Source organism: Sphingomonas sanxanigenens DSM 19645 = NX02 (assembly GCF_000512205.2).
GTDB lineage: Bacteria > Pseudomonadota > Alphaproteobacteria > Sphingomonadales > Sphingomonadaceae > Sphingomonas_D > Sphingomonas_D sanxanigenens.
Map to the genome: position 1 here is coordinate 4,325,208 of NZ_CP006644.1, position 57,671 is coordinate 4,382,878.

Sequence of the window (57,671 nt, forward strand, 5' to 3'; positions counted from 1 at the left end):
CTGTCGCAATGGCCGCCGGTGGCGCCGAGCGCGTGCGCCGCGGGCACGATGCGCGGGCCGGCCATCAGCCCTTCGTCGATCGCCTGCTTGTAGGCGACATCCGAATAATTCTCCGAGCCGACGTTGCGCACCGTCGTGAAGCCGGCATCGAGCATCGCCTTCGCATTGCCGACACCCTGCACGGCCCAGAACAGGTCGGTGAACTGCAGCCCGGTATAGCCGCCGTAGAGCGGGTTGGCATCGAGATGGACGTGCATGTCGATGAAGCCCGGCAGGATCGTCTTGCCGCCGAGGTCGATATGGCGAACATCGGCGCCCCAGCGCACGGTGCGCGCATCGGCGATGCCGGTGATGCGGCCGTCGGTCACCATCACCGCGGGGTGATCGACCACCTTGCCGGCGATGACGTCGATCATCCGGTCCGCGGTGATGATGACGGTTTCGGCACTGGCCGGGGTGGCGCAGGCGATGGCGGCCAGGCAGGCGGCGGCGAGCAGCTTCATTCCGATTGTCCCCCGTACGAACGAGCGCATGTGGTCGCAGGCAATGCGCGCGGCGGCAATCGGGTTTTCGACGGGGGTTGTGGAGGTGCGAATGGCCCTCTCCCGCACTTCGCAGGGAGAGGGCTATTCGGCACGCGCCTCGATCATCTAACTACGCTTGGCTGAAGGCCCGGCGCACGAGCCGGCAGCCGGGCCTTTTCACTTCAGTCGACCTGTTGCGCGCACTGTATCAGGATCAGGCCGCAGAAGCGGCCTTCACCCCGTCAACGCATCCAGATGCGCCACGGCGAAGTCGATCGTGAAGCCGATCCACATCGCCATCAGCACCGCGCACGACATCAGATACCAGCGGAACCGGGTCATCACCCGGTTGATGCCGACATGCTCCCAGCTGTGGAGCGCGCGGAAGACGACGTAGAGGCAGGCGAGGATGGTCTGCGCCACCGTCGCGTGCCCCGTCGTCAGCAGCAGAGGCACGAGTGCGAAATAGAGCACCGGCATCTCGAACAGATTGGCCAGGTTGTTCGCCGGCATTTCCACGGGCTGGAAATAGCGCAGCGCCGCCGCACCGGTCCTGAACTGGTCCTCGGTCGGCGGGTTCGCCCTCAGATGCGCGATGCGCTTCTGATACATGCGAAACCACACCGCCCAGGTCAGCGCGACCAGCGCGATCGTCGGCCAAACGATCGAGAAGGCGGCCACTAGAAGTGCAGCGCCCGGCCGTACGCGCCCAGCACGCTCTCATGCATCATCTCGGAGAGCGTCGGGTGCGCGAACACGGTGTGCATCAGCTCTTCCTCGGTGGTTTCGAGCTGGCGGGCGATGACATAGCCCTGGATCAGTTCGGTCACCTCGGCGCCGATCATGTGCGCGCCCAGCAGTTCGCCGGTGGTCTCGTCGAACACCGTCTTGATGAAGCCCTCGGCCTCGCCCAGCGCGATCGCCTTGCCGTTGCCGATGAAGGGGAACTTGCCCACCTTCACCTTGTGCCCGGCGTCCTTGGCCTTCGCCTCGGTCAGGCCGACCGACGCGATCTGCGGGCGGGCATAGGTGCAGCCCGGGATGTTCCAGGTCTCGAACGGGTGCGGGTTCTTGCCCGCCAGCGCCTCGACGCAGACGATGCCCTCATGGCTCGCCTTGTGCGCCAGCCACGGCGGCCCGGTGACGTCGCCGATCGCGTAGATGCCCTCGACATTGGTGCGGCCGAAGCCGTCGACGACGATGTGGCCGCGGTCGGTCTTCACGCCCAGCGCCTCGAGGCCGATATTCTCGGTGTTCGGCACGATGCCGACCGCGACGATGACATGGCTGAACCTGGTCGTGGTGACCTTGCCGTCCTTGCCCTTGATCGAGGCGGTGACGCCGTCCTTGGCGACATCGAGCTTCTCGACGCCGGCACCGGTCAGGATGGTCATGCCCTGCTTGGTCAGCGCCTTGGTCATGAACTCGCTGATCTCGGCATCTTCCACCGGCACGATGCGATCGAGCATCTCGACGATGGTCACCTTGGCGCCCATGTCCGAATAGAAGCTGGCGAACTCGACGCCGATCGCGCCGGAGCCGATCACGAGCAGCTCGGTCGGCATCGCCGGCGGCACCATCGCGTGGCGATAGGTCCAGATGCGGTCGCCGTCCGCCTTGGCGAAGGGCAGGTCGCGGGCGCGGGCGCCGGTCGCGACGATGATGTGCTTGGCTTCGAGCTGCACCTTGCCGCTGCCGCTGGTGACTTCCAGCTTGCCCTTGCCGGTGATCGCGCCGACGCCCTCGACGACGGTGACCTTGTTCTTCTTCATCAGCCCCTTGACGCCGGCATTGAGCTGCCCGGCGACCTTGCGGCTACGCTCCGTGACCTTGGCGAGATCGAACGAAGGCTTCTCCACCGACAGGCCATAGGCGTCGGCATGGGTGATGTAGTGATAGACTTCCGAGGTGCGCAGCAGCGCCTTGGTGGGGATGCAGCCCCAGTTGAGGCAGATGCCGCCCAGCTTCTCGCGCTCGACGATCGCCGTCTTGAGGCCGAGCTGCGCCGCGCGGATCGCGGAGACGTAACCGCCGGGGCCGGAGCCGAGCACAATGAGGTCGTAGGTGTCAGCCATCGAAGTCTCCGATACAGCCGCCGCTGCTGGCGGGGGCTGGCGTGGGGGATGTAATGCGCACCCCCCGGGAAGAAAACAGGTGCGCGGGGCCGCGCACGAGACCGCCGCCGGCCGCGCTTCGGCGCGCGGCGCGGCGGCGGAACGGGATCAGGCGATCAGCGCGAGCGGGTTCTCGACGAGGGTCTTGAACGCCTTCATCAGCTGGGCGCCGTCGGCCCCGTCGATCGCGCGATGGTCGAAGCTGCCGGTCGCGCTCATCACCGTCGCCACGCCCAGCGCGTCGTCGACGATATAGGGGCGCTTCTCGCCGGCACCGATCGCCATGATCATGCCCTGCGGCGGGTTGATCACTGCCTCGAACTGCTTGATGCCGAACATGCCCATGTTGGACAGGCTGGCGGTGCCGCCCTGATATTCCTCGGGCTTCAGCTTGCCGTCCTTGGCGCGCGCTGCGAGATCCTTCATCTCGGTCGCGATCGCCGACATCGCCTTGGCTTCGGCACCGACGATGATCGGGGTGATCAGGCCGCCCGGGATCGAGACCGCCACCGAAATGTCGGCGCGGCTGAACTTCAGCAGCGTGTCACCGGCGAGCGAGACGTTGCACGCCGGAACTTCGATCAGGGAGGCAGCCAGCGCCTTGATCAGCATGTCGTTGACCGACAGCTTGACGCCGCGGCTCTCCAGCGCCGCATTCAGCTCGGTGCGCAGCTTGAGCAGCGCGTCGAGTCGGATGTCGACGGTCAGGTAGATGTGCGGCACCTGCTGCTTCGATTCGGTCAGGCGGCGCGCGATCGTCTTGCGCATGTTGCTGAGCTTGACCGCTTCGTGCGGGATGCTGCTCTCGGCGACGGGCGCGGGCGTTGCGGCCGGCGCTGGCGCGGCGGCGGGAGCGGGCGCAGGCGCCGCGGCAGCGGCGGGAGCGCCTGCCTTGGCGCCCTCGACGTCGGCCTTCACCACCCGGCCGTTCGGGCCGGAGCCGGCCACGCCGGCGAGGTCGACGCCCTTGGCAGCGGCGATGCGGCGCGCGAGCGGGCTGGCGTTGACGCGGTCGCCGGCAGCACGCGCCGGCGCAGGCGCGGCGGCAGGGGCCGGAGCGGGCGCCGGCGTCGCGGCCTTGGCGGCGACTTCGGGTTCGGGCTTGGGCTCGGACTTCGGTTCGGCCGGGGCGGCGGGTGCGGACGCATCCTCGCCCTCGCCGGCGATCAGCGCGATCACCGCGCCCACCTTGACGCCGTCGGTCCCTTCGGCGACGAGGATCTTCTGGATGGTGCCCTCGTCGACGGCTTCGAATTCCATCGTCGCCTTGTCGGTTTCGATCTCGGCGAGCAGATCGCCCGACTTGACCGTGTCTCCTTCCTTGACCAGCCACTTGGCCAGCGTCCCCTCCTCCATCGTCGGAGAGAGGGCGGGCATCTTGAGCTCGATCGGCATTGGCTTGGACTTCCCTTGGCGAGTGCTTTGGTCGCGGCACCTCTCGACCAAAGCACCGTCAATGGTCAAGCCACAGGGTTGCCAGCAACGATTCGCTGCCGCATTTTTCATGTCCCAGAAGCCCGAGGAACCCATGCGCACCTATCTGGTCGTGATCGACGAGACCGACGAGTCGGGAGCCGCCCTGCGGTTCGCCGCACGGCGCGCGGCGAAGACGGGCGGCACCGTCGAGATCCTCGCGCTCGTGCCGCCCGCAGAGTTCGTCCAGTGGGGCGGCGTGCAGGCGACGATGGAGCAGGAAGCCCGGCAGCGCGCCGAAGCGCTGGTTGCCGGTGCCGCCGGCGCGCTGGTCGAGGAGGCCGGCGTGCAGCCCAAGATCACCGTGCGCCAGGGAGAGCCCGTCGCGGTGGTGCGCGACATGCTGCGCGAGAATCCCGGCGTCGCCGCGCTGGTGCTGGGCGCCGCCCCCTCCGGCTCGCCGGGCGTGCTGGTGAGCCACTTCGCCGGCGTAGACGCGGGCAAGCTCCCCTGCCCGCTGATGATCGTGCCGGGTTCGCTCGACAGCGAGGCGATCGACCGGCTGAGCTGATTATCCGGCGATGCGCGCCCCGATGCGCGCCACGAACGCCTCGGCGCCCGCTGCATCCGCCACGCCGAACCGCGCCGGGCTGGGGCTGTCGATGTCGAGCACGCCGATCAGCCGGCCATCGACCACGACCGGCACGACCAGTTCGGAGGCGGAAGCCGCGTCGCAAGCGATGTGCCCGGGAAACGCGTGGACATCCTCCACCCGCTGCGTCTCGCGCGTCGCCGCCGCGGCGCCACAGACGCCCGCGCCCATCGCGATGCGGATGCAGGCGGCCTTGCCCTGGAACGGCCCGAGCACCAGCTCGCCGCCCACCAGCCGATAGAAGCCCACCCAGTTGATATCGGCCAGATATTCCCACAGCAAAGCGGCGAGGTTCGCCATGTTGGCGATCGCGTCGGGCTCGCCCGCGGTCAGCGCGTCGCCGGCTTGGCCGATCTCGTGCCAGAGAGTCGCGGCATCCTGATCCGCGGCGATGGTGAAGACATGCATTCCTGTTCCCTCAATCCAGCGAGACCTTGCCGCGCCCGCGCTTGACGCCGGAGCGGATCGCCTTGCCTTCCAGTCGCTTGAGCTTGGCGGTGCGGCTGACCTTGGTCTTGATCCGCTTCACCGGCCGCTCGTGCGCACGGCGCAGCAGTTCGCCGACGCGCTGCCGGGCATCGGCGCGGTTGGCCTCGCGCGTGCGGAAGCTCCGCGCGGTGACGACGATCGCGCCGTCATCGGTGAAGCGGCTGCCCGCCAGCACCTTCAGCCGACTGTAGGTGCCGGGGTCAAGTCGCAGCGCGAACACGTCGACCCTGAGCTGCACGGCGGTGGCCACCTTGTTGACGTTCTGGCCGCCGGGGCCGGTGGCGGCGAGGAACTTCTCCTCGATCGCCTCTTCGGGGATCGGCCAGGGTTCAGCCGCCGGCATCGAGATAGCCCTCGGGCAAGGCGAATCCCGCTGCGGCGAAGCGTTCGGGCAGCGGCGCCACCGCTTCCACCGGGCGCTTGCCCTCGCGCGGCAGCACCAGCTTGAGCGCGTGCAGCAGCATCGGCGCGCCGGCGCGGCCGTAGATCGGATCGCCGACGATCGCGGCGCCGAGGCCGGCGGCGGCATGGACGCGGATCTGGTGGGTGCGGCCGGTTTCGGGGCTGAACGCGATCAGCGCGCGGCCGTCCCGGGCGTCGAGCAACCGCCAGCGCGTGAGCGCGGGCTTGCCGCCCGCCGCAGGCACCATCCGCCAGCCCGCCTCGCGCGTCGAGGTCTTGTCCAGCGCCAGATCGATGACGCCGGCCTGTTCGGCAGGCACGCCTTCGACGACCGCGACATAGGTCTTCTCGACCTCGCCCGATTCGAACGCCTGCGCGAAACGGCGATGCGCCTTGGGATGGCGCGCCAGCAGCAGGCAGCCGGACGTGTCACGATCCAGCCGGTGCACCGGCGACGGCCAGCGTTTGAAGCCGAAGCTCAGGCTTTCGAGATGATTTTCGACGCTGAGCGATCCGTCGCGCGGCGGATCGACCGGCAGGCCGCTGGGCTTGTCGACGACCAGCGCCTCGGCATCGATGAAGAGAACATGGTCGGCGAGCATCGCGCGCATATGGGCCGCGCGGCGCGCGGGCGCAAATGCTGCGTGCGCCACCAACCGGGACAAGCCCCGGCGAGTCGCTGGCGCGCGGGCGCCCGGCGCGACAGGCCGCACCCGGCCATGAACGATGCACATCCATGAAAACGGCGGTTTTCCGCGTCGTTCACGACGAGGTTGCAGGGAAATTAACCTTTTGTCTTCACATCTGCGTTGGTTAATGCATAGGTTGCGATGCGGCGGGAGGCTGACCGCACACAGGGGATGCCGGCATGCGCGTGCTGTTGATCGAGGATGATGCGACCATGGCCAAGGCGGTCGGGCTGATGCTCACCACCGAAGGCTTCAACGTCTACACCACCGATCTCGGCGAAGAGGGTTTGGACCTCGGCAAGCTCTATGACTACGATATCATCCTGCTCGACCTGAACCTGCCCGACATGCACGGCTACGACGTGCTCAAGAAGCTGCGCGTCGCCAAGGTGCTGACGCCGGTGCTGATCCTGTCGGGGATCGACGAGATGGATACCAAGGTGCGCAGCTTCGGCTTCGGCGCCGACGATTATGTCGTGAAGCCCTTCCATCGCGAGGAACTCGTCGCGCGCATCCACGCCGTCGTCCGCCGCTCGAAGGGCCACAGCCAGTCGGTGATCCGCACCGGCAAGCTATCGGTCAATCTCGACGCCAAGACCGTCGAGGTCGATGGCAGCCGCGTCCACCTGACCGGAAAGGAATATGCGATGCTGGAGCTGCTTTCGCTCCGCAAGGGCACGACGCTGACCAAGGAGATGTTCCTCAACCATCTCTATGGCGGCATGGACGAGCCCGAACTCAAGATCATCGACGTGTTCATCTGCAAGCTGCGCAAGAAGCTGAGCCTGGCCTGCACCGGCGACAATTATATCGAGACCGTCTGGGGTCGCGGCTATGTGCTGCGCGATCCCGATGATGTTCAGGTGCCGCAAGTGGCCTGATTTTTCGGTTGGACCGATGCATTGCAGCGGCCGGCGGAGCGATCCGCCGGCCGCTTCGCATTTGTCAATATGCCCCCCTTGTGCGCCGCAATAATCCGGCGCAGTCTGCGGTTCTCACGGGCGGATCTTGAACTGACGGGGGAGCATGGCGGGGCCTAGGGCGTTCGACGAAATCTGGGGCAACAGCGCCGGAGGGAGTGCAAGATCGGGTTTCGCGCCGATCACGCGGTGGATGGAAGAAACGCCGGCCGCCGAGTTGCAGCGACGCCAGCAGGCGGCGGAGGCGGCCTTCCGCCAGCTCGGCATCACCTTCGCGGTCTATGGCGAGGAGGATGCGGCGGAACGGATCATCCCGTTCGACATCGTGCCGCGTATGTTCACGTGGAGCGAATGGTCGAGGCTGTCCGACGGACTGGTCCAGCGCGTGCAGGCGCTCAACGCCTTTCTCGACGATATCTATGGCGAGCGCCGTATCCTCAAGGAAGGCGTGGTACCGCCCGAACTGATCCTCACCAACCCGCAATTCCGGCCAGAGGCGGCCGGCACCAAGCCGCCGCACGGCATCTATTCGCACATCTGCGGCATCGACCTGGTCCGCACCGGGCCCGACCAGTTCTGGGTGCTGGAAGACAATGCGCGCACCCCCTCCGGCGTCTCCTACATGCTGGAGAATCGCGAGGCGATGATCCGGCTGTGCCCCGAACTGTTCCGCCAGTTCCGCGTCGCCGCGGTCGACAGCTATCCCGACCGGCTGCTGGCGACGATGCGCTCGGTCGCGCCGCGCGCCACCGCCGCCGATCCGGTCTGCGTGATCCTGACGCCGGGCCGCTTCAACTCGGCCTATTACGAGCACAGCTTCCTCGCCGACAATCTCGGCATCGAGCTGGTCGAGGCGGCCGACCTGATGGTCGACGACGACATCGTCTGGATGCGCACCATCACCGGCCCGGTGAAGGTGGACGTGATCTATCGCCGCATCGACGATGACTTCCTCGACCCCCTCGTCTTCCGCCCCGATTCGCTGCTGGGCGTGCCCGGGCTGATGGCGGCCTATCGCGCCGGCAACGTCACATTGGTCAACGCGCCCGGCACCGGCATCGCCGACGACAAGGCGATCTACAGCTATATGCCGGAGATCGTGCGCTTCTATTCGGGCGGCGAGGCGCTGCTGCCCAATGTCGAGACGTGGCGCTGCCGCGAGCCGCAGGCGCTGAACTATGTGCTCGACAATCTTTCCGAGCTGGTGGTGAAGCTGGTCGACGGCTCGGGCGGCTATGGCATGCTCGTCGGTCCGACCGCTTCCAGGCAGGAGATCGAGACGTTCCGCGCTGCGCTGATCGCCGAGCCGCACCGCTATATCGCGCAGCCGACATTGGCGCTTTCGACCGTACCGACCCTGACCGACGAGGGGGTCGCCCCGCGCCACGTCGATTTCCGGCCGTTCGTGCTGACCGGCGCCAACGGCGTCGACATCGTTCCGGGCGGGCTCACCCGCGTGGCGCTGAAGAAGGGATCGCTGGTGGTCAATTCCAGCCAGGGCGGCGGCACCAAGGACAGCTTCGTGCTGCTCGACGAAGGGGCGGCCGGCTGATGCTGTCGCGCACCGCCTCCTGCCTCTACTGGCTCGGCCGCTATATCGAGCGCGCCGATTTCACCGCGCGCCTGGTCGAGGCCACCGTCCGGCTCGATGCGCTGTCCGCGCAGCCCGCCGGCGAGGTCGCGTGGATGAGCGCGCTGCTCGTCACCGATGCCGATGCCGCCTTCATGGCGACGGGGGAGAAGCTGACGCCGCAGAATGTCAGTCGCTTCCTCACGCTTTCGACCGAGCACCCCGGATCGATCATCAACTGCCTCGATCGCGCGCGCGACAATGCCCGCTCGGTGCGCACCGCGCTGACCCGCGAGGCGTGGAGCGCAATCAACCGCGCCTGGATCATCTCGCACGGCCGCGCGAGCCCCGGGGGCACGCAGGCGACGCTCAACCTCGTCGACCAGACCAAGGCGGAAGTGCGCAGCTTCGAAGGCGCGCTGCACCGCATGATGCGCAACCAGGCGAGCTGGTTCATCCGCCTCGGCCAGGCGATCGAACGCGCGGACAACACCGCGCGCCTGCTCGACGTCAAATATCATATCCTGCTGCCCGAGGGCGAATATGTCGGCGGCACGATGGACCGCGACCAGTGGACGACGATCCTCCAGACCGTCTCCGCCGTCACCGCCTATCGCTGGCTCTATTCGGAAGGGCTCACGCCCAGCCGGGTGACCGAATTGCTGGTGCTGCGCCGCGAACTGCCGCTGTCGATCGCCGGCGCCGCCGAGGAGGTGGTCGAATTGCTGAGCGCGCTCGGCAAGCGCACCGGGCTGCAGGGAGAGGCGGACCGGATGGCGCGCGCGCGGCTGAGCAAGCTGGGCGCGACCAGAGTGGGTGACGTCGTCAGCCGCGGCCTGCATGAGTTCCTCGAGGCCTTCATCATCGAGAACGCCGCGCTCGACGGTGCGATCGGCCGCCAGTTCAGGTTCGTCTGATGCGTCTCACCATCGATCACCGCTCCCGTTACAGCTTCAGCGAGCCGCAGGCGCGCATCGTCCAGATGCTGCGCGTCACGCCGCAGGATCATGGCGGCCAGACCGTCGCCGGCTGGCGCATCGACATCGATCAGGATTGCCGCCTGCGCGAGGGACGCGACGGGTTCGGCAACATCACGACGATGCTTTATATCGATGGACCGCTGACCGAGTTCGCGATCAGCGTCCATGGCGAGGTGCTGACCGAGGCGTGCGGCGGCCGCGTGTCCGGCGCGCCCGATCCGCTGCCGCCGCTGGTCTATACCCGCCAGACCGCGCTCACCCGTGCCGACACCGCGATCGAGGCGCTGGCGCGCGAAGGCGGTGCTCCGGAGGCGATCAGCCGGCTGGTGCAGGGGCGTGCGCGCCTGTTCAAGTCGCGCCCTGTGCTCGGCCGCACCGCGGCGCAGACGCTCGCCGAGGGCCAGGGCACCGCGCGCGACATCGCCCATCTCTTCGCCTCCGCGGTGCGCGTCGCCGGCTATCCGGCGCGCTTCGTCGCCGGCCATTGCCTGGCGTTCAGCAGCGGCCCCGCCGCACGGCCGCACAGCTGGGTGGAAGTGCTGATCGACGATGAATGGATCGCGTTCGATCCGTGCGTCGGCGCGCGCGCCGAAGTCGACTATGTCCGCGTCGCCGCCGGTCTCGACGCCAGCGACGCCACCCCGATCTCGGGCGCGCGCGAGGGCGGCGGCATCGAGATGCTCGACGTCGATGTCGACGTCGAAGTCGAGGATGCGGGTCAGGCGCGACAGCAGCAGAGCTGATCGCATCAGTGATTCCGCTGCCGTTCGCGCGCGAAAGGCGCTAATCATCTCCCATAAGAAGCTGGCCAGCGGACCGGAGAGGATGACATGACCTATTGCGTCGGGCTGCTCACCCGCGCCGGCATGGTGATGATCGCGGATACGCGCACCAATGCCGGCATCGACAACATCTCGATCTACCGCAAGCTGCACATCTTGCAGGATAATGAGGACCGGCTGATGGCGATCGCCTCGGCCGGCAACCTCTCCGTCACCCAGTCGATGCTCTCGATGCTCACCGAGGGGCTGCCGCCGGTGGAAGAGGGCGGCGTTGCGCGCACATTGGCCGGCGTGCCGACGATGTTCCGCGCCGCGCAACTCGTTGGCGAGGCGGTCCGCGCCGCGAGCTATTCGGTGGGCGCCACGCTCAGCGGCACCGGCATCAACGCCGGCATTTCGCTGCTGCTCGGCGGCCGCATCCATGACGGACCGCTCCACCTCTACATGATCTATGGCGAGGGCAATTTCATCGAGTGCAGCCCCGACAGCCCCTTCCTCCAGATCGGCGAGCTCAAATATGGCAAGCCCATCCTCGACCGCGCGCTCGCCTATGACACCGAGCTCGACGAGGCGGTGAAGGTCGGGCTGATCTCGTTCGACAGCACCCTGCGCTCCAACCTGTCGGTCGGCCGCCCGTTCGACCTGCTCGTCGTGCCGTCGGACGCGACCAGGCCGGATATCCGCCTGAGAATCAGCGAGGACGACGCCTATTTCGACATGCTCTCGTCCGAATGGGGCCGGTTGCTCAACGAGAGCCGCGCGGCGATCCCGGTGCCGCCGTTCATGAAGGCGGTGTGAGGGGCAATCGTCAGCGAAGCCGATGGTGGAGGGGCCGGCGTGGACGTAGCCGACCGACCCTTTCGCGCTCACGATACTTCAGTTCCGGCCCCTCCACCACCAGCCTGCGGCTGGCGGCCACCGACGCCGCGCGCCGGGGAGGAATTTTCAGCCGTACTAGCGCACCAGTTTCCCGTGATTGCCCGGCGCCGGCGGCGCGGACGGTGCCTCGACATCCTCCGCCGGCTCGAAACGCTGCCAGCCGCCCTGCGCCAGCTGCTCGATCGGGCGGAAACGGGTCTTGTACTGCATGCGCTTGGCGCCCTCGACCCAATAGCCGAGATAGACATAGGGCAGCCCCGCGGCCTGCGCGCGGCGGATATGATCGAGGATGATGAAGGTACCGAGGCCGGGGCGGACCTCATCCTCCGCATCGAAATAGCTGTAGATCATCGAGAGGCCATCGGCCTGGCGATCGGTGAGGCAGGCCCCGACCAGCCGGCCGCGGCCACCCTCCGGCGCGGGTTCGCGATATTCGATCACATAGGATTCGACCGGGGTCTGCTCGACCATGTCGGCATAGTCGATCTCGTCCATGTCGGCCATGCCGCCGCCCGGGTGGCGCGCCGTCAGGTAACGGCTCAGCAGGTCGAACTGCTCGTCGGTCGACCAGGGCTTGCAGGTCGTGACCTCGAGATCGGCATGACGGCGCAGCAGCCGGCGCTGGGTGCCGTTGGCCTTGAACGCGCCGGCGACGACGCGCACCGAAACGCAGGCCGAACACCCGATGCAATTGGGACGATAGGCAACGCTCTGGCTGCGGCGGAAGCCGATCCGCCCCAGCGCATCGTTCAGCTCGATCGCGTTCGGACCCTTCAGCTCGGTAAAGACCTTCCGCTCGGTGCGGCCCGGCAGATACGGGCAGGGGGAAGGGCTGGTCACGAAGAAGCGGGGAAACCGAAAAGGTGCAGTCAACGCCCGAATCCCCCCTCTTTGCCTGCGCACAGTGAGCACCGCCGGCCGAGCCGATGAGGAGACCATCGGCGCGCGGCTGGGGCATCGCAGCCCCGGTTCCAGCGGCATGATCATCTGGCCATCATGCCCGGCCTCCCACAGGCCGATCCGGCGATGATAGCGCGGGGCCTGCCCGTCGTGAAGCGCCTATGCGCTCAGGCGAGTTCGACCGGGCTTACCTCGTAACCGCCGGCGCGCAACGCGGCGATCAACCGGTCGAGATGCGCGGAATCGCGCGTTTCGCACTCGATATCGGTGATCAGGCCCTTGGCCGGCAAGGTCGTGAACACGCGCTGGTGATAGACCTCGATGATGTTCACGCGCTGCTCGTCGAAGATCCGCGCGACGTGGAACAGGGCGCCCGGGCGGTCCTGCAGCCGCACGCGCAGGCGGGCGAGTCGGCCCGATCGGGCAAGATCGCGCAGCAGCACATTGGCCAGCAGCCGCGTGTCGATATTGCCGCCCGTCAGCACGATGCCGACATTGCGGCCGCGGAACATCTCCGGATAGGTCAGCAGCGCGGCGAGGCCTGCGGCACCGGCGCCCTCGACCACGGTCTTCTCGATCTGCAGCAGCAGGCTGACAGATTCCTCCAGCCGCCGTTCGTTGACCAGCACGACATCGTCGACGAGCTGCGCGACCATGCGACGGGTGAGATGGCCCGGCTCCTTGACCGCGATGCCTTCCGCCAGCGTATCGCCCTCGCACGGCAAGTCGAGCTGCTTCAGCGCGGCATAGGTGGACGGATAGAGTTCCGCCTGGATGCCGACGAGCATCATATCCGGCTTCAGCCCGCGCGCGGCGACACCGCAGCCCGAAAGCAGCCCGCCGCCGCCGATCGGGATCGCCAGCGTGTCGATCGCCGGCACATCCTCCAGCATTTCCAGCGCCACCGTGCCCTGGCCCGCGACGACATCGGGCTCGTCGAACGGGTGGACGAAGGTCAGTCCGCGCTCGGTCTCCAGCTGCCGGGCGTGGGCGTAGGCGGCATCGAAGGTTTCGCCGTGGAGGATCACGTTCGCGCCATGCCCCTCGGTCTGCGTCACCTTCACCGTGGGGGTGAGCTCGGGCATCACGATCGTGGAGGGGATGCCGAGTCGCGTCGCGTGATAGGCGAGGCCCTGCGCATGGTTGCCGGCGGAGGCGGCGATCACGCCCTTGCGGCGTTCCGCCTCACCCATCAGCAGCAGCCGGTTCAGCGCGCCGCGTTCCTTGTAGGCGGCGGTGAACTGCAGGTTTTCGAACTTCAGCCACACATTCGCGCCGGTCAGCTTCGACAGCGTCTGGCTGAACAAGGTCGGGGTGCGTACGATCGAAGGCGCAATCCTCGCATGCGCCGCGCGCACGTCTTCGAGGGTCACGGGCAGGTCTGTGGCCTGCGGTTCGAGCTGTACGATGCTTGCCATAAGGCTGCGCCCCCTAGCCCATCTGGCGGCGGAGCGAAACACGCCTTATGCAGGCGTCCCATGGCGAAAGTAGCATTCATCGGGCTGGGCGTCATGGGCGCGCCCATGGCAGGGCATCTTGCGAAGGCGGGGCATGAGGTGACCGTCTACAACCGGTCTTCGGCCAAGGCCGACGCCTGGGTGGAGCGCCATGGCGGCAGCAAGGCGGCGACCCCGCAGGAGGCCGCGCGCGATCGCGATGCGGTGATCGCCTGCGTCGGCAACGACGACGATCTCGCCGCCGTCACCATCGGCCAGCAGGGTGCATTCCGCGTGATGAAGCGCGGCGCCGTGTTCATCGATCACACCACCGTCTCCGCGCGCATCGCCCGCCAGCTCGCCGTCGAGGCGAAGGATCTCGGTATTCACAGCGTCGATGCCCCCGTTTCGGGCGGCCAGGCCGGTGCCGAGAACGGCACGCTTTCGATCATGTGCGGCGCGCAGCCCGCCGCGTTCGAGGCGGCACGGCCCTATATGACCGCCTATGGCGCGCGCATCGTCCATGTCGGCCCGCCGGGTGCCGGGCAGACCACCAAGATGGTCAACCAGATCGCGATCGCGGGCGCGGTCCAGGGCGTGGCCGAAGCGCTGCATTTCGCGCAGCATGCCGATCTCGACCTCGACAAGGTGTTCGAGGCGATCTCGGGCGGCGCCGCATCGAGCTGGCAGATGGTCAATCGCTGGAAGACGATGGCGGAGGACCGTTTCGACTTCGGTTTCGCGGTGGACTGGATGCGCAAGGATCTCGGGCTGACGCTGGAGGAGGCGCGGACCAATGGCGCCAGCCTGCCGGTGGCGGCGCTGGTCGACCAATTCTATGCCGAGTTGCAGGCGGCCGGCGGCGGCCGGCTCGACACCAGCTCGCTCGTGCGCAGGCTGCCCAAATGAGGCGGCTGGCCGGGACGGCCGCGGCAGCGGCCGCGCTTCTGCTGGCATCGCCCGCCTATGCCGACGGCATGATCGACAATGTTAACGGCATCACCCTCGATGCCGAGGGCAAGGTGGTGCGCTTCACCGGCATCGTCATCGATCGCGAGGGCAAGGTCGGCAAGCTGCTCAAGCGCGGCGACAAGCGCCCGCGCGACAAGCAGCTCGACTGGAAACGCGACGGCCAGGGCGCGACGCTGCTGCCGGGCATGATCGATTCGCATGCCCATATCCTGCCGATGGGCTTCGCGGCGCTGTCGCTCGACCTGTCGGACACAACATCGCTCGCCGAGGCGCAGGCGAAGATCGCCACCTATGCCAGGGAGAACCCCGCCCGCCCATGGATCCTCGGTACGGGCTGGAACCAGGAACGCTGGGGCCTGGGCCGCTTTCCGACCGCCGCCGAACTGGATGCGGCGGCCGGCGACAAGCCGGTCTGGCTGAGCCGCGTCGATGGCCATGCCGGTTGGGCGAACAGCGCGGCGATGCGCGCGGCGGGCGTGACCGCCGGTACCGCAGCCCCCGCCGGCGGCCGCATCGAGAAGGCGGGCAGCCAGCCTTCGGGCATCTTCGTCGACGAGGCGATGATGCTCGTCGAGAAGGCGGTGCCGGCACCGCTCCCGCGCGACCGCGACAATGCGCTGATGAAGGCGCAGCAGATGCTGCTCGCCAATGGCGTCACGACCATCGCCGACATGGGCACCTCGCTCGACGACTGGATGGCGCTGCGCCGCGCCGGTGACACCGGCCAGCTCCGCCTGCGCGTGCTCTCCTACGCCGCGGGCACGGACGTGATGCAGACGATCGGCGGCAGCGGCCCGACGCCTTGGCTCTATTTCGACAAGCTGCGGCTGGTGGGCGTCAAGCTCTGGCTGGATGGCGCGCTCGGTTCGCGCGGGGCCGCGCTCAAGGCCCCCTATGCCGATGCGCCGGGCGAGCGCGGGCTGCAGATGCTGGACGAGACCAAGCTTCGCAACCTGATCAGCCGCGCGTCGATGGACCGTTACCAGATCGCCGGCCACGCGATCGGCGACGCCGCCAACGCGCAGCTGCTCGGCGCGATCGAGGAGCTGAGCGGCGATTTCCCCGGCGACCTGCGCTGGCGCATCGAACATGCCCAGATCATCGACCCCGCAGACATCCCGCGCTTCGCCAGGCAGGGCATCATCGCCTCGATGCAGCCGATCCACCAGACGAGCGACCGGACGATGGCGGAAGCACGGCTCGGCCCCGACCGGCTGGGCGGCGCCTATGCCTGGCAGTCGATCCTGCGCGCCGGCGGCCGGCTGGCGTTCGGATCGGACGCGCCGGTCGAGACCTCCAACGTGTTCGAGGGGCTCTATGCCGCGATCACCCGCCAGGGCACGGACGGGCAGCCCGCAGGCGGCTGGCACCCCGCAGAGCGGCTGAGCCGCGAACAGGCGCTGGCGGCCTATACGACCGGCGGCGCCTGGGCGGGCTTCGCCGAGGATCGGATCGGCTCGCTGCTGCCCGGCCACCGCGCCGACTTCATCCTCGTCGATCGCGATCCGCTGACCGTCGCCCCTGAGGCGCTGCGCCAGACGAAGGTCAGCGAGACGTGGGTCGGCGGCTACCGGCAATATCCGCGCGACGCTGCGCCTGCGGCCGCTACCCCGGCGGCCAGGCGGCAATGACCGGCCTGCGCCGCGTCCGGCCAACGACCCGTCCCGCCTCGCTTGCGCCGGCGCGGTTCAGCGCATAGGGCAACGGCATGCGCCGCCTGATCGTCGCTTCGCTGCTGCTGCTCGCCGCTTGCGGCGAGACGTCCGCCCCGTCCGATTCCGCCGAGGACAGCCTCGGCGCGGCCGATGCCGCGCCGGGCGATAGCGGCAACGCTGCCGACGCACCCGCACCCGTTGCGCTGCAAACACGCGAGCCGACCTGGTTCTATCGCGACGATCCCGGCGGCGGGCTCGCGCTCTATGGCGAAGCGGGCGGTCAGGGGCAGTTCGCGATCCGCTGCGACCGACGCGGCCGCCGCTTGCTGCTGCAGCGCGCAGCGGGCGGCACCGATGCCGCCGAACTGACGCTCACCGTCGATGGCAGCGAGACGCGCTATGCGGCGCGCGCGCGCGGCGGCGGCACACCGCGGCTGGAAGCGGCCGCCGCGCTCGACGACGATGCGATCGACCGGCTGCTCGGCGCCGGCACCCTCGCGGTCGACGCGACCGGCACGCAGCCGCTGCAACTGCCGGTCAACGGCACCGTGCGCCGCGTGATCGAAAGCTGCCGCGCACCCGTCCGCCAGGCGGCGGTGGCCGATGGCGCGCGGTTCCAGGGCAGCCTGCCCTGCGCCGACTGCGCGGGCGTCGATCTGGTGCTGAGCTTTACCGCGCGCGGCCCCGAGACCGAGCGCTACCGGCTCGAACGCCGCCGCCGCGACGGCGGCACCGACCTCACCGAAGGCAGCGTCGAGCTGATCGGCGAGGGGGATGCCCAAAGCTATCAGCTCACGCCCGACAATGGCGATGCGCCGATCATGATGACGCGCGGCGCGGATGGCGCGCTGCTGTTCCCGTCCGACACCGGCGATGGCGGCACCGTGCGGCTGACGCCCGGATCCTGACCGCTCAGGAGCGGTCGATCGCCTTCAGCACCATGTCGATGGTCAGCAGCTGCGGCAGCGCCTGCGGGTCCTCGCCCGGACCATAATACAGGTAGAGCGGCACGCCGCTGCGGCCGTGGCGTTCGAGGAAGCGGCTGATCGTCGCGTCGCCCTGCGTCCAATCACCCACCAGCACCGCCACGTTGCGCTGCGCGAACGCGTCCACCACGCGCCGCCGCTGCAGCACTGCCTTCTCGTTGACCTTGCAGGTCACGCACCAGTCTGCGGTGAAATAGACGAACACCGGCCGCCCTTCGGCCTGCAGCGCGGCGAGGCGACGTTCGCTGAAACGCTCGTCACCCGGCACGCCGCCATTCTCGACCGGCACCGCGACGTGCGGCAGCAGCACCAGCGCGGCGAGCGCAAGCGCAAGCGCGGGGACCATCGGCAGCCAGCCGCGGCCGCCGCCCGTCCACTGCCGCCGCCCCGCCCACCACAGGGCGAGGCCGACCGCGAGCGCGGCGCTCAGCCCCAACGCCAGCCCGTCGACGCCCGACTGGCGGCCGAGCACCCAGGCGAGGCCGAGCGCGGTGATGAACATCGGGATCGACAGGATCCGCCGGAACCGCCCCATCCAGGCACCGGGCTTCGGCATCCGCCGGCGCAGCGCCGGCACGAAGGCGATCAGCAGGAAGGGCAATGCCAGCCCGATACCGAGCCCGCCAAACACCGCGAGCGCTGCGGGCCACGGCAGCACGAGCGCGGCGCCCAGCGCGGTGGCCATGAACGGTCCGCTGCAGGGGGTGGCGACGAAGGCGGCGAGCGCCCCCGCCCAGAAAGCGCCGGCGGCGCCGCCCTGCTGCGCCAGCCGCTCGCCGCCGGCGATGCTGCCGATCTCGAACAGCCCGGCGAGATTGAGCGCGATCGCCAGCACCACGACCAGCAGCAGCAGGATGATGCGCGGGTCCTGGAGCTGGAACGCCCAGCCGACGAGCTCGCCGCCGGCGCGCAGCGCGAGCAGCAGCCCGCCCAGCAGCAGGCAGGTGAGCACGACGCCGCCGGTATAGGCCAGCGCCTCGATCCGCGCGCTCCGCTCGTCTCCGCCGGCGCGGATCAGGCTCAGCGCCTTCAGGCTGATGATCGGGAACACGCAGGGCATGATGTTGAGCAGCAGCCCGCCCAGCAGCGCCGCGCCGAGCGCGAGCAGCACGGTCGCCGGCAGCCCGGCGACGTCGGCGGGCTCACCGGCGTTGAGCGGCGCCGCGGTGGCGAAGGCGGCCGCATCGACCGCGCCGGGCCGCGCGTGCAACGCGAGCCCGCGGCCGCCGCCGATCGCCAGCACGCCGTCGAGTGCCGCGGGTGCACCGCCCCTGAGTGCCGCCTCGACGAACACTGTGTCGCCCTTGCGCCGCACCGCCTGCGGCGCGGCATAATCGATCGCACCCTCGGTCAGCGGAAAGAAATAGGTTTCGCCGACCTCGGCGGAAGCCGGGATCGGGATCGCCAGCCGCAGCTTGCCCGCCTTCGCCTCGAACAGCGCCTCGCCACCCAGCGGTCGCGGCAGCGCCATCCGCCACGCATCGAAGCGCCCGCGCCGCGCGGCGTCGACGATGCCGTCTCCCACCACCAGATCCAGCGCCAGTTCGGCGCGCTCAGGCACGCAGATCTCGTCGGTACAGGCAAGCCAGTCGGCCTGGACGCGGATCGGCAGCGACGTGCCCGGCGCCAGCCCCACCGGGACGTCGAGCGTCACCAGCTGCGCGTAATCCGCCTCATAGACATAGTTCATCAGCCCCGCGACGATCAGCCGCTGCGGCACCGGATAGCGCAGCGGGGATACCGTGACCCCCGGCGGCAAGGTCCATTTCAGCCGCATGCCGAGGCCGGCATCGCCCGGATTCGCCCAATAGCCGTGCCAGCCCGGCGCCGGCTTCATCTCGAAGGCGAGCGCGACGACACCGCCGGCGGCCGGCCTGTCCGATTCGGCGACCAGCGCTGCCCTGATGTTGGGCTGCCCGCCGGGGGCGGGTAGCTGCGCCTGCGCGAGCGGCGCAAACAGCATCGCCAGCAACGTCGCGAGTGCGAACGTCATCAAGCGGAAACCGTTCACCGCCAACGAACCTGCTTGCCGCGCTGCCATCGCGGGTTTCATTAGCGGTGTGAGAGCCCGTTCGCCAAGGAGTCATTCGTGAAGTCAGCCCTTCGTTTCGCTGGAACCGTATCGGCGTTGCTCTGCGCCGCGCAGGTGCAAGCCCAGGCGCCCGCCCGGCAAAGTGCCGCGAAGCCGGCACCGCGGCTGGTCGTCGCCATCTCGGTGGACCAGTTCTCGGCGAACCTGTTCGCGGAATATCGCCAGATGTTCCGGCTGGGCATGAAGCGGTTGACGCAGGGCGTGGTCTTCCCCTCGGGCTATCAGAGCCACGCCGCGACCGAGACCTGCCCCGGCCATTCGACGATCCTTACCGGTTCGCGCCCCTCGCGCACCGGCATCATCGCCAATGACTGGATCGATCTGGGCGCCGCGCGCGCGGACAAGGTGATCTATTGCGCGGAAGATCCCACCGCACCGGGCTCCAGCTCCAGGAACTATGTCGTGTCGCCGCGCCATCTGAAAGCGCTGACGCTGGGTGACCGGATGAAGGCGGCGGCACCCGCGGACCGCGTCGTTTCGGTTGCAGGCAAGGATCGTGCGGCAGTGATGATGGGCGGCCACCAGACCGACCAGATCTGGTTCTGGGGCGGAAAGTCGTTCGTCACGTTACCCGATCGCACCGGCGCGGCGCCCGCAACCGTCGGCCGCGTCAACGCGCAGGTCGCAGCCACCATCGCCAGGCCCGAAAAGGTCGTGCTTCCCGCGGAATGCCGCAGCCGCGCCATCGCGGTGCCGATCGGCGCCGGCAAGTCGGTGGGTGTACCGGTCGATCGCAAGGCGGAGGATTTCAGCGGCTTCCGCGTCGCCGCCGGCTTCGACGCCGCAACCACCGACCTCGCGATCGGCCTGATCGACGAGATGAAACTCGGCCGTGGGCAGGGGACCGATGTGCTGGCCATCGGGCTTTCCGCCACCGACTATGTCGGCCATGCCTTCGGCACCGAGGGTGGCGAGATGTGCGCGCAGTTGATGGGGCTCGACGCCAATGTCGGCCGCATCCTCGACGCGCTCGACGCGACCGGCACGCCCTATGTCGTCGCGCTTACCGCCGATCATGGCGGGCATGACCTGACCGAGCGCGACACGGCGCGCGCCTTCCCCGGCGCGCAGCGCGTCGATCCGAAGCTGAACTCGGACACGATCGGCAAGGCGATCGCGGCGGAGCTGGGCATCACGCTCGATGGGCCCCTGCTCTCGTCGACCGGCCCGTTCGGCGACTGGTATGTCTCGCGCGCGCTGCCCGCCGCGCTGCGCCCGCGCGTAATCGCACTCGCGCAGGCGAAGCTGCAGGCCTATCCCCAGATCCAGACGGTGCTGACCGCCGACGATCTGCGCCGCATGCCCAGCCCGCAACCGCCGGTCGAGGAATGGTCGCTCGCCGAGCGCGCCCGCGCCTCGTTCGATCCCGAGCGGTCGGGCGACCTGATCGTGTTGCTGAAGCCGAACGTGATGCCGATCCCGGATCCGACCAAGGGCTATGTCGCGACCCATGGTTCACCGTGGATCTACGACCGCCGTGTGCCGATTCTGTTCTATCGTCCCGGCGCCACGGGCTTCGAACAGCCGCTGGGCATCGAGACCGTCGATATCCTGCCGACGCTTGCCGCGCTGATCGGCCTCGACGTGCCGAGCGAGGAAATCGACGGCCGCTGCCTCGATCTCGACGCCGGCCAGGCCGACACCTGCGCGAAATGAGTTGAATTCTCCTCCCCGGCGCGCAGCGTCGGGGAGCTCGGGCAGGAAAATTAAAGCATCAATCGCCCGCGCCGGGCTCCGGCGAGAAATATTTCTCGAACTTGCCGGTCTGGCCCTTCATCGCGTCGGCATCGTCCGGGGTCTGGTCAAGCTTGCGGGTCACGTTCGGCCACTGCGCCGAATAGGTCGTGTTGAGCTCCAGCCACTGCTCGAGACCGCTTTCGGTATCGGGCAGGATCGCCTCGGCCGGGCATTCGGGCTCGCAGACGCCGCAGTCGATGCATTCGCTGGGGTTGATGACGAGCATATTCTCGCCCTCATAGAAGCAGTCGACCGGACACACCTCTACGCAATCCATATATTTGCAGCGGATGCAGGCGTCCGTAACGACGTAGGTCATTGTCTCAAAGCTCCCCGGGGAAACGTCCCGTGGCGGCCCCGCTAAGGTTCGCGCCCCGGCGCGTCAACATCTTCGCCATTGCTGCAAGTCGTTTTCAGCGGCGGCGGTGACAGATCGGCATAGCATTTGCGGGCTTCCAGGGCCGGTCCCCGCCGCGCCGGCAGGGCCTCGACGCGAATCACCCGCACCCGGCCGTCGAGCGCGAAGGTCAGCACATTGCCCGGCCTGACGGGCGCGTGCGCGCGATCGACGACGCGGCCGTCGATCCTGAGACGCCCCGCTTCGGCGATCGTCTGCGCCAGCGACCGCGTCTTGACCAGCCGCACGAACCACAGGAAGCGGTCGAGCCGCTGGCTCGGCCCCGCACCCCCCGCCGGCCCGCCGGCTTCAGTGGCCATCCGCCGTCCGCCATTCCGCCAGCACGGCGAAGGCATTGCCCGGTCGCTGGACCGCGCGCCGGCGCTGCCGCTGCAGCCCGCGCCAAACCCAGCGCGGGCCGGTGCGGCCGTCGTCCGCGGCATCCGCGGGGCGGAAGCCCAGCGCCAGCATCAGTTGCGCGAAACTCGGCGGGCGCAGCCCCAGCGATGTCGCGAGCCCCGGATCGGGGCTGAACGGCGCGCGTCCGCCGCCATCGCCGCCGGTGCGCGCATCATGCGCGATCCGCGCCAGCCGCTCGGCAAGGTCGATGCGCAGCATCTGCGCGCCGAGCGGGCGATAGCCGGCGCGCACCGCCGCCTCGAACCGCATCGGATCGCCGGGCGTCGCAACCGCCGCGGCGCCCGCCTGCGGCAGTTCGGGCATGTCACTGCCCTCGCTCGCCGCGAGCAGCGCCAGCCGCCAGCGCGCCGCCTCGGGCTTCAGCAACACCGGGCAGAAGATGTCGAGCGTGCCGATCTTCACACCCAGCCGCCCCGCCTGCTGGCGCATCGTGCGATCGAGCCCGGCCACCGTCGCGTCGAGATCGGCGCGCGCGGCTATACCGCCGGCGTCGGCAAGCGGCGCATAGAGTGCGCGGATCTGCGGCGGCACCTGCGGGTCGCGCGCCGCCGCCGCCAGCGCGGTCACGGGCTTCAGGTGGCGTCGCGTCTGCGCCTGCAGCCAGCCCGCCAGCCGTTCGGTCACCGCCGAGCGGTCATCGGCGGAGAGCGCGTCGAGCGCCTTGTAGAGGCGGACATGCGGCTGCAGCAACCCCCTGCCCTTTTCCAGCCGCGCGACGATATCGCCGCGCCAGAAGATTGCGACCGGGCGACCGACATCGGTGGCGAGCATGAGTTCCTCGTCGGGCGCTGCGGCAAGCTGTGTCGCGCGGCGCGACAATTCCCCGCCCAGCCGCCGCTCCGCCGCCGCCATCAGGCGCTTCATGTCACCATGCCGCGCCTGATGATCGACCCGGAAGCGGAAACCTTCGAGGTGACCGATATGCTCGCCGCCCACCAGCACCGCGCCATCCGCCTCGACGGTCACCGGCAGCGCGTCATGCCCCTTGGCGCCGAGATCGCGCATCAGCACCGAGGTGCGGCGATCGACGAAGCGCTGCGTCAGCCGCTGGTGGAGCGCATCGCTGAGCTTTTCCTCCAGCGTGCGCGTGCGGTCCGCCCAGCGGCCGGGTTCAGCCAGCCAGTCGGCGCGGTGCGCGATATAGGCCCAGGTGCGTGCGGCCGCGATCCGGTCGGCGATCGCCTCGACATCGCCCTGCACATTGTCGAGCCGGGCGATCTCGTCGGCGAACCAGGTAGCGGGGATATGCCCCTGCCCCTCGCTCAGATGGCCGTAGATGCGGCTGACCAGCCGGCTGTGCGCCTCCGCGCCGGTCTTGCGGAAATCGGGCAGGCCGCAGGCGGCCCACAGCCGGCGGACGGCGCGCTCGCCGCGGGCGCGGGCGCCGACATAGGGTTCGGCCGCCAGCCGCTTGAGCACCGCCAGGTCCACCGCCTGCGGTGCCGCGCGCAGCTGCGGCCGTTCGGGCCGCGCCTCCAGCGCCTCGATCAGCCGATCCACGCTCGCCATGTCGGGATCGCCGTCGCGCCAGAACAGATGGTCGAGCGGCGGGAAGCGATGCTCCTCGATCGCCTCGATATCCTCGGGCAGGAAGCGCCGCGTCTCATTCCCCTCCAGCGCGAGCTCGCCGAACGTGCCGTCGCGCTGGTGGCGCCCGGCGCGGCCGGCGATCTGCGCCATTTCGGCCAAGGTCAGCCGGCGGCGGCGGCGCCCGTCGAACTTGGAGAGCGAGGCGAAGGCGACATGCGCCACATCCATGTTCAGGCCCATGCCGATCGCATCGGTGGCGACGAGATAGTCGACCTCGCCCGCCTGATACATCGCGACCTGGGCGTTGCGGGTGCGCGGGGAAAGCGCGCCCATCACCACCGCTGCGCCGCCGCGCGTCCGCCGCAGCATCTCCGCCACGGCATAGACTTCCTCCGCGCTGAACGCGACGACCACCGAGCGCTTGGGCAGCCGGCTGAGCTTCTTTGCGCCGGCATAGCTGAGCGTGGAGAAGCGCGGCCGGGTGATGATCTCGGCATCGCGCACGAGCGCGCGGATCATCGGCCGCATGCTCTCGGAGCCGAGGATCATCGTCTCTTCGCGCCCGCGCGCATGGAGCAGCCGGTCGGTGAATACATGGCCGCGCTCGGGATCGGCGCCGAGCTGCGATTCGTCGAGCGCGACGAAGGCGAAATCGCGCTCCATCGGCATCGATTCGGCGGTGGAGAGGAACCAGCGCGCACCCTCGGGCACGATCTTCTCCTCGCCGGTGATCAGCGCGACTTCCCTGGGCCCCTTGATCGCGACGACGCGGTCATAAACCTCTCGCGCCAGCAGCCGCAGCGGAAAGCCGATCATTCCCGACGAATGGCCGCACAGGCGCTCCACCGCGAGGTGGGTCTTGCCGGTATTGGTGGGCCCCAGCACGGCGGTCACAGCCGATCGGGCGAACGCGCTCATGGATCGATAGATCGTGCCGATCGGCCTCAGGCGCAAGCGGCGATTTCCCGGCGCCGCCTCGGGTCGGTCCGCTGATCGGTCGGCCAGTCGCTCTCAACGGGCAACGCACCGGCAGAGACGAAATCCCCCGGATCGGCGCGGGGATGGATGTCCACCGTCTTGCCCGCCGGCTGCGCAACCCTGACGGAGGCCTCGTTCGGCGACCGGCGAGGGAGGCGGTGATGAATTGTTTCCACCTCAACGCCGGAAATGTCCGCAGCATGACAAACCGTTGCTATGCAGAAGCGGTGAGCGGTAACAACGGAGGCCAGGTTGACCACGGGTTTCACCCTACCTACCTCGCGGCGCATGACAACGCCATCGAGCTGCGTATATATCCGCTGATGACCTCGCCGAACATCGTCCTCGTCGAAGACGATCCGCCATTGCGGACGCTCACCGCGCGCGCGCTTCAGGAAAATGGTTATCGGGTGCAGACCGCATCGTCCGCGCCCGAGATGTGGATCGCGTTCGAGAACGGCCATGTCGATCTCCTGCTGCTCGATATCATGCTGCCGGGCACCAACGGCATCGACCTGTGCCGCGAGATCCGCCGCCGCAGCGACGTGCCGATCATCTTCATCAGCGCGAAGAACAGCGAGGCCGATCGCGTGATCGGCCTGGAACTTGGCGCCGACGATTATCTCGCCAAGCCCTTCGGCGCGCGCGAGTTGGTGGCGCGCGTCCGCGCCGTCCTGCGCCGCGGCGGGCTGGAGCGCCAGCCGTCCGGCCCGCGCGACAATGAGGACAAGTTCGACGGCTGGGCCGTCAACTATCCGCGGCGCGAGTTGAAGTCGCCCGACGGCGCGGTCGTGCCGTTGACCGGTGCCGAATTCGACCTGCTGGCGAGTTTTCTCGGCCAGCCGCAGCGCGTGATCGCGCGCGAACGGCTGATCGAATTGTCGCGCACGCGGCTGGGCGATTCGTCCGACCGCAGCATCGACGTTCTCGTCAGCCGGCTGCGCCGCAAGCTTTCGACCGAGGACAAACCGGCGCCGATCGTCACCGTGCGCGGCGTAGGCTATATGTTCAACGCCACGGTCGAACGCAGCTGAACCGCTGGCGCGATCGGCGGCGCGGCATTACCGGTCGCACAGCGCAACAATCCGGTTATCATCCCGTGTTCGGAACGACCCGGCATCATCTGGGCCTGCTAGGCCGGATCCTCGCGATCCTTCTGCTGACCGTCGTCATCGAGTTCGGTGCCAGCACGGTGCTGTACGAACGCGCCGCGCGCCTGTCGCTGCGCGAGGACGAGGCCCGGCGCCTCGCCGAGCATCTCGTGATCGCACACAAGCTGATGGACGAGCGGTCGTGGAAGCAGCGGCCGCAGATGGCGAGCGAGCTGACCACCGACCGCTATATCCTCAGCTGGGGGCCGACGCCGCTGGTGCCGCCGCCGCTGTCAGCCGAGCTGCGGGCGATGCGCCGCCAGATCGTCGCCTGGGAGCCCGAGCTGGCGAAGACCGACCTCAGGCTCAAGCTGCTCTCGCCCGGCCGCAAGGCGACGGTGAGCGGCGATCTCCGGCTGCCCGACGGCAGCTGGGTTCATTTCACCGCCAAGGGCCTCGTCCACAGCTGGGACCTCGCGTTCGGACGCGTGCTGCTGGCGATGATCCCCGCGGTCGCGCTGCTGATCCTCGGCGCGCTGCTGATCCGCCGCGCGCTCAGCCCGTTGCGCCGGCTCGCGCATGCGACCGAGCGAATCGGCCTGGGCGAGGAAGTGCTGGTCCGCGAGACCGGCACCTTCGAGGTGCGCGACGTGATCCGCGCGTTCAACGCGATGCAGTTGCGCATCCACCGCCTTATCGACGAGCGCACCGAGGCGCTGGCCGCGGTCGGCCACGATATCCGCACCCCGATCGCCCGCCTGCAGCTCCGGCTCGATTCGGTCCGCGACGAGCAGATCCGCGAGGCGATCCAGGGCGATCTCGACGAAATGGACGGCATGATTGCCTCGCTGCTCGCGTTCCTCGGCGGTGAGCGCGATCCCGAACAACCGGTGCTGACCGACCTTGCCGTGCTCGCCGCGACGATCGCCGAGGAATGCGCGGATCGTGGCCATGATGCGAGCTACGAGGGGCCGGACCATCTGAACTTCCGGCTCCGCCCGTTCAACATGCGCCGCGCGATCGGCAATCTCGTCGGCAATGCGCTGCGCTATGGCGAACGGTGCGTGGTTTCGGTCGCGATGGCGGAGCACGAGGTGCTGATCCGGGTCGATGACGAAGGCCCCGGCATCGCCGAGGACAAGATGGAGGAAGTGCTTCAGCCGTTCACCCGGCTCGATAGCGCGCGCCAGCGCGACACGCAGGGATTGGGGCTCGGCCTCGCGATCGTCGTGCGCGCGGTGGATCTGGAAAAGGGCCGCCTGACCCTGTCGAACCGGCCGGAAGGGGGCTTGCGCGCGGAAATCGCACTGCCCATCGCGCAGCAATAATTCTTAACGCTACCGCTGCGTCGCAGCAAAGCCGGTTTCCTAGCTCCATGGCAAGGCGCGCGCACCGCGCGCAAGCCAATGGAGAACACTCATGAACGACGTCATCGGGCGCGTATTCAGCTTTGAGAAGCAGGTCTACCAGACCAAGCAGGCGCTTTATTCCCGTCTTGCCGACCATGGCCAGAGCCCCAAGGCCCTCATGATCTCCTGCGCCGATTCGCGGGTGGTTCCCGAAGAGATCATCCAGGCCCAGCCGGGTGACCTGTTCGTCTGCCGCAACGCCGGCAACATCGTCCCCCCCTTCTCGCAGGCCAATGGTGGCGTCTCCTCCACCGTCGAATATGCGGTGATGGTGCTCGGCGTGACCGATATCATCGTCTGCGGCCATTCCGACTGCGGCGCGATGAAGGCGCTGGGCGACGACGTCACGCTCGCGAAGATGCCCAACGTCGCCGCATGGCTGCGCCACTCGTCGGCCGCGCATCATGTCGTGACGCAGGGCTATCCGGAACTCACCCGCCCGGAGCAGGTGCGCGCCGTCTCGCTCGAGAATGTCGTCGCGCAGCTCGCCCATCTCCGCACGCATCCGTCGGTCGCCGCCGGCATCGCCCGCGGCGAAATCTCGCTGCATGGCTGGTTCGTCGACATTCATGCCGGCCAGGTTCTGGCGCTCGACGGGGAGAGCGGCCGCTTCGTGCAGCTCGACCACGAGAAGCCGCTGCCGGTTGCGCTGCCGGCGCGTCAGCGCCTCGCGTCCGACGTCATTTACGCCCAGGCCGCGGAATGAGCACCGCTGCCTCCATGTTCGCGGGCAAGACGATGGGGCGGGATCTCACCGCCTCCATCGTCGTGTTCCTCGTGGCGATGCCCCTCTGCATGGGCATCGCCGTCGCCTCGGGCGTCCCGCCTGAAAAGGGTCTGATCACTGGCATCATCGGCGGCATCGTCGTCGGCCTGCTCGCCGGTTCGCCACTGCAGGTCAGCGGCCCCGCCGCCGGCCTCGCAGTGATCGTGTTCGAGATCGTCCAGGAGCAGGGCCTCTCGGCGCTTGGGCCGATCCTCGTGCTCGCCGGCCTGTTCCAGATCGCCGCCGGCCTGTTCAAGCTCGGCGGCTGGTTCCGCGCGATCTCGCCCGCCGTGGTCCATGGCATGCTCGCCGGCATCGGCGCGCTGATCGTGATCGGTCAGTTCCACGTGCTGTTCGACGCCAAGCCGCTGTCGAGCGGTCTCGAAAATCTGGCAGCGATGCCGGGCCGCGTTCTCGGACTGTCGCCCAGCAACATCGAGGCGACCGAACTCGCCCTGCTGATCGGCCTGCTGACCATCGGCGCGATGGTCGGCTGGGAAAAGCTCCGCCCGCGGTCGATGCGGCTGGTGCCGGGCGCGCTGGTCGGCGTCGTCGTCGCCACCGTCGTCACCGTCGCGCTCGGCCTCGGCGTCGCCAAGGTGGACGTGCCGGCCTCGATCTTCGCTGCGGTCGACACGCCCGGCGAAGGGTTCCTCGCCACCCTGCTCTCGCCGAGCGTGATCGTCACAGCGATCGCCATCGCCTTCATCGCCAGCGCCGAGACCCTGCTGTCGGCCGCCGCGGTCGATCGCATGCATGACGGTGTCCGCACCAACTACGACAAGGAATTGTGGGCGCAGGGCGTCGGCAACATGCTGTGCGGCGTCGCCGGCTCGCTGCCGATGACGGGCGTCATCGTCCGCTCGTCGGCCAACGTCCAGGCCGGTGCCGTCACCCGCATGTCGGCGATCATGCACGGCGTATGGATCCTCGGCTTCGTCGCACTGCTGCCCTGGCTGCTGCGCGCGATCCCGATGGCATCGCTGGGTGCGATCCTCGTCGTCACCGGCTGGCGCCTGGTGAGCCTGAGCCATGTGAAGCACCTGTTCAGCCATTATGGCGCGATGCCGGTGGTGATCTGGCTGGCGACCTTCGTCATGGTCGTCGCGACCGACCTGCTGACCGGCGTGCTCGTCGGCCTCGGTCTCTCGCTGGTCGAACTGGCGCCCAACCTGCGCCGCCTGCGCCTGCGGGTGAACACCGACCATCAGCCCGAAGCGAGCCACATGTCGCTGGACGGCGCGGCGACCTTCGTCACGCTGCCCAAGCTCAGCAAGGCGCTCGACGCCCTGCCCGAAGACAAGCCGGCGAAGATCGACTTCGCCCGGGTGTCGGCGGTGGACCACACCGTCGCCGAGATGCTCTCCGACTGGCTGCAGCGCAAGCGCCGCAGCGGCATGTCGATCGAGTTCGCGGGTGCGCCTGGTGCACTGCGGCATCTCAACAACACTCATTGACCAAAACACCTCCGGGCCTGACCAGCAATGTTTTGCAATAAATCAGCAACATTGCAGTAAGGCTCGGAGGATATTTCGGGTGCGACCTGAGGCACCCGGCACGGCGTGTGGGCTTTGTCGGCGGATGAGGCCGGGACTTTGGGTACGCAGGAGGAACGTTCTCTCGGAAAGGGGAATGTTCCATGATCAACCGTTTCGCCGTTGCAGCGCTGCTGATGTCGCTCTCGGCGCCCGCCTTCGCCCAGGAAGCCGCTGAAGAGCCGGCCGAACCCATCACCGTTTCGGGCAGCGTTGCGCTCGTTTCCGACTATCGCTTCCGCGGCGTCTCCCAGAGCGACAAGGAAATGGCGATCCAGGGCGGCATCACCGTCAGCCATGAAAGCGGCGCCTATGCCGGCACCTGGGGCTCCAACCTGTCCGGCTGGGGCACCTTCGGCGGCGCCAATATGGAACTCGACCTGTTCGCGGGCTACAAGCTCGAAGTCGCCGAGGGCACGTCGCTGGACGTCGGCCTGACCTGGTACATGTATCCGGGCGGCTTTTCGAACACCGACTTTGCCGAGCCCTTTGCGAAGCTCAGCAGCACGGTCGGACCGGCCAGCGTCCTCGTCGGCATCGCCTATGCGCCCAAGCAGGAAGCGCTGGGCAACTTCGAGCGGACCGTGAACAGCCGCGGCCAGAAGCAGGACAATCTGTACATCTGGGGTGACGTCTCGGGCGGCATTCCGGAGACCCCGCTGACGCTGAAGGGCCATCTCGGCTATTCGAACGGCAACCCGGGCCTCGGCCCGAACGGCACGTCGCTCGCGCCGACCGGCGAATATCTCGACTGGCTGGTCGGTGCCGATCTGGCGCTGGGCCCGGTCGTGCTGGGCGTGGCCTATGTCGATACCGACATCACGAAGCGTGAATCGGCCTATCTGCAGCCCAACTTCTCCTCGACCAAGAACGGTTCCTCGATCGCGGCCAGCCAGGTCGTGTTCTCGATCAGCGCCGCCTTCTGATTCAGGCGTCGGCCTGAACGGGCGGGAAGGATCGTCGCGCGCCGGCTGCCCCCGGCACCGGCGATCCTTCCCGCCCGAGACGGGTTCGAAATTCGAGCGTTGCGGAAAGATATCGTAACGATCCAGCAATGTCGTGCTACGGCAAGGGGCGTGATGCTGATCCTCACCCCTTCGCCGATCGCGAACCGGCCTGGTCGGGCATGCAGCGCCCACCGGCCACTGCCAACCGAGTGATCCGGCCATGAGCGGCGGCGGCACTTCACCGGACTATGTGTTCGCGCCGCATGAGCGGCCGTTGCTGCCGGGCTCCCCGGCCACGCCCGCGCATCCCACTTCCCGCCGCTTTGCCTATTTCGCCATCGGCGTGTTTGTCGGCCTCACCGGCGGCTTCGGCAATGCGATGGTCACCACCAACCTCGCCAACATCCAGGGATCGCTCGGCCTCTACAGCGATCAGGCCGCATGGCTGACCGCCGCCTATCTGATGACCAACGTCTCGATGAGCCTGCTGCTGGTCAAGTTCCGCCAGCAATTCGGCCTCGTCACCTTCGCGCGCATCTTCCTGCCCGCCTATGTGCTCGTCACCGCGGCGCACCTCGTCGCCCACAGCTACACGACCGCGCTGATCGTGCGCGGCGCCAGCGGCATCGCCGCCAGTGCGCTTTCCACGCTGTGCCTGCTCTACATCATCCAGGCGATGCCCGCACCGTGGCGACTGAAAGGCATCGTGCTGGGCATCGGCATCCCGCAGCTCGCCACACCGCTCGCGCGGCTGCTGTCGTCCGACCTGCTCGAACGCGGCCAATGGACGGTGCTCTATGTGTTCGAACTCGGCCTCGCGCTGATCAGCGCCGCGCTGGTGATGCTGCTGCGCCTGCCGCCCAGCGAGCGGATGAAGGCGTTCGAGCCGCTCGATTTCCTCACCTTCGCGCTCTACGCGCCGGGCGTCGCGCTGTTGTGCGGGGTGCTGGCGCAGGGCCGCATCCTGTGGTGGACCGAGGCGCCGTGGCTCGGCTACGCCGCCTGCGCGGCGATCGTGCTGATCGCCGCCGCGCTGCTGATCGAGCACAACCGCGCCAATCCGCTGCTCAACACGCGCTGGCTGGCGAGCCGCGACATCCTGCGCTTCGCGCTGGTGGCAACGTCGGTGCGCATCCTGCTTTCCGAACAGAGCTATGGCGCGATCGGGCTGCTGACCGCGCTGGGGGTGGGCAATGATCAACTCATCATGCTCGGCCTCGTCATGGTGCTGGCAACGATCGCCGGGCTGGCGGCGAGCGCGATCACGATCGACCCGGCCAATCTCGGCCGGCCGATCTTCTGGTCGGTCGCGCTGATCGCGGTGGGCGCGTTCATCGATTCGCACGCCACCAACCTCACCCGCCCGCAGAACATGTATTTCAGCCAGGCGCTGATCGCCTTCGCCGCGGTGTTCTTCATGGGGCCGACGCTGCTGATCGGCATCCTCCGCGCGCTGGTGAAGGGCCCCAACCATATCGTCAGCTTCGTCGCGCTGTTCAGCATCACCCAGTCGATCGGCGGCCTCGCCGGCACCGCCTTCCTCGGCACCTTCCAGGTGATGCGCGAGAAATTCCATTCGCACAGCATCGTCCAGTCGCTGACCTTGGCCGACCCCCAGGTCGCCGGACGCATCCAGTCGCTGGGGGGCGCCTATGGCAAGGTGCTCGGCGATCCGAGCCTGCGGCAGGCGGAAGGCGCGGCGCTGCTTTCGCAGCAGGTGACGCGCGAGGCCAATGTGCTGGCGTTCAACGACATCTTCCTGCTGGTCACGGTGCTCTCGCTCGCCGTGCTGGTCTGGATCGGCATTCGCCAGCTCCGCATGTACATCACCGGGGTGAACCCGATGAGCGAGGTGCTGGCGGCGATGGCGCGCACGAGGGGGCAATGATGGGCGATACGCAGGCACCGCCGGGGCAGGAGCGGGTGAGGGAACCGATCGAGACGCCCCCGGCCCCCGCCGCAGGGTCGGGGCCCCCGGCCCCGCCCGCGCCCACCGGCTGGGCACCCCCCCGCAACACGCTGCGGACGACGTTGATCATCGCCGCGGTGGTGATCGCCGGGATCCTCGTCATCCTCTATGCCTGGGCGCTGCCGCCTTTCTCGCCGCGCATGCAATCCACCGACAACGCCTATGTCCGCGGCCGCACCACGTTGATCGCGCCGCAGGTGGCGGGCTATGTCGTCGACGTGCCGGTGCAGGATTTCGAGCCGGTAAAGCCCGGCCAGGTCCTCGCGAAGATCGACGACCGCATCTACGCCCAGAAGGTCGAGCAGGCGCGGGCCAACCTCAACGCGCAGATCGCCGCGCTCGCCAATTCGCAGCAGACCCGGCGCGCGCGCGAGGCGACGCAGGTCTCGCAGGGCGCGGCCGTCGCCAGCGCCCGCGCGCAATTGCTGCGCGCGCAGGCGGACATGCGCCGGGTGGACGAACTGGTCGGCCAGGGCTCGGTGTCGCTGCGCGAGCGGGACCAGACGCTCGCCGCGCTCCGCGCCGCCGAAGCCGCGGTGCATCAGGCCGAGGCGGCACGCGAGATCGCGCGGCAGGATGTCGTTTCGGTCGGCGTCAATCGCGGCGCGCTCGAGGCTGCGGTCGAAGGTGCGCGCGCCGCGCTCCACCTCGCCGAGATCGACCTCGCCAACACCGTCATCCGCGCGCCCGCCGATGGCGAGCTGGGCGAGGTCGGTGTGCGCGTCGGCCAATATGTCACCGCGGGCACCCAGCTGATGTTCGTCGTGCCGCGCCAGCTCTGGATCACCGCCAACTACAAGGAAGCGCAGACCGCGCGCATGGCGCCGGGCCAGCGCGCCACCGTCCGCGTCGACGCGCTGGGCGACGCCAAGCTGACCGGACGCATCACCAGCCTCGCGCCCGCGACCGGATCCGAGTTCGCGGTGCTCAAGCCCGACAACACCACCGGAAATTTCGTCAAGGTCGCGCAGCGCATCTCGGTGCGCATCGCCGTCGACCCCAACCAGCCGCTCGCCAGCCGGCTGCGCCCCGGCATGTCGGTGGAGGTGAAGATCGATACCCACGGCGGCCCGCAACGATGATCCGCCGCCGCGCCGGAATGCTGCTTGCCGGCCTCCTTGCCGGCTGCACGCTCAACACCGCGGATGTCCCCCGCAAGGCCGCGGTCACGCCGCCCGAAGGCTGGCGCACACCGGCGACGACCAGCGCCGCGCCGATCGCGGCCGACTGGTGGCGGGGCTATGGCGATCCGGCGATGACAGCGCTGATCGAACGCGCGCTCGCCGGCAATCCCGACGTCGCCATCGCGCTGGCCCGCGTCCGCGAAGCGGAGGCGAACGGCCGCGCCGCCAGCGCGCAGCTCCTGCCCACGCTCAACGCGGCGGTCGGCGGCGCCTATTCGCGGACATTGGGCGCGTTCGGCACCGCCAACGATGCCGGGCAGGTCCAGCCGCAACTGCAGGCGGCGTGGCAGGCGGACCTGTTCGGCCGGCTCGACGACCTCGCCGGCGCCGCCCGGGCACAATATCTGGCGAGCGCCGCCGCGCACGATGCCGCGGCGCTGTCGGTCGCCGGCGCCACCGCTTCGGGATACATCGCGCTGCGCGCGCTCGACGCGCGGCTGATCGTCGCGCGCGAGACGCTGACCGCCCGCGCCGAGGCGCTGCGCCTCGCCCAGTCGCGCGCCGATGCCGGCTACACCTCGCAGCTCGAACTCAACCAGGCGCGCAGCGAATATGCCGCGACCGCGCAGATCATCCCTCAGGTCGAGCGCGCGATCGCGATCCAGGAAAATGCGCTGAGCCGGCTGGTGGGGGACAATCCGCGCGCGATCGAACGCGGCGCGACGCTCGCGGCGCTGGTCGTGCCGCCGGTGCCGCAGGGCCTGCCCTCGACATTGCTCCGCCGCCGGCCGGACATCGCGCAGGCCGAACTGACCCTCGTCGCTGCCGATCGCAGCCTCTCCGCCGCGCGCAAGGCGTTTCTCCCCACCGTCCAGCTCACCGGCTCGGCGGGCGCGCTTGCGGTGTCGCGGCTCGATCCGGTCACGGTCTTCTCGATCGGCGGCAGCATCCTCGCGCCGCTGTTCGACGCCGGCCGCGCGCAGGCGGGCGCCGATGCCGCCGCGGCCCGGCGTGATCAGGCAGCCTTCGCCTATCGCGCCGCCGCGCTCACCGCGTTCCAGGAAGTCGAGAACGCGCTCGTCCGCCTCGACCGGATCGGTGCCGAACAGGCCCAGGTCCGTGCCCAGCGCGATGCGCTGGCGGAAGCGCTGCGCCACGCCACCAACCGCTACAATGCCGGCTATTCGGGCTATCTCGACCAGCTCGACGCGCAGCGCGGCCTGCTCGCGGCGGAACTGGCGCTGGTGCAGATCGAGGCGGACCGGCTCTCGGCAAGCGTGGCGCTGTATCAGGCGATGGGCGGGGGTTGGGATCCGGCGGCGCTACCAGCGGATCGTTGGTCATTATAGCCCCTCCCCTTCAGGGGAGGGAAAAGGGGTGGGGAGCGGCGGCGGGGGCTTGACGCTCCCGTCGACGCTGTTTCCGGCGTTGCCGGAAGCTCGCTGCGCTCGCCTCCACCCCAACCCCTCCTCTAAACAGGAGGGGCTTTATCATTGCTTCACCGCTTCCGCGATCAGCGGCGCGACATGCTCCACGATCACGCCGATACCCTTGGGATTGGGATGCATCCCGTCCGCGATCAGCAGGTCGCGCTTGCCCGCCACCCCGTCGAGGAAGAAGGGATAGAGCGCCACGCCATGCTTCTTGGCCAGATCCGGATAGATCGGGTTGAACGCCGCAGCATAATCCGCGCCGAGATTGGGTGCGGCGAGCATCCCCGTCAGCACCGTTTCGATGCCGCGCCTGTCGAGTTCGGTCAGCATCGCGTCGAGGTTGGCGCGCGCTTCCTGCGGGGAGAGCCCGCGCAGCATGTCGTTGGCGCCCAGCCCGAGGATCACGAGGTCCGGCTTGCGCGGCTGTCCGTCGAGCGTGAAGGCGAGGCGTGCGCGGCCCTGCGCGGTGGTCTCGCCCGAAACGCCGGCGTTGACCACCGTGGCGGCGATGCCCTCGGCCCTCAGCGCACGCTCCAGTGTCGGCGCGAATCCCTCGGTGGGGCCGAGCTGATAGCCGGCATAGAGGCTGTCCCCGAACGCCACGATCAGCTTTCCGTCGGCAATCGGCTGCGAAACCGTCGGCGCGAGCACCGCGCCACTCGTATTTTCCGTGGGCGTCGCCATGTTGGCGTTCGGCTCGCTATCCGCACACCCCGCGGTCAGCGCGGCCAGCAGCAGTGCCGCGACCCCCAACTTCCTGTCGTTCAACGGAGCACCTCTTTCCCTATGCACGGAACCAGCGACCCCACGCATATTGCGATCCGCGCCCGCAATGTCACCCTGTCGCTCGGTTCCCGCGACGCCCCCGTCGAAATCCTGAAAGGCATCGACCTCGATATCGAGCGCGGCCAGAGCCTCGCCATCCTCGGCGCCTCGGGCTCGGGCAAATCCTCGCTGATGGCCACCCTGGCCGGGCTGGAGCGCGCGAGCGGCGGCGAGATCCGGGTGGCCGGGGTCGATCATGGCACGCTGGACGAGGATGCGCTGGCGCGCGCGCGGCGCGGCCGGATCGGCATCGTGCTGCAATCCTTCCATCTGCTGCCGACCATGACCGCGCTGGAGAATGTCGCGGTGCCGCTCGAACTCGCCGGCGCGACCGACGCCTTCGCCCGCGCGGAGGCGGAGCTGCAGGCGGTCGGCCTCGGCCACCGCATCGACCATTATCCGTCGCAGCTTTCGGGCGGCGAGCAGCAGCGCGTCGCGATCGCGCGCGCGGTCGCCCCCGGCCCCGAGATCATCTTCGCCGACGAGCCGACCGGCAATCTCGACGCATCGACCGGCACCACCATCATCGAACTGCTGTTCGCACGGCAGGCGGCACGCGGCGCGACCCTCATCATCATTACCCATGATCCAGCGCTCGCGGCGCGCTGCGACCGCATCGTCGAGATGCGCGACGGCCGCATCGTTTCGGACCGGCGCGCGTGAGCCGCCCGCTCGGCTGGCGCGCCGCCTGGCCGCTCGCCCGCCGCGATCTCAGCGCCAGCCTGCGCGGCCTGCGCCTGCTGCTGGTCTGCCTGTTCCTCGGCGTCGCGACGCTCGCCGCGATCGGCAGCCTGACATCGTCGATCACCGACGAACTCGCCGAACGCGGCCAGACCCTGCTCGGCGGCGACATCGAAGTCTCGATGACGCAGCGCGAGGCGACCGCGCCCGAAAAGGCCGAGATGGCGCGGCTCGGCCGGATGAGCGAGACGATCCGGCTGCGCGCGATGGCGCGGCGCGAGGGGCCGGCCCCCGCTGGTACGCCCGAGGCGGTGCTCACCGAACTGAAGGGCGTCGACGGCGTCTATCCGCTCTACGGCACGCTCGCGCTTGGCAAGGGCCCGCGCACCCGGCCGCTGGGTGCCGACGAACTCGTCATCGGCCAGTCGTTGGGCGACCGGCTGGGCGTGGAGCCGGGGGACCGGCTGCGCTACGGCACCGCATCCTTCACGATCAGCGACATCATCGTCGATGAGCCCGATCGCGTCGGCGAGGGTTTCACATTGGGGCCGGTGGCGATCACCAGCCTCGAGGGCCTGCGCCGTGCCGGGCTGATCCAGCCGGGCAGTCTCTATTACAGCAAATACCGCATCCGCCTCGCCCCCACAGCCGACCTCGAAGCGACGGTCGACGCGCTCAAGAAGCGGCATGATGCCGATGGCTGGGCGCTCAAGGATCGCGACCGCGCCGCTCCCGGTGCCAGCCGCTTCTTCGAGCGGATGGGCCAGTTCCTGACCCTGATCGGCCTTGCCGCATTGGTGATCGCGGGGATCGGCATCAGCAACGGCGTCGCCTCCTATCTCCAGCTCAAGCGCGGCAGCATCGCGACCTTGAAGGTGCTGGGCGCGACCTCGGCGGACATCGCGCGCATCTATCTGCTGCAGATCGGCATCGTCGCGGCCGTCGCGATCGTCGCGGGCCTCATCGCCGGCGCGCTGCTGCCGCCGCTGCTGGTCGCGGCGGCGGGCGACGTGCTGCCGGTGAAGCCCGGCATCGGCATCCATCCGCTGCCGCTCGCCACCAGCGCCGTCTACGGCCTGCTCGTCGCCCTGCTGTTCACATTGCCGCCTCTCGCCCGCGCGCGCACCGAGCCGGCGGCGGCGCTGTTCCGCATCGTCGACGATCGCCGTGCGCGGCTCGACCGGCGGACGTGGGGGCTGGTCGCGCTCGCCGGTGCCGGCGTCGTCGGCCTCGCGCTCGCCACCGCGCGCGATCCCCTGTTCTCGGCGATCGTGCTCGGCGGGGTCGCGGCGGTGCTCGGGCTGCTGCTTGCGATCGGTGCCGGCGTGCGACGGCTTGCCGCGCGCGTACGGCGCCCACGCCGGCCGCTGCTGCGCCTCGCCATCGCCAACCTCCACCGTCCGGGCGCGCAGACGCCGGCGCTGGTGGTCGCGCTCGGCCTCGCGCTGACCCTGTTCGTCACCCTCGCCGGCATCCAGACCAGCCTGGAATCGGAGATCAGGCGGACGGTGCCCGCGAAGGCGCCCAACCTGTTCGTGCTCGACATCCCGGTCGAGCAGCGCCAGCGCTTCGTCGACCTGGTCGAGCAGCGCGCGCCGGGCGCGCAGCTCAATCTCGTCCCGGCGCTCCGCGGCACGATCACCGCCTATGGCAGCCAGCGCGTCGCCGACCTCAAGGACCTGCCCGAGGGCGCCTGGTTCCTGCGCGGCGAGCGCGGCGTGACCTATAGCGACGTCGTGCCCGAGGGCAGCGACCTCGTCGCCGGGCGCTGGTGGCCACGCGACTATGCCGGGCCGCCCTTGGTCTCGCTCGATGCCGAGGCGGCGAAGATCATGCAGGTCGACGTCGGCGACACGCTGACCGTCAGCGTGCTCGGCCGCGAGATCCAGGCGCGCATCGCCTCGCTGCGCAAGGTCAATTGGGACACGATGGGGTTCAACTATATCCTCGTCTTCTCGCCCAACACGCTGATCGCGGCGCCGCACAGCCTGACCGCGACGGTGACGATGGCGCCCGCGCGCGAAGCCGCGGTCTCGCGCGCCTTGCTCTCCAGCTTTCCCGCGGCCTCGGTGATCGCGGTGGGGGAGATCATCGATCAGGTCGGCGGGCTGCTGCGCCAGATGTCTACCGCGATCCTCGCCGCCGCCTCGGTCGCGATCCTCGCCGGCATCGCCGTGCTGATCGGCGCGATCGCCGCCTCCCGCCAGGCACGCAGCTACGACAGCGTGATCCTGAAGACATTGGGCGCGACGCGTTGGCAGGTGCTGGGCGCGCAGGCGCTGGAATATGCGGTGCTCGCCAGCCTGCTCGCCGCGGTCTCGCTCGCGCTGGGCAGCCTCGCCGCCTGGTATGTCATCGTGCAGGTCTTCGAGTTCGGCTGGGCGCCCAACTGGTGGGTGGTGCTCGGCACCCTGGCGGGCGGCGCGGTGCTGACACTGGGCATCGGCCTGGCGGGCTCGATCCCGCTGATGTCGGTGCGGCCCGCGCGGGCGTTGCGGACGCTGTAGGCGGCCGGACCACCCGCTCCCGCTGCGGTTCGCACGACCGGATTCGCGCCGGCCCTCCACCCTTTGCTGCGCAAATGATCCCCCTCCCCGACGCTGCGCGCCGGGGAGGAAGATGCAGGTGTCAGATGAACAGGAAGTCGCCGGTGTCCAGGCTTGCCAGCGAGACGTTGAGCAGGGTCACCGAATTGCTTGCGTCGAAGCGGATCACCGTGTTGGCGCCCGATTGCGACGCCACCGCCATGATCTCCTCGAAGCTTTCGAACGGCAGCCCCACGCCGATCCGCAGCACGTCGCCGGCGGCGGCGCCCGCAGTGAAATCGGTAATCGTATCGCGGCCGCCGCCACCGTTGAGGTAGAAGATATCGTCGCCCGCGCCGCCGGCCAGCCGGTCGTTGCCCGCCTCGCCCAGCAGCCGGTCATCGCCGTCACCGCCATGGAGCACGTCGTTGCCTTCGCCGCCGCGCAGATCGTCGTTGCCGGCATTGCCGTAGAAGGTGTTCGCCGTCGCGTCGCCGCGCAACAGGTCGTTGAAGGCGGTGCCCTTGATGATCTCGATGCCGGAGAAGCTGTCCCCCGCGGCGGCACCGCTGACGACGCCGGTCAGCAGCGTGATCGCCGCCGCCCCCGTGGCGGCCTCGTAGCTGGCGGTATCGATACCGTCGCCGCCGTTGAGCGCATCCGCGCCGGTGCCGCCGATCAGCGTGTCGTTGCCGGCACCGCCGTTCAGCACGTCATTGCCGGCACCCCCATCGAGGATGTCGGTGCCGCCGGCACCGTCGATCCGGTTCGCGCCGGCATTGCCGGTGCCGCGGAAGCTGGCATCGCCCACGCGGGTGATGTTCTCGACATTGGCGAAGGTCAGCGTGAACATGTTGGTGCTGGCGAGAACGGTATCGGTGCCCTCGCCCGCCAGTTCGACGATGATATCGTGGGCGTCGAGGATATAGGTGTCGTCACCCGCGCCGCCGCGCAGCGTGTCGGCGCCCGCGCCGCCTTCGAGCCGGTCGTTGCCCAGGCCGCCGTCGAGCGTGTCGTTGCCGGCACCGCCGTTCAGCATGTCATTATGATCGCCGCCGTCGAGCAGGTCCGCGCCGTCGCCGCCGTCGAGCCAGTCATTGCCGCTCAGCCCGCTCAGCTGGTCGCCGGCGCTGCCGCCGATCAGCAGGTCGGTGACGTTGAAATACGGATGGTCGCCGGTCTCTTCTCCGACGAGCGCCACCGGCGTGGTGACATAGGCGGCGTTCTTCACCGTATAATATTCGAGGCCATCGGTGATCGCATCGCTCGAATCGGGAAAGCTCTCGAAGACGATCGCGAACTCGCGCACGTCGGGCGTCGGGTCGAGGAGCAGGTTGAGCGGGCCGACGACGGTGAACTGCGAACTGCTGCCTCCCGAGAAGTTGCGCGACACGCCACCGCCGATCTCGGCGTAGGAGAGCGACCAATAGGACCCGTAGGTGACGATGACCTCATCATCCTCGAAGAAGAATGTGCCCGACGTGCTGTAGCCCGTCAGCGCGAACAGCGCGCCGTTTGCGCGGTCGATCGTAAAGTACATGGCCGTTCTCCCTCCTGTTTCTGGTCCGTAACCAGTCCCACCACGGCTGGATAATCTAGACCTTCCGGGTCACGCGCATGTGACCGCGATCACTGCATGCGCTTTTTCAGAACGATTCGCATGGGGACGTACCGGCGGTACGCAATTAAAATGGATCAAGGACCGGCGGGAACGCTGATCCTCTTCTCCCGCGCCCCGAAAGGCGACCGAAACAGGCCGCGAAACAGGCCGAAGGTGACACGGGTTACAGTGAATTTTGCCCAATCCTGGCCTCCGGATTCCTCCTGCGCGGAGTCGTGGGCCGATGGCTCGACTACCGGCTGCGCACCGCTTGCGCTCGGGTGTATGGGGAATGCGCGCAGGATGGAATCGCGGGGTGACGGGATTCAAGGGCGTGCTATTTCGGGGACATAATACAAAACTTGAAAGCGCCGTTCACGCTGCAGTTAGCCCTGATTGAGTTTCGTATTGCGTCCCCGAAACTGAGTTTCATATTGTGTCCCTGAACCTGTCCATGCGCATTCATGACCGCTCAGGCCGTTCGCTCGGTGGACAGGCCTCCCCCAACCCCTTCCGCGAGCGGGAGGGGGCCGGGATCAGCAGCTTCTCGCGATCCTTTCGCGGGCCTGGGCGTCGATCAGGCGGAGTTCGGCGAGGGTCTGGTCCAGCGCCTCGCGCTGATGTTCCAGTTCGGCGATGCGCTGGCCGACGCGTTCGGAAAGCGCGCGCATCTGTTCGATGTGCTGGGGGTCGGCGTCGTAGAGGTCGAGAAATTCCTCGATGTCGCGCAGCGTGAAGCCCAGCCGCTTGCCGCGCAATATGAGCTGCATGCGGCCCACCTCGCGCTTCGTATAGACGCGCATCGTGCCGATGCGGTGCGGCTGGATCAGCCCGCGATCCTCATAGAAGCGCAAGGTGCGCGGGGTGATGCCGAGCGCGTCGGCGACATCCTGGATCCCGCGCAGATCACCCCGCGCATCGGCTTCAACCGCCTGCAACCCCAACCTCCTTCGTCGCGCCGGCGGCCCCTGCCGCCGCCTTCGCCTTTTCCTCCTCGACCAGCTCCTTCTTGGAGAGTTTGCCGATCAGCGTCTTGGGCAAGGATTTGCGGATTTCGATCTCGCGGGGAAGCTCGATCTTGCTCACTTTGTCACGCAGAAAGTCGCGCAAGGCTTCGGGCGTAACGCTCGCGCCCTCCACCAGCGTGACGAAACCCTTCGCCGCCTGCCCGCGATAGGCGTCCGGCACGCCGATCACCACCGCCTCCGCCACCGCCGGATGCTCGTAGAGCGCATCCTCGATCACGCGCGGATAGACGTTGTAGCCGGAGGACAGGATCATGTCCTTCATCCGGTCGACGATGAACAGATAGCCGTCCGCATCGAGATGGCCGACATCGCCGGTGCGCAGCGCGCCATCGACGAAGGCGTTGCGGCTTTCCTCGGGCTTGTCCCAATAGGCGCCCATCACCTGGGGCCCGCGCGCGCAGATCTCGCCATTCTCGCCCAGCGGCACGATGCGGGTGGGATCCTCGCGGTCGCGGATCTCGATCGTCGTGCCCGGGAAGGGCTGGCCCGCCGAGCCCGACTTGTTGAGCCCGTCGAACGGATTGCAGGTGATGATCGGCGACGCTTCCGACAGGCCATAGCCCTCGACGAGCTTCGCGCCGGTGATCGTCTCGAAGCTCTGGCGGACCTCGGGCGGCAGCGGCGCGCCGCCGGAGATGCAGGCGCGGACCGAGGAGAGATCGACCTTCTGCTTCGCCGCCGCCAGGTTGATCGCATTGTAGATCGTCGGCACCGCCGGCAGGTAGGTCGGCCTGGCGCGGGCGATCGCGCGCAGCAACTGCTGCAGTTCGAAGCGCGGCAGCAGGATCATCTCGGCGCCGGTGCGCAGCGAGAAGTTGAGCACCGTGGTGAGCGCGAAGACATGGAACAGCGGCAGCACGCCCATCACCCGGTCCTGCTCTTCGCGCTCGCCGCCGACATGGACCACCATCGCATCGGCATTGGCGACGAGGTTGGCGTGGGTGAGCATCGCCGCCTTGGGCAGGCCGGTGGTGCCGCCGGTATATTGCAGCACCGCCAGATCGTCCGGCTTCACCGCCACCCGATAGGGCTGGGCATTGCCCGCCACGAGATGCGCGAAATCGGTGAAGCGCGCATTTTTGGGAGCCCGGCCGATCTCCGCGCGTTTGAGCAGCCGATAGAGGAGGCCGGTCGCGCGCGGCAGCGCATCGGCGATCGGACAGGTGATGACGTGGGGAACGCCCAATTGCTGAGCGACCGTCACCACGCGGGCATGATGTTCGGCGACATCCGCGGTCGCGATGATCTCGGCGCGCGAATCCTTGAGCAGGTGGGTCAGCTCGCGCTCGGTATAGAGCGGGTTCACGTTGACCACCGTCGCACCGATTCGCAGCGCGGCGCAGTAGAGGATCGGATAATAGGGCGTGTTGGGCAGGCACAGCGCCACCCGGCTGCCATGCTTGGCCCCCAGCGCCTGCAGGCCGGCGGCGGCGCGATCCACCAGCACGTCCAGTTCGGCATAGGTCGTGCGGCGGCCGAGGAAATCATAGGCGATACGGTCGCCGAAGCGCCGCACCGTGTCTCTCAGCAGATGGTCGATCAGCCGTGGCCGGGCCGGCAGCGGCAGGCCATGCGCGATGCTGCGGGTGTTGGGTGCGATCCGATCGGTCGGCGCGTTGTTCATCCTCGCCTCTTGTTGTTCTCACTTCGCGCGGCCCGGCCGTTTTCGTCGGCCGTCACCACTTGACGTATTGGTTAAGTAGCGTACCTAAGCGACAGTCGGCAAGGGCCAATATCCCGAGGCCGAAGCATTCGAGAGGACAGACATGACCGACGCCGTCATCGCGGGTTACGCCCGTTCGCCGTTCCACCTCGCCACCAAGGGCGCGCTCGCCAGGGTCCGTCCCGACGATCTCACCGCGCAGGTGATTCGCGGGTTGCTGGAGCGGACCAGGGTCGATCCCGCCGAGATCGAGGACATCATCCTGGGCTGCGCCTTCCCCGAGGGGGAACAGGGCTTGAACGTCGCGCGGCTGATCGGGTTGCTCGCGGACCTGCCGCTGTCGGTGGGCGGCATGACGGTGAACCGCTTCTGCGGTTCCTCTATGAGCGCGATCCACATCGCCGTCGGCCAGATCCAGATCGGCGCGGGTGAGGCTTTCATCTGCGCGGGTGTCGAATCGATGAGCCGCATTCCGATGGGCGGCTACAACCCGCTGCCCAACCCCGCGCTCGCGAAGGCGCAGCCCGGCGCCTATATGGGCATGGGCGAGACCGCCGAGAACGTCGCCCGCAAGTACCAGATCACCCGCGCCGAGCAGGACGCGTTCGCGGTGAAGAGCCAGAAGAAGGCCGGCGCCGCGCGCGATGGCGGCCGCCTGGCCGACGAGATCGTGCCGATCCAGACCAAGGCGGGCGTGATCAGCGAGGACGGCATCATCCGCGCCGACACCACCGAGGACGTCCTCGCCGGGCTGAAGCCGGCGTTCGACGCCGAAGGATCGGTCACCGCCGGCACCTCCTCCCCGCTCACAGATGGCGCCTCCGCGGTGCTGGTCACCTCGGCCGAATTCGCCGCTAGGCATGGCCTGACCGTGATGGCGAAGATCAGGTCGGTCGGTGTCGCCGGCTGCGCGCCCGAGACGATGGGGCTCGGCCCGATCGCCGCGTCGACCAAGGCGCTCGCCCGCGCGGGCATCACCGCCGCCGACCTCGACGTGGTCGAGATCAACGAGGCGTTCGCGAGCCAGGCGATCGCCTGCATCCGCGACCTCGAGCTCAAGGACGAGACGATCAACCTCGATGGCGGCGCGATCGCGATCGGCCACCCGCTGGGCGCGACCGGCGCGCGCATCGTCGGCAAGGCGGCGGCGCTGCTGGCGCGCGAGGGCGGCCGCTATGCGCTCGCCACCCAGTGCATCGGCGGCGGCCAGGGCATCGCCACCGTGCTGGAGCGTGCATGATGGCGGCGCCGATCAAGAAGGTCTGCGTGATCGGGGCCGGCACGATGGGTGCCGGCATCGCCGCGCAAGTCGCCAATGCCGGCGTGCCGGTGCTGCTGCTCGATATCGTGCCGAAGGAGGGCAGTGATCGCGACGCCGTCGCCAAGGGCGCGGTCGCGAAGATGCTCAAGACCGATCCGGCGCCGTTCATGTCGGCGGCGGCGGCGAAGCTGGTCGAGACCGGCAATATCGAGGATCATCTCGATCGCGTCGCGGCGTGCGACTGGATCGTCGAGGCGATCGTCGAGCGGCTCGACATCAAGCAATCGCTCTATGCGCGGCTGGAGGAGCATAAGCGCCCCGGCACCGCGATCTCTTCCAACACCTCGACGATCCCGCTCGGCCACCTCGTCGCAGGCCGCTCGGAGCAGTTCCGCCGCGACTTCCTGATCACCCATTTCTTCAATCCGCCGCGCTACATGCGGCTGATCGAGATCGTCCGCGGCGGCGAGACCGACGGCACCGTCGCCGCGCGGGTCGAGGAGTTCGTCGATCGCGCGCTCGGCAAGCGCGTCGTCCGCACCAAGGATACGCCGGGGTTCATCGCCAACCGCATCGGCACCTATTGGCTCGCGGTCGCGATCAACGCGGCGATGGACCAGGGGCTGACCGTCGAGGAGGCCGACCAGATCGGCGGCAAGCCGATGGGCGTGCCCAAGACCGGCATCTTCGGCCTCGTCGACCTCGTCGGCGTCGACCTGATGCCGCTGCTGTCGAAGAGCCTGACCTCGACCCTGCCCGAGGGCGATCCCTATTTCGCGACGGTCCGGCCGATGCCGCTCGTCGACAGGATGATCGCGGAGGGCTTCACCGGCCGCAAGGGCAAGGGCGGCTTCTACCGGCTCGACAAGGGCGCGGACGGCAGCCGTACCAAGCAGGCGCTGGACCTCGCCACCGGCGATTATCGCGCGACGATCAGCCCGCAGCGCCTGCCCTCCGCCGCCGAGAAGGATCTTGCCGCGCTGGTGTCGCTGCCCGGCAAGGCCGGCAGCTATGCCTGGACGGTGCTGGGCAACGTCCTTTCCTACGCGGCGATGCTGGTCGGCGAAGTGGCCGACGATATCGTCGCGATCGATGACGCGATGAAGCTCGGCTACAACTGGAAGTTCGGGCCGTTCGAACTGATCGACCGGCTCGGGCCGGGCCGACTCGCCGAGCGGCTGCGCGCGGAGGGCCGCGCGGTGCCGGCGATCCTCGACACCGCGGGCGACCGCCCCTTCTACCGGATCGAGCAGGGCCGCCGCCAATATCTGACCGCCGCGGGCGATTATCAGGATGTCGTAAGGCCTGAGGGCGTGCTGCTGCTGGAGGATATCCGCCTCGCCGCCAAGCCGCTGGCGAAAAACGGTTCGGCGGCCTTGTGGGACGTCGGCGACGGCGTCGTCGCGCTCGAATTCACCTCGAAGATGAACGCGCTCGACGAGCCGATCATGCAGATGGTGCAGCAGGCGGTCACCTTGGTGAAGGCGCAGTACAAGGCGCTGGTGATCTACAACGAGGGCGCCAACTTCTCCGCCGGCGCCAATCTGGGCCTCGCGATGTTCGCGGTGAACATCGCCGCGTGGAGCGAGATCGACAAGCTGATCGCCGCCGGCCAGTCGGCGTTGAAGGCGCTGAAATATGCGCCCTTCCCCGTCGTCGCCGCGCCCGCCGGGCTCGCGCTCGGCGGCGGCTGCGAGATCCTGCTCCATGCCGATGCGATCCAGGCGCATGCCGAAACCTATGCCGGCCTCGTCGAATGCGGCGTCGGCCTCGTCCCCGGCTGGGGCGGCAACGGCGAGATGCTCGACCGCTGGGCGGAGGCGCCGATGGCCCCCAAGGGCCCGATGCCGCCGGTCGCCAAGGCGTTCGAGATGATCTCGACCGCGAGGGTCGCCAAGTCGGCGGCGGAAGCGCGCGAGATGCTGATCCTGCGCAAGGACGACGGCATCACGATGAACCGCGACCGTCTGCTGGCGGACGCCAAGGCGAAGGCGCTGGCGCTGGTCGAAGGCTATGCCCCGCCCGAGAAGCCCGGCTTCCGCCTGCCCGGCGAAAGCGGCCGCACCGTGATCGGCGGCGCGATCGCCGATTTCCACAAGAAGGGCGCCGCAACCGACTATGACGTCGCCGTCTCGAACCGGCTCGCCGGGGTGCTGACCGGCGGCGAGACGGATCTGGTCGATACCGTGACCGAGGACCAGCTTCTGAAGCTGGAACGCGCGGCGTTCATGGCCAGCGTCAAGGATCCCCGCACGCAGGCCCGGGTCGAGCATATGCTCGAAACCGGCAAGCCGCTGCGCAACTGATCGGAGAGGACAGGCAATGCAAGTCTATCAGGCCCCGCTGCGCGACATGCGCTTCGTGCTGCACGAGCTGTTCGCCGAGGGCGGCGGGTTCGGCGATCCGCCCGCCTTCGCGGAATTCACCCCCGACCTCTACGACGCGATCCTCGACGAGGCGGCGCGGATGGCGCAGGACGTGCTGGCGCCGCTCAACGCCAGCGGCGACCTCGAAGGCTGCCGGCTCGAAAATGGCGTCGTCCGCACGCCCGAGGGGTTCAAGGCCGCCTATGACACGTTCCGCGAGGGCGGCTGGGCCGCGCTCGCCTCGCCGACCGAATGGGGCGGCCAGGGCCTGCCGGAGACGATCAACAAGCTGGTGGAGGAGATGATCTGCGGGGCGAACCTGTCGTTCAGCCTCTATCCCGGCCTCACCCACGGCGCGACCACCGCGATCGAGGGCCATGGCAGCGCGGATCTGAAGAACGCCTATCTGCCCAAGATGGTCAGCGGCGAATGGGCGGGCACGATGTGCCTGACCGAGTCGCATTGCGGCACCGATCTCGGCCTGCTGCGCACCCGCGCGGTGCCGCAGGACGATGGCAGCTATCGCATCACCGGCTCCAAGATCTTCATCTCGTCGGGCGATCATGACCTGACCGACAATGTCATCCACCTCGTGCTCGCCAAGCTGCCGGATGCGCCGGCAGGGGTGAAGGGGATCAGCCTGTTCCTCGTGCCCAAATTCCTGCCGCGCGACGATGGCACGCCGGGCGCGCGCAACGGCGTGACCGTGGCGGGGCTGGAGCACAAGATGGGGCTCAAGGCCTCCGCCACCTGCCAGCTCGCCTTCGAGGACTCGGTCGGCTGGCTGGTCGGATCGCCGCACAAGGGCATGCAGGCGATGTTCACGATGATGAACACCGAACGCGTCTCGGTGGGCATCCAGGGGCTGGGCGTCGCCGAGGCGGCGTATCAGGCGGCGGTCGCCTATGCAAAGGAGCGGCTGCAGGGCCGCGCGCTTTCGGGCGCCAAGCGGCCCGACCTGCCCGCCGACCCGATCATCGTCCACCCCGACGTGCGGCGTATGCTGATGACGCAGCGCGCCTATGCGGAGGGCTCGCGCGCGCTCGGCCAGTGGGTGTCGCGCGCGCTCGATGCCGAGAAGCATGGCGAGGATGCCGAGACCCGCGCCCGCGCCGGCGATTTCGTCGCGCTGATGACGCCGGTGGTGAAGGCGCTGTTCACCGACCTCGCCTTCGAATCCGCCAATATCGGCGTGCAGGTGCATGGCGGCCATGGCTACATCCGCGAGCATGGCGTTGAGCAATATGTCCGCGACGCGCGCATCACCCAGATCTACGAGGGCACCAACGGCGTCCAGGCGCTCGACCTCGTCGGCCGCAAGATGCCCGCGAACATGGGCCGCGCGCTGCGCCCCTTCTTCCACGCCGTTGCCAACCATCTGGAGGAAGCGGCGGGCGCGCCCGACGTGACCGGAAACAAGGCGCTGGCCGCGCATCTGGCGGGATTGCAGCAGGCGTTCGGCGCGCTGCAGCTCTCCACCGGCATGATCGCGCAGAAGGGCATGGCCGACCCCGAAGAGGCGGGTGCGGCCGCCACCGACTATCTCAGGATGCTGGGGCTGGTCGCGATGGGCCATTGCTTCCTGCGCGCGGAGCGGATCGCCGCGCAGCGCATTTCGGAAGGGCATGAGGATGCCGCCTTCTACAAGGCGAAGCTGGCCACCGCCGGTTTCTTCTTCGACCGCATCCTGCCCTTCGCGACGACGACCTTCCTCGTCATCAAGTCCGGCAAGCGGTCGCTGATGGCGCTGGAGGAAGACGCTTTCTGAGGCGCGACGGCCGGCAATGCTTGACAGAAGGCAATGCCGGCCGTTAGCGGAATATGCATTCCCTATACGTCAGATGATTGTCGCATAGGATCGAACGAGAGTGGCGGACCGCAACAATGCGGCCGCCGTCCGGATCGCCCGGCAGGGCCCCGGATTTAGGAGAGGTCGCACATGTCCATGTTCCTCGCGGTGCTTGCCGGCGCCGCCGCACTTTCCCCCGACAGCGCCATCGGTATCTGGAAGACCGAGACCAAGAATGGCGTGGTCGAGATCCAGCGCTGCGGCGCCTCGATCTGCGGCAAACTCGTCACCTCCGACCTGCTGCGCACCAACCCCGACCTGCGCGATGCCAGGAATGCGGACGAAAAGCTGCGCAACCGACCGCTGAAGGGCATCGTGTTGCTGCGCGGCTTCAAGGTGGATGACGGCGCCTGGACGGGCGGCACCGTCTACAATGCCGATGACGGCAAGACCTACAAGGCGACGGTCACCCCGCTCAGCCCCACCCGGCTCAAGGTGCGCGGCTGCGTGTTCGTGCCGCTCTGCAAGACGCAGACCTGGACCCGCATGCGCTAAGCGCGCGCAAACGCCCCCTTAACGCCCCCGTAACGCCCCCCTTACGCACCGTTAAAACACAGGATCGTCGTTCATGTACATGCGTACCCAGCTTTCGCTCGCCGCGGCCGCGTCCGCGATCGGCTTCGCAGCGCTTCCCTCCGCCGCGCACGCCCAGGCCTTCTACCTGCAGGAACAGTCGTCGCGCGGCGCCGGCCGGGCCTTCTCCGGCGAGGTCGCGGATACCGGCGCGCCATCGCTGTGGTGGAACCCGGCGGCGATCGCCGGCATCGACCGGCCGGACGCGGCGATCTCGGTCAGCGCGATCCTGCCGAAGGGCGATGTGGTGGACAATGGCACGGTCATCCGCCGCCCGGGGCAGACCTTCGCGCCGATCGGCGGCGATCCGGTCAGCGGCGATCCGATCAGCAAGGGCGTGCTGCCCTCGGGCGCGATCGCCTATCCGATCAACGATCGCATCGCGGTGGGCCTCTCGATCACCAGCCCCTACAGCTTCACCACCAAATATGACGAGACCAGCTGGGCGCGCTATTCGGCGACCAAGACCAAGCTGCGCACCTTCGACATCCAGCCCTCGATCGGCGTCGCGGTGACCGACTGGCTGCGCGTCGGCGCCGCGCTCAACGTCGAGTATAGCGACGCGACGCTCAGCAACGCGCTGCCCAACGTCCTCGCCAGCCTGCCGGACGGGCAGCAGCGGCTGACGGGCGATGGCTGGGATCTCGGCTGGACCGCCGGCTTCCAGATGCACAACGACGTCGTGACGGTGGGCTTCGCCTACAAGTCGGCGATCGAGCACAAGCTGAAGGGCGATGTCGAGATCAGCGGGCTGCTGGGGCCGCTCGCCGCCTCCAACGCCACCTTGTCCGGCATCGAGGCGCGCTTCTACACGCCGGCGCAGATCATCCTCGGCGCGCGGGTGAAGGCGACCGACAAGCTGACGCTGAACGGCCAGGCGGTGCGCTATACCTGGAACAAGTTCGACGCGATCCGCCTGGGCGCGCCGCTCAACACCGCGCTGCCGCAGAATTATCGCAACAGCTACAGCCTGGCCGGCGGCGTCGATTATGACGTGTCGCCGCGCTTCACCGTGCGCGCCGGCGTGCAGCGTGCGCTGACCCCGACGCAGGATGGCGAGCGCGACGCCCGCGTGCCCGATTCCAACCGCTGGAACTATTCGGCGGGCGGCACCTTCAAGGCGACCGACAGCCTCTCCTTCGATATCGGCGCCGCCTATATCGACTTCGCCGACGCGACGATCGACCGCCCGACCGCCGCCTATGTCGGCACCGCCGCGCAGACGCCGATCATCACCAGCGGCGAGCTGCAGGACGCCCGCGCGATCGTGCTGACCGCGGGCGCGCGGATGCGGTTCTAAGGCTCTTCTTATCCTCCCTGGCGCGCAGCGTCGGGGAGGACAAAAAAAGGCGCTACCGCCCGAAGTTCACATAGACCGGATTGGTCATCATCACCCGCTTGCCGCCCTCGCGCACCTCGAAGCGGATCCAGTGGCGCTGGCCGTCCGACCTCCATTCGAGCGGCAGTTCGGCGCGGGCGCCGTCGATCTTCTCCACCGACAGCGCCGGCGCCGGCTTGCCGTCGAGCAGGCCGACCAGCTTGCCGCCGGCGCTGCCCGCGACCGTCACGGTCAGCGACAAAGGCTGGCCGGCGGGAACCGCGATCGCATCCCCCATCATCGCCTGCACGCCGCCGGCCATCGCCTTGAGGTCGATCGCGTGGCCGGGCTTGCCGGTCATGTCGATCCAGACATGGCCCGCCTTCACGCCATCGAGCACCGCGCGTTCGGAAAGGTTGGCGGCGTAGACCACCGTGGTCGGGAAACCGACGCCGAGGCGGCCGAGCTGCATGTCGTGATTGTCGCTGCCGCCGAGCGCGGTCAGGCGGCGGCCGCGGGCGATCTCCGCGTCCCAGATCGTGATATCGCCGCCGCCATCCGCGCCCGCGAGCTGTTCCCACAGCCGGCCGGCATTGACCGCCTCGATCGCGTCGACCTCCGCCATCGCGTCGCGCGGGGCGATCCAGCCGCAGCCCCTGCACCGGTGGTCGTTGGGCGCGCCGGGATGGTTGATCGAGACCAGCGCGCCGGCGTCGTGCGCCGCGCGCAGCATCGTCTTGGCATCGGGCACGCTCTTTTCGCCGAGCCGGTAGTCGATGAACTCGGTGGTGCCGAAGATGTTGGCGTGGCCCTGCTCGGTGGTGAGTTCGCGGCCCGGGATCAGCAGCACATCGTCAAAATAGGGCTGCAGCTCCCGCATCGCATTGTGGTGCGCGATGTTGTTGTGATCGGTGATGGCGATGAAATCGAGCCGCGCGTCGGCGGCGGCCTGCACCGTCCGGAACACCGGGCAGGGCACGTGGCGGCCGCGGCGGCTGTCGCAGAAGCCGTCGCTGTCGCCGGTGTGCAGGTGGAAATCGCCGCGATACCAGCCCGCATCCGCCGCCAGCGGCTCGGGCGAGAAGGTGGAGACGGCGGGGGTGTCGCCCGCGCGCCAGAACCAGATCTTGGCGGTATAGGTGGAGGTGGTGTCGGGATCGATGTGCGAGACGCCGAGGTCCAGCGACCAGCGGCGGCCGCCGATCGGGCCGGGGGTGAAGGACGGCGTGGCGCTGCTCTCGTCGATCACCACCGCATGCTTGTTGCTGCCGCTCCACCCGCGGAAGCGCTCGCCGTCATAGAGGCCGAGGTTGATGACGGTCTTGCCGTCCGGACGGGTGTAGGTGAGTTCGACGGCGAGGCGGATGACGCCCCTGGGCACGTCGAACGGCACCGCGACGTTGCGCTGGAAGTTGGAGCGGTCGACCGTGCCGGTAAGGACGAGGTCGGGCTTTTCCTTGTTCCGCGCGAGGGGGACGGCATCCCACGCGGGGAGCGGCGCGGGCATGTCGGCCAGCGCAGCCGTGGGTGCGAGCAGGGCTGCGGCGAGGAAAGCGGGAAGGAGGCGGAGGCGCATGGGTTTCATCCGGCTTTGTGTCTCGACGTCGCTCGACACGAACGGAAAATTCTCAGCCTTTTCCGTTCGTCCCGAGCGACGTCGAGGGACAGGGCTCGCTCGGTCCGTCCGGAAAACCTCCGTTCGCCCCGAGCGAAATCGAGGGGAAGGCCGAGCGAAGCCGAGGCCCCGCCCGACCCGTGGCATCAGAACCGGAACGTCACCGCGCCGCGCACGCTGCGGCCGAAGATCGAGCGGGCGATGTAGACCAGGTCACCGACCTCATCATTCTCGATCGTGCCTGCGCGCGGATTGCCCTCGGTGAGGCCGATCGTGTTGGTGAGGTTGTTGACGTAGAGGTTGAAGCTCAAATTGTCGGTGGCGTCGAACCGCGCGTTGAGATCGACCGTGGCATAGGCCGGCAGGCTGATCTGGTTGGCGACATCGGCATAACGCTGGCCGTAGTAGGAGATGTCGCTCTCGATCCGGATCCGGTTGTCGAGCAGGTTCACGCCCGGCGTGATGCGGAACTGGTGCTGCGGCGCGCGGATCAGCCGGTTGTCCGAATAGTCGATCTGCTGGCCGGCGCTGTTGGTGTAGGCGAAGTCTGAGAATTTGCCGTCCTGGTAGGTGTAGTTCGCGTGGATATCGAACCACTTGACCGGGCGCCACGTGCCCTCGACCTCGGCGCCGAGCGTCTCGGTATCGCCGTAGACGGTGTTGAGCACATATTGGCCCGAGGCGTTCTGGCGATAATCACTGATCGCCCAGCTTTCGTAGATGGTGCGGAAGCCGGTGACGTAGAAGGACAGCGTCGGCCGCTGGAACTTGATGCCGATTTCCTGGAAGTTCATCTTCTGGGTGATCGGCTTCTGGGTGGGGTTGCCGAAGAAGCTCGACACGCCGGGCAGGCGATAGGTGGACGTATAACGGCCGAAGATGCCGAAATCGCGGGTGAACTGATAGTTCAGGCCCGCCGTCCACGCGGCATGGTCGCTCTTGCCGCCGAAATTGGTGAACACGCCGTTGCCGGTCAGCACAGCCTTGTCGGCGAGCGTCGCGGTCTGGCCGAGATTGACGGTGCGTGAGCCCTCGCTGACCCCCGAGACGTCGATCTGCTCCCAGCGCACGCCATAGTCGAAGCGCAGCGTGTCGCTGAGCTTCCACTCGTCCGACGCGTAGAGCGCGATCGAGCGCGAATTGCCGGTCGAGTTGCCGAACTCGGTGCCATAGTTCATCACGCCATTCTCGGTGAGAACGGCCTGGCGATTGCCCGCGGCGTCGAGCAGATAGAGGTCGAGCAGCGCCGCATTGCCGCGCACGTCCGTCAGGATCGAGGCGGAGGTCGCCGCATAATCCTCGGTGACGTAGGCATAATAGACGCCGAAGGCGAGGTCGTGCTGGCCCAGGAACTGCGCGGTCTTCTGCAGGCGCAGGTCGCCGACCAGCTCATCCTCGGGCACGGTGAACGACCGCGCGAGGTTCATCATCACCAGGCCGTTGTCGTTCTGGTCGGGGCCGAACGCAGCACCGCCATTGTTGTAGACCAGGCCGAGATTGGCGTTCGCGGGCAGCGCCGCCTTGTAGGTGTTCCTGTAGGACGTCAGGAAGTCGGCGAGCGTGTAGACGGTGCGCGGGGTGATGCTGTTGCGCTTGGTATAGCTGTCGCGATAGCGGACGTTCGCGAGCAGGCTGAACTCATTGCCGAGATCGAGGTCCAGCGAGCCGGTGATCTGGGTGATCCGCGCGGTGTTCGCGACGCCGGCATCGAATTCATAGATGCCGGTGGGGGTGCGGAAGTCGAAATAGCGGGTTTCCTCGCCCGCGATCGTATCCTTCAGCGCGTCGAAGCCGGGAACGCCGGTGGGATCGCCATCCCTGCCGTTGACGAAGGGCGTGACCATCGCGTTCTCGACGCGATCGTCGAGATGCTTGACGTCGAGGCTGAACGCGCCGCCCGACCAGTCGCGCGACAAGGTCGCGCGGATCTGGCCGCCCTCGCCCAGCCGGTAGCCGGTGTGCCGCTGCCCGTCCGAGATGCGATAATAGCCGCCGACGAGGAAGCGCCAGTCGCTGTCGCCGATCGGGCCGCCGACCCAGCCGTCGACGCGGTGCGCGTCGTAATCGGCATATTCGTAGCGGACGAGGCCTTCGAGATGGTCGCCGCCCTTGCGCGAGATGAAGTTGACCACCGCGCCCGGCGCGTTCGAATAGAACAGCGAGGACGGGCCGCCGCGCACGACCTCGACGCGCTCCAAGGTCTGGTCCATGCGGAACGACTGGTCGCCGTTCAGCCAGCCGAGCCCGGCGTCGTGCTGGATGGTGATGCCGTTTTCGAGCAGGGCGACCTGCGAGTAGCCGTCGGTCGGGATGCCGCGGACGCGGACATTGCCGCTGGTCTCGCCCGAGGAGCTTTCCACCCAGAAGCCGGGAACGTTCTTCAGCGCCTCGCCGACGCCGATCGGCGCCTTCATGATCAGCTCTTCCTGGGAGATGGTGGAGATGGCGTAGCTCGCTTCCACCTTGCGCTGCTCGGCGTTGCCGGCGCGCGCGGTGACGATGAGTTCCTCGCCCTCGTCTTCCGGCGCAGGCGCCGCCTGATTGGCTGCCGGCGCCTGCTGCGCCTGCGCGCTCATCGGCAGGACAAGCGCGATCGTTGCCACGGCTCCCATGAGGGAAAGCCGCCCCGTTTGCATCTTCATGTGAATGTGACCCCTTTTTTTGGCCGGGCTATGATGTCGTTGCGGGGGCGCCTATGATAGCGATAGATATCATTTTTATGACAGTCGCGACGAATGGCTGGTTCGGCTATGGCCGGCAGGGGTCCGGGGGGATGCAAACCGTTGACGACGCACAGGAAGCCGGTTCAGGCGCGCGCGCTGAAAACCTATGAGGCGCTGCTCGGTGCCGCCGGCGCGCTGCTGGCGGAGGTGGGAATCGAGCGCATTTCGACCAATCTGATCTGCGAGCGCGCGGGCGCGACGCCCCCCGCCTTCTATCGCTATTTCGACGACAAATATGCGATCATCGCGGCCCTCGCCGAGCGGCTGATGCTGCGCCAGAACGATGCGCTGGACGCCTGGGTGGCGCAATATGGCGGCAGCGACCTCGCGACGATGGCCGATGCCACCATCGAACTGCTGCGGGTGATGCACGCGATCACCAGCGCCGAGCCGGGCGCCTTGTGGATCATGCGCGCGCTGCACGCGGTGCCCAGCCTGACCCACATCCGGCTGTTCTCGCACGAGTTCGTCACCGACCGGCTGACCGACCTGTACATGCCGCATCTGCGGCACGTCGATCGCGCGCTGGTGCGCCGCCGCACCCGGCTGTCGGTGGAGATCGCCTACTCGCTCGACGAGATGCTGAAGGAGGAACCGCACGACGCCGAGGCACTGTTCGCCGATGCGCATCACGTGTTCCGCGCGATGTTCGATTATCCGGACTATCGGAATGTGATGTAATCGCGCCACAGTGCGGCATTTTTCTCGCCGCCGCCGATCAGGCCATCCCGCGCAAATCCGCGGGTCGGTACAGGATCGCAACCATTTCATCGCGCATAAGGCTCCGCCCGTGGCGGAACCTTGCCCCCGGTCCTCCGGTTATCGCGGTCACAAACCGTTGATTTACAATCTCTAAGCTGGGGTCTTCGCTATTATGAGAACTGCCTTCCGCCCGACTTTCGGGCGTGCGTCCGCTCGCCTCCTGCTCAGCCTCGGCGTCGCGATCGTCGCGCTTCCCGGCGTAGCCAATGCCCAGTCCGAATGCGGTACGCCGGATGCCGATGGCAATGTGATCTGCGGGACCGACGGCAATCCCTATGCGCAGGGCATCACCTATGCGCTGCAGCCCGCCGACCTGACCGTCACGCTCGAACCCGAAGTGCAGGTCCGCACCAGCGACGCCGCGACGGCGGGCGTCAACCTGAACGGCCTCGGATCGCTGACGCTCGCCGGTGAAGGCGCGCGCATCATCACCACCGGCGCGGGCAGCGCGGGTGTCGTCGCGACCGCTGCCGACGATGTGTCGATCGGCATCGACGTCGTGTCGACCTCGGGCACCGACGCGATCGGCATCCTCGCCGCCGGCAACGGCGTCAGCATCACTGCACCGACGGTGACCACCACCGGCGCCGGCGCGCACGGCATCGCCGCACTCGGCGGCAGCAACGGCGTCGATGTCGCCTTCACCACGGTGCAGACCCGTGGCACCGGCGCGTGGGGCGTCGCGGTGGGCAGCACCGACGGCGACATCCAGATCACGGGCACCAACATCCTGGTGGCCGGCAGCGGCAGCACCGCGGTTGAGGCCGCCTCCGACAGCGGCAACATCTCGATCGTCTCCGATGGGCTCATCCGCGCCACCGGCGCCGGCGGCAGCGGCATCATCGCCACGTCGACGACCGGTGACGTGTCGCTCGACGTCCTCAACGTCATCACCGAGACGACCGACGACGCGGCGACGCTGACCAGCGGCAGCGCGATCATTGCCGAGGGCGCCAATGCTTCGCTGGTCGCGGGCGGCGGCATCCTGACCCGCGGCAGCGCCGACGCGGTCGTGGTGACCGCGACCGCCGGCGATGCCGACGTCACCGTCAACGGCGTTCGCGCCTATGCCGATGGCTCGCGCGCGCTGGTCGTCAACGCCACCGGCAATGCCGCGGTGACGATCAACGGCGGCGTCGCCAGCGATGGCGCCAACACCGATTCCGTGGTGATCTCCGGCGACACCGCCTCGCTGACGGTGGGTGCCGAGGGCGTCCTCGGTGCGAACCAGGGCAACGCGATCACGATCAGTTCGGTCAACGGCAGCACGATCGACAATGCCGGCCGGATTCCCAATGTCGGCGGCGGCTATGCCGTCACTGCGCTGGGCGGTCCGATCACGATCAACAACAGCGGCTCGCTGACCAGCGACCTCCTGCTGACCGGCGGCAATGACCGGATCAACAATTCCGGCGACTTCCTGATGCGCACCGACGTCGCGTTCGGCGCTGGCAACGATCTGTTCGTCAACACCGGGCAGGTCCTGTTCGGCACCGGCTCGGCCGGCGCGGTCCGCACGATGGTCGGGCTGGAGACGTTCGACAATCGCGGCCTCGTCGAGCTGCGCAACGGCACCGCGAACGAGACCTTCGTGGTTCCGGGCAACTATGTCGGATCGGGCAACAGCCGCATCGGCCTCGACATCTCGGCCACCGGCAACGACCAGCTGCTGGTCGGCGGCGCCGCGACCGGCAACACCGTCGTGCTCGTCGATGTGCCGTCGGGCAACGCCGCAACCTTCGCGACCGGCACGACGCTGGTGCGCGCCGGCACGGCCTCCGCGGCCGATGCGTTCGACCTCGAAGGCGGGTTCAGCAACGCCGGCCTCGTGCGCTACGAGATCGTCTACAACCCGCAGGACTTCTCCTACAGCCTGACCGGCGCGCCCAGCGACGCCGCGTATCGGACGCTCAACTATGTCGAGGGCGCCCGCAACCTGTGGCTGAAGTCCGCCGACGTGGTCTCCGGCCAGCTTCGCGCCCGTCGCGACGCGCTGTGGGCTTTCGGCGGCGGCGATCCCTCGGGCAAGCTGTGGCTGCAGATGCACGGCTCGGTGGAATCGCGTGACAGCGTCCGCGCGGTCGATACGCT

46 protein-coding genes (2 of these 46 cut by a window edge) are annotated in these 57,671 nt (G+C 68.4%); 27 read left to right on the forward strand and 19 right to left on the reverse strand.

What is annotated here, in order from left to right:
• From NX02_RS19675 to NX02_RS19695, 4 genes are all read right to left on the reverse strand, one after another.
• Window positions 1-503 carry the 5' portion of a Xaa-Pro dipeptidase gene (locus tag NX02_RS19675; protein WP_025293901.1) on the reverse strand. It extends 772 nt beyond the left edge of the window, so the window shows 503 of its 1,275 coding nt (coding positions 1-503); its start codon is at window positions 501-503; the stop codon falls past the left edge of the window.
• Window positions 504-758: 255 nt separating this feature from the next.
• Window positions 759-1,205, reverse strand: coding sequence for an MAPEG family protein (locus NX02_RS30885; protein WP_025293903.1), 447 nt, complete (start codon window positions 1,203-1,205; stop codon window positions 759-761).
• Window positions 1,205-2,599, reverse strand: a complete 1,395-nt coding sequence (gene lpdA, locus NX02_RS19690) for a dihydrolipoyl dehydrogenase (RefSeq protein ID WP_025293904.1) — start codon at window positions 2,597-2,599, stop codon at window positions 1,205-1,207. Before lpdA ends, NX02_RS30885 begins: the two co-directional genes overlap by 1 nt.
• Before the next feature lie 147 nt (window positions 2,600-2,746).
• Complete coding sequence (locus NX02_RS19695; protein ID WP_025293905.1) at window positions 2,747-4,033, reverse strand: pyruvate dehydrogenase complex dihydrolipoamide acetyltransferase; 1,287 nt, start codon at window positions 4,031-4,033, stop codon at window positions 2,747-2,749.
• Window positions 4,034-4,166: 133 nt separating this feature from the next.
• Here NX02_RS19695 and NX02_RS19700 point away from each other — a divergent pair, with 133 nt between their 5' ends.
• Window positions 4,167-4,622 carry a universal stress protein gene (locus NX02_RS19700; RefSeq protein ID WP_025293906.1) on the forward strand — a complete coding sequence of 152 codons (456 nt, stop codon included), beginning with the start codon at window positions 4,167-4,169 and terminating at the stop codon, window positions 4,620-4,622.
• On the opposite strand, the gene NX02_RS19705 is transcribed toward NX02_RS19700, so the two are convergent.
• Genes NX02_RS19705 through NX02_RS19715 form a run of 3 tightly spaced genes read right to left on the reverse strand, consistent with a single transcriptional unit; the run spans window position 4,623 to window position 6,196 of the window.
• Window positions 4,623-5,111, reverse strand: coding sequence for a GAF domain-containing protein (locus NX02_RS19705; protein ID WP_025293907.1), 489 nt, complete (start codon window positions 5,109-5,111; stop codon window positions 4,623-4,625).
• Window positions 5,112-5,121: 10 nt separating this feature from the next.
• Entirely contained in the window at window positions 5,122-5,535 is a 414-nt protein-coding gene (arfB, locus tag NX02_RS19710) for an alternative ribosome rescue aminoacyl-tRNA hydrolase ArfB (protein WP_025293908.1), read from the reverse strand.
• Window positions 5,522-6,196 carry an RluA family pseudouridine synthase gene (locus NX02_RS19715; RefSeq protein ID WP_025293909.1) on the reverse strand — a complete coding sequence of 225 codons (675 nt, stop codon included), beginning with the start codon at window positions 6,194-6,196 and terminating at the stop codon, window positions 5,522-5,524. The genes arfB and NX02_RS19715 overlap by 14 nt, the downstream gene beginning before the upstream one ends.
• A gap of 266 nt (window positions 6,197-6,462) precedes the next feature.
• Here NX02_RS19715 and ctrA point away from each other — a divergent pair, with 266 nt between their 5' ends.
• The 5 genes from ctrA to NX02_RS19740 all read left to right on the forward strand — a co-directional run bounded on the left by ctrA (window position 6,463) and on the right by NX02_RS19740 (window position 11,333).
• Entirely contained in the window at window positions 6,463-7,164 is a 702-nt protein-coding gene (gene ctrA / locus NX02_RS19720; protein WP_025293910.1) for a response regulator transcription factor CtrA, read from the forward strand.
• A 145-nt stretch (window positions 7,165-7,309) separates the two neighbouring features.
• Window positions 7,310-8,755: a circularly permuted type 2 ATP-grasp protein gene (locus NX02_RS19725; RefSeq protein ID WP_025293911.1), complete on the forward strand. Its 1,446-nt coding sequence runs from the start codon at window positions 7,310-7,312 to the stop codon at window positions 8,753-8,755.
• Window positions 8,755-9,690 (forward strand): alpha-E domain-containing protein, encoded by a 936-nt coding sequence (locus NX02_RS19730; protein ID WP_025293912.1) that lies wholly within the window; start codon window positions 8,755-8,757, stop codon window positions 9,688-9,690. Before NX02_RS19725 ends, NX02_RS19730 begins: the two co-directional genes overlap by 1 nt.
• On the forward strand, window positions 9,690-10,496 hold the full coding sequence (locus NX02_RS19735; protein WP_025293913.1) for a transglutaminase family protein: 807 nt from the start codon (window positions 9,690-9,692) through the stop codon (window positions 10,494-10,496). The genes NX02_RS19730 and NX02_RS19735 overlap by 1 nt, the downstream gene beginning before the upstream one ends.
• Window positions 10,497-10,583: 87 nt before the next feature.
• A complete protein-coding gene (locus NX02_RS19740; RefSeq protein WP_025293914.1) occupies window positions 10,584-11,333 on the forward strand; it encodes a proteasome-type protease in 750 nt (249 codons plus the stop codon).
• 156 nt (window positions 11,334-11,489) lie between these two features.
• Here the strand turns inward: NX02_RS19740 and NX02_RS19745 are convergent, their stop codons facing one another.
• Both NX02_RS19745 and NX02_RS19750 read right to left on the reverse strand, forming a co-directional pair.
• A complete protein-coding gene (locus NX02_RS19745) occupies window positions 11,490-12,287 on the reverse strand; it encodes an arginyltransferase (protein ID WP_025293915.1) in 798 nt (265 codons plus the stop codon).
• A 194-nt stretch (window positions 12,288-12,481) separates the two neighbouring features.
• The gene (locus NX02_RS19750) at window positions 12,482-13,732 is read right to left on the reverse strand and encodes a threonine ammonia-lyase (RefSeq protein WP_025293916.1); all 1,251 of its coding nucleotides are present in this window, start codon (window positions 13,730-13,732) and stop codon (window positions 12,482-12,484) included.
• 60 nt (window positions 13,733-13,792) lie between these two features.
• On the opposite strand from NX02_RS19750, the gene NX02_RS19755 reads away from it, so the two are divergent.
• From NX02_RS19755 to NX02_RS19765, 3 genes are all read left to right on the forward strand, one after another.
• The gene (locus NX02_RS19755) at window positions 13,793-14,659 is read left to right on the forward strand and encodes an NAD(P)-dependent oxidoreductase (RefSeq protein WP_025293917.1); all 867 of its coding nucleotides are present in this window, start codon (window positions 13,793-13,795) and stop codon (window positions 14,657-14,659) included.
• Window positions 14,656-16,353, forward strand: a complete 1,698-nt coding sequence (locus NX02_RS19760) for an amidohydrolase (RefSeq protein WP_025293918.1) — start codon at window positions 14,656-14,658, stop codon at window positions 16,351-16,353. Before NX02_RS19755 ends, NX02_RS19760 begins: the two co-directional genes overlap by 4 nt.
• Before the next feature lie 77 nt (window positions 16,354-16,430).
• Entirely contained in the window at window positions 16,431-17,285 is an 855-nt protein-coding gene (locus NX02_RS19765) for a copper resistance protein NlpE N-terminal domain-containing protein (protein WP_025293919.1), read from the forward strand.
• Window positions 17,286-17,289: 4 nt separating this feature from the next.
• Here NX02_RS19765 and NX02_RS19770 read toward each other — a convergent pair whose 3' ends face one another.
• A complete protein-coding gene (locus NX02_RS19770) occupies window positions 17,290-19,356 on the reverse strand; it encodes a protein-disulfide reductase DsbD family protein (protein WP_047100130.1) in 2,067 nt (688 codons plus the stop codon).
• A gap of 96 nt (window positions 19,357-19,452) precedes the next feature.
• Between NX02_RS19770 and NX02_RS19775 the strand changes: the two genes are divergently transcribed.
• A complete protein-coding gene (locus NX02_RS19775) occupies window positions 19,453-21,111 on the forward strand; it encodes an alkaline phosphatase family protein (RefSeq protein ID WP_039996704.1) in 1,659 nt (552 codons plus the stop codon).
• A gap of 58 nt (window positions 21,112-21,169) precedes the next feature.
• On the opposite strand, the gene fdxA is transcribed toward NX02_RS19775, so the two are convergent.
• Genes fdxA through NX02_RS19790 form a run of 3 tightly spaced genes read right to left on the reverse strand, consistent with a single transcriptional unit; the run spans window position 21,170 to window position 24,457 of the window.
• Entirely contained in the window at window positions 21,170-21,511 is a 342-nt protein-coding gene (gene fdxA / locus NX02_RS19780) for a ferredoxin FdxA (RefSeq protein ID WP_025293922.1), read from the reverse strand.
• A gap of 41 nt (window positions 21,512-21,552) precedes the next feature.
• Window positions 21,553-21,909 carry an RNA-binding S4 domain-containing protein gene (locus NX02_RS19785; RefSeq protein ID WP_025293923.1) on the reverse strand — a complete coding sequence of 119 codons (357 nt, stop codon included), beginning with the start codon at window positions 21,907-21,909 and terminating at the stop codon, window positions 21,553-21,555.
• The gene (locus NX02_RS19790) at window positions 21,899-24,457 is read right to left on the reverse strand and encodes a helicase-related protein (protein WP_025293924.1); all 2,559 of its coding nucleotides are present in this window, start codon (window positions 24,455-24,457) and stop codon (window positions 21,899-21,901) included. Before NX02_RS19790 ends, NX02_RS19785 begins: the two co-directional genes overlap by 11 nt.
• Window positions 24,458-24,840: 383 nt before the next feature.
• On the opposite strand from NX02_RS19790, the gene NX02_RS19795 reads away from it, so the two are divergent.
• From NX02_RS19795 to NX02_RS19830, 8 genes are all read left to right on the forward strand, one after another.
• Entirely contained in the window at window positions 24,841-25,551 is a 711-nt protein-coding gene (locus NX02_RS19795; protein WP_025293925.1) for a response regulator transcription factor, read from the forward strand.
• 65 nt (window positions 25,552-25,616) lie between these two features.
• Window positions 25,617-26,936 carry an ATP-binding protein gene (locus NX02_RS19800; RefSeq protein ID WP_025293926.1) on the forward strand — a complete coding sequence of 440 codons (1,320 nt, stop codon included), beginning with the start codon at window positions 25,617-25,619 and terminating at the stop codon, window positions 26,934-26,936.
• Window positions 26,937-27,027: 91 nt separating this feature from the next.
• Window positions 27,028-27,723: a carbonic anhydrase gene (locus NX02_RS19805; protein ID WP_025293927.1), complete on the forward strand. Its 696-nt coding sequence runs from the start codon at window positions 27,028-27,030 to the stop codon at window positions 27,721-27,723.
• Window positions 27,720-29,240 (forward strand): SulP family inorganic anion transporter, encoded by a 1,521-nt coding sequence (locus NX02_RS19810; RefSeq protein ID WP_025293928.1) that lies wholly within the window; start codon window positions 27,720-27,722, stop codon window positions 29,238-29,240. Before NX02_RS19805 ends, NX02_RS19810 begins: the two co-directional genes overlap by 4 nt.
• 182 nt (window positions 29,241-29,422) lie before the next feature.
• Window positions 29,423-30,244, forward strand: a complete 822-nt coding sequence (locus NX02_RS19815; RefSeq protein WP_211258236.1) for a TorF family putative porin — start codon at window positions 29,423-29,425, stop codon at window positions 30,242-30,244.
• Window positions 30,245-30,485: 241 nt separating this feature from the next.
• A complete protein-coding gene (locus NX02_RS19820) occupies window positions 30,486-32,153 on the forward strand; it encodes an MFS transporter (protein WP_025293930.1) in 1,668 nt (555 codons plus the stop codon).
• Complete coding sequence (locus tag NX02_RS19825) at window positions 32,153-33,316, forward strand: HlyD family secretion protein (protein ID WP_025293931.1); 1,164 nt, start codon at window positions 32,153-32,155, stop codon at window positions 33,314-33,316. The genes NX02_RS19820 and NX02_RS19825 overlap by 1 nt, the downstream gene beginning before the upstream one ends.
• Window positions 33,313-34,707, forward strand: coding sequence for an efflux transporter outer membrane subunit (locus tag NX02_RS19830; RefSeq protein ID WP_039996705.1), 1,395 nt, complete (start codon window positions 33,313-33,315; stop codon window positions 34,705-34,707). The genes NX02_RS19825 and NX02_RS19830 overlap by 4 nt, the downstream gene beginning before the upstream one ends.
• Window positions 34,708-34,848: 141 nt before the next feature.
• Here the strand turns inward: NX02_RS19830 and NX02_RS19835 are convergent, their stop codons facing one another.
• Window positions 34,849-35,475, reverse strand: coding sequence for an arylesterase (locus tag NX02_RS19835; RefSeq protein ID WP_158014267.1), 627 nt, complete (start codon window positions 35,473-35,475; stop codon window positions 34,849-34,851).
• Between the two features lie 102 nt (window positions 35,476-35,577).
• Between NX02_RS19835 and NX02_RS19840 the strand changes: the two genes are divergently transcribed.
• Window positions 35,578-36,279, forward strand: a complete 702-nt coding sequence (locus NX02_RS19840; protein WP_025293934.1) for an ABC transporter ATP-binding protein — start codon at window positions 35,578-35,580, stop codon at window positions 36,277-36,279.
• On the forward strand, window positions 36,276-38,804 hold the full coding sequence (locus NX02_RS19845; protein ID WP_025293935.1) for an ABC transporter permease: 2,529 nt from the start codon (window positions 36,276-36,278) through the stop codon (window positions 38,802-38,804). The genes NX02_RS19840 and NX02_RS19845 overlap by 4 nt, the downstream gene beginning before the upstream one ends.
• A gap of 121 nt (window positions 38,805-38,925) precedes the next feature.
• On the opposite strand, the gene NX02_RS33930 is transcribed toward NX02_RS19845, so the two are convergent.
• The 3 genes from NX02_RS33930 to NX02_RS19860 all read right to left on the reverse strand — a co-directional run bounded on the left by NX02_RS33930 (window position 38,926) and on the right by NX02_RS19860 (window position 43,074).
• Complete coding sequence (locus NX02_RS33930; RefSeq protein WP_025293936.1) at window positions 38,926-40,362, reverse strand: calcium-binding protein; 1,437 nt, start codon at window positions 40,360-40,362, stop codon at window positions 38,926-38,928.
• Between the two features lie 596 nt (window positions 40,363-40,958).
• Window positions 40,959-41,360, reverse strand: coding sequence for a MerR family transcriptional regulator (locus NX02_RS19855; protein WP_025293937.1), 402 nt, complete (start codon window positions 41,358-41,360; stop codon window positions 40,959-40,961).
• Entirely contained in the window at window positions 41,347-43,074 is a 1,728-nt protein-coding gene (locus tag NX02_RS19860) for a long-chain-fatty-acid--CoA ligase (RefSeq protein WP_025293938.1), read from the reverse strand. The genes NX02_RS19855 and NX02_RS19860 overlap by 14 nt, the downstream gene beginning before the upstream one ends.
• Window positions 43,075-43,216: 142 nt before the next feature.
• On the opposite strand from NX02_RS19860, the gene NX02_RS19865 reads away from it, so the two are divergent.
• The 5 genes from NX02_RS19865 (at window position 43,217) to NX02_RS19885 (ending at window position 50,462) form a co-directional block, all read left to right on the forward strand.
• Window positions 43,217-44,353 (forward strand): thiolase family protein, encoded by a 1,137-nt coding sequence (locus NX02_RS19865; RefSeq protein ID WP_025293939.1) that lies wholly within the window; start codon window positions 43,217-43,219, stop codon window positions 44,351-44,353.
• The gene (locus NX02_RS19870) at window positions 44,353-46,680 is read left to right on the forward strand and encodes a 3-hydroxyacyl-CoA dehydrogenase/enoyl-CoA hydratase family protein (RefSeq protein ID WP_025293940.1); all 2,328 of its coding nucleotides are present in this window, start codon (window positions 44,353-44,355) and stop codon (window positions 46,678-46,680) included. Before NX02_RS19865 ends, NX02_RS19870 begins: the two co-directional genes overlap by 1 nt.
• 16 nt (window positions 46,681-46,696) lie before the next feature.
• Window positions 46,697-48,508 carry an acyl-CoA dehydrogenase C-terminal domain-containing protein gene (locus tag NX02_RS19875; protein WP_025293941.1) on the forward strand — a complete coding sequence of 604 codons (1,812 nt, stop codon included), beginning with the start codon at window positions 46,697-46,699 and terminating at the stop codon, window positions 48,506-48,508.
• 171 nt (window positions 48,509-48,679) lie between these two features.
• Complete coding sequence (locus NX02_RS19880; RefSeq protein WP_025293942.1) at window positions 48,680-49,084, forward strand: DUF2147 domain-containing protein; 405 nt, start codon at window positions 48,680-48,682, stop codon at window positions 49,082-49,084.
• Window positions 49,085-49,157: 73 nt separating this feature from the next.
• Complete coding sequence (locus NX02_RS19885; protein ID WP_025293943.1) at window positions 49,158-50,462, forward strand: OmpP1/FadL family transporter; 1,305 nt, start codon at window positions 49,158-49,160, stop codon at window positions 50,460-50,462.
• 52 nt (window positions 50,463-50,514) lie between these two features.
• Here NX02_RS19885 and NX02_RS19890 read toward each other — a convergent pair whose 3' ends face one another.
• The gene (locus tag NX02_RS19890; RefSeq protein ID WP_025293944.1) at window positions 50,515-52,056 is read right to left on the reverse strand and encodes a CehA/McbA family metallohydrolase; all 1,542 of its coding nucleotides are present in this window, start codon (window positions 52,054-52,056) and stop codon (window positions 50,515-50,517) included.
• 185 nt (window positions 52,057-52,241) lie between these two features.
• The gene (locus tag NX02_RS19895; RefSeq protein WP_039996706.1) at window positions 52,242-54,737 is read right to left on the reverse strand and encodes a TonB-dependent receptor; all 2,496 of its coding nucleotides are present in this window, start codon (window positions 54,735-54,737) and stop codon (window positions 52,242-52,244) included.
• A 141-nt stretch (window positions 54,738-54,878) separates the two neighbouring features.
• Here NX02_RS19895 and NX02_RS19900 point away from each other — a divergent pair, with 141 nt between their 5' ends.
• Window positions 54,879-55,499: a TetR/AcrR family transcriptional regulator gene (locus tag NX02_RS19900; RefSeq protein ID WP_025293946.1), complete on the forward strand. Its 621-nt coding sequence runs from the start codon at window positions 54,879-54,881 to the stop codon at window positions 55,497-55,499.
• 193 nt (window positions 55,500-55,692) lie between these two features.
• Window positions 55,693-57,671: the 5' portion of an autotransporter outer membrane beta-barrel domain-containing protein gene (locus NX02_RS33935; RefSeq protein ID WP_025293947.1), read on the forward strand. 778 nt of this gene lie beyond the right edge of the window; the window shows 1,979 of its 2,757 coding nt (coding positions 1-1,979); the start codon lies at window positions 55,693-55,695; its stop codon lies beyond the right edge, outside the window.

Excerpts from the sequence above, each read along its gene's own strand:
- NX02_RS19725 (WP_025293911.1), top strand. The coding sequence starts at position 7,310 with ATGGCGGGGCCTAGGGCGTTCGACGAAATCTGGGGCAACAGCGCCGGA.
- NX02_RS19740 (WP_025293914.1), top strand. The coding sequence starts at position 10,584 with ATGACCTATTGCGTCGGGCTGCTCACCCGCGCCGGCATGGTGATGATC.
- NX02_RS19805 (WP_025293927.1), top strand. The coding sequence starts at position 27,028 with ATGAACGACGTCATCGGGCGCGTATTCAGCTTTGAGAAGCAGGTCTAC.
- NX02_RS19765 (WP_025293919.1), top strand. The coding sequence starts at position 16,431 with ATGCGCCGCCTGATCGTCGCTTCGCTGCTGCTGCTCGCCGCTTGCGGC.
- NX02_RS19730 (WP_025293912.1), top strand. The coding sequence starts at position 8,755 with ATGCTGTCGCGCACCGCCTCCTGCCTCTACTGGCTCGGCCGCTATATC.
- NX02_RS19785 (WP_025293923.1), bottom strand. The coding sequence starts at position 21,909 with ATGGCCACTGAAGCCGGCGGGCCGGCGGGGGGTGCGGGGCCGAGCCAG.
- NX02_RS19890 (WP_025293944.1), bottom strand. The coding sequence starts at position 52,056 with ATGCGCCTCCGCCTCCTTCCCGCTTTCCTCGCCGCAGCCCTGCTCGCA.
- NX02_RS19860 (WP_025293938.1), bottom strand. The coding sequence starts at position 43,074 with ATGAACAACGCGCCGACCGATCGGATCGCACCCAACACCCGCAGCATC.
- NX02_RS19810 (WP_025293928.1), top strand. The coding sequence starts at position 27,720 with ATGAGCACCGCTGCCTCCATGTTCGCGGGCAAGACGATGGGGCGGGAT.
- NX02_RS19695 (WP_025293905.1), bottom strand. The coding sequence starts at position 4,033 with ATGCCGATCGAGCTCAAGATGCCCGCCCTCTCTCCGACGATGGAGGAG.
- NX02_RS19875 (WP_025293941.1), top strand. The coding sequence starts at position 46,697 with ATGCAAGTCTATCAGGCCCCGCTGCGCGACATGCGCTTCGTGCTGCAC.
- NX02_RS19760 (WP_025293918.1), top strand. The coding sequence starts at position 14,656 with ATGAGGCGGCTGGCCGGGACGGCCGCGGCAGCGGCCGCGCTTCTGCTG.
- NX02_RS33930 (WP_025293936.1), bottom strand. The coding sequence starts at position 40,362 with ATGTACTTTACGATCGACCGCGCAAACGGCGCGCTGTTCGCGCTGACG.
- NX02_RS19870 (WP_025293940.1), top strand. The coding sequence starts at position 44,353 with ATGGCGGCGCCGATCAAGAAGGTCTGCGTGATCGGGGCCGGCACGATG.
- fdxA (WP_025293922.1), bottom strand. The coding sequence starts at position 21,511 with ATGACCTACGTCGTTACGGACGCCTGCATCCGCTGCAAATATATGGAT.
- NX02_RS19835 (WP_158014267.1), bottom strand. The coding sequence starts at position 35,475 with ATGGCGACGCCCACGGAAAATACGAGTGGCGCGGTGCTCGCGCCGACG.
- lpdA (WP_025293904.1), bottom strand. The coding sequence starts at position 2,599 with ATGGCTGACACCTACGACCTCATTGTGCTCGGCTCCGGCCCCGGCGGT.
- NX02_RS19815 (WP_211258236.1), top strand. The coding sequence starts at position 29,423 with ATGATCAACCGTTTCGCCGTTGCAGCGCTGCTGATGTCGCTCTCGGCG.
- NX02_RS19820 (WP_025293930.1), top strand. The coding sequence starts at position 30,486 with ATGAGCGGCGGCGGCACTTCACCGGACTATGTGTTCGCGCCGCATGAG.
- NX02_RS19705 (WP_025293907.1), bottom strand. The coding sequence starts at position 5,111 with ATGCATGTCTTCACCATCGCCGCGGATCAGGATGCCGCGACTCTCTGG.
- NX02_RS19865 (WP_025293939.1), top strand. The coding sequence starts at position 43,217 with ATGACCGACGCCGTCATCGCGGGTTACGCCCGTTCGCCGTTCCACCTC.
- NX02_RS19840 (WP_025293934.1), top strand. The coding sequence starts at position 35,578 with ATGCACGGAACCAGCGACCCCACGCATATTGCGATCCGCGCCCGCAAT.
- NX02_RS19830 (WP_039996705.1), top strand. The coding sequence starts at position 33,313 with ATGATCCGCCGCCGCGCCGGAATGCTGCTTGCCGGCCTCCTTGCCGGC.
- arfB (WP_025293908.1), bottom strand. The coding sequence starts at position 5,535 with ATGCCGGCGGCTGAACCCTGGCCGATCCCCGAAGAGGCGATCGAGGAG.
- NX02_RS19795 (WP_025293925.1), top strand. The coding sequence starts at position 24,841 with ATGACCTCGCCGAACATCGTCCTCGTCGAAGACGATCCGCCATTGCGG.
- NX02_RS19790 (WP_025293924.1), bottom strand. The coding sequence starts at position 24,457 with ATGAGCGCGTTCGCCCGATCGGCTGTGACCGCCGTGCTGGGGCCCACC.
- NX02_RS19735 (WP_025293913.1), top strand. The coding sequence starts at position 9,690 with ATGCGTCTCACCATCGATCACCGCTCCCGTTACAGCTTCAGCGAGCCG.
- NX02_RS19825 (WP_025293931.1), top strand. The coding sequence starts at position 32,153 with ATGGGCGATACGCAGGCACCGCCGGGGCAGGAGCGGGTGAGGGAACCG.
- NX02_RS19895 (WP_039996706.1), bottom strand. The coding sequence starts at position 54,737 with ATGAAGATGCAAACGGGGCGGCTTTCCCTCATGGGAGCCGTGGCAACG.
- NX02_RS19750 (WP_025293916.1), bottom strand. The coding sequence starts at position 13,732 with ATGGCAAGCATCGTACAGCTCGAACCGCAGGCCACAGACCTGCCCGTG.
- NX02_RS19755 (WP_025293917.1), top strand. The coding sequence starts at position 13,793 with ATGGCGAAAGTAGCATTCATCGGGCTGGGCGTCATGGGCGCGCCCATG.
- NX02_RS19880 (WP_025293942.1), top strand. The coding sequence starts at position 48,680 with ATGTCCATGTTCCTCGCGGTGCTTGCCGGCGCCGCCGCACTTTCCCCC.
- ctrA (WP_025293910.1), top strand. The coding sequence starts at position 6,463 with ATGCGCGTGCTGTTGATCGAGGATGATGCGACCATGGCCAAGGCGGTC.
- NX02_RS19770 (WP_047100130.1), bottom strand. The coding sequence starts at position 19,356 with ATGACGTTCGCACTCGCGACGTTGCTGGCGATGCTGTTTGCGCCGCTC.
- NX02_RS19700 (WP_025293906.1), top strand. The coding sequence starts at position 4,167 with ATGCGCACCTATCTGGTCGTGATCGACGAGACCGACGAGTCGGGAGCC.
- NX02_RS19715 (WP_025293909.1), bottom strand. The coding sequence starts at position 6,196 with ATGCTCGCCGACCATGTTCTCTTCATCGATGCCGAGGCGCTGGTCGTC.
- NX02_RS19885 (WP_025293943.1), top strand. The coding sequence starts at position 49,158 with ATGTACATGCGTACCCAGCTTTCGCTCGCCGCGGCCGCGTCCGCGATC.